General features: G+C 64.4%; 58 protein-coding genes (2 of these 58 only partly in view). 39 read left to right on the top strand and 19 right to left on the bottom strand.

Annotated features, from left to right (window positions below):
* Together HNQ95_RS22760 and HNQ95_RS22755 are read right to left on the bottom strand one after the other, a co-directional pair.
* Positions 1-163: the beginning of a tRNA1(Val) (adenine(37)-N6)-methyltransferase gene (locus tag HNQ95_RS22760; RefSeq protein WP_376769269.1), read on the bottom strand. Its footprint begins 608 nt before the window's first position; 163 of the gene's 771 nt are visible here — the first part of the coding sequence; it begins with the start codon at positions 161-163; its stop codon lies off the left edge, out of view.
* Positions 164-189: 26 nt separating this feature from the next.
* Complete coding sequence (locus HNQ95_RS22755) at positions 190-414, bottom strand: putative signal transducing protein (RefSeq protein WP_182575242.1); 225 nt, start codon at positions 412-414, stop codon at positions 190-192.
* 150 nt (positions 415-564) lie between these two features.
* On the opposite strand from HNQ95_RS22755, the gene HNQ95_RS22750 reads away from it, so the two are divergent.
* The 3 genes from HNQ95_RS22750 (at position 565) to HNQ95_RS22740 (ending at position 4,826) form a co-directional block, all read left to right on the top strand.
* Positions 565-1,581, top strand: coding sequence for a polyprenyl synthetase family protein (locus HNQ95_RS22750; RefSeq protein WP_154386784.1), 1,017 nt, complete (start codon positions 565-567; stop codon positions 1,579-1,581).
* A 175-nt stretch (positions 1,582-1,756) separates the two neighbouring features.
* A complete protein-coding gene (locus HNQ95_RS22745) occupies positions 1,757-3,760 on the top strand; it encodes a tetratricopeptide repeat protein (protein WP_182575243.1) in 2,004 nt (667 codons plus the stop codon).
* Between the two features lie 121 nt (positions 3,761-3,881).
* A complete protein-coding gene (locus HNQ95_RS22740) occupies positions 3,882-4,826 on the top strand; it encodes a glycine--tRNA ligase subunit alpha (protein ID WP_182575244.1) in 945 nt (314 codons plus the stop codon).
* Positions 4,827-4,870: 44 nt separating this feature from the next.
* Here the strand turns inward: HNQ95_RS22740 and HNQ95_RS22735 are convergent, their stop codons facing one another.
* Positions 4,871-5,044, bottom strand: a complete 174-nt coding sequence (locus HNQ95_RS22735; protein ID WP_154386783.1) for a hypothetical protein — start codon at positions 5,042-5,044, stop codon at positions 4,871-4,873.
* A 214-nt stretch (positions 5,045-5,258) separates the two neighbouring features.
* Between HNQ95_RS22735 and glyS the strand changes: the two genes are divergently transcribed.
* Positions 5,259-7,550, top strand: coding sequence for a glycine--tRNA ligase subunit beta (glyS, locus tag HNQ95_RS22730; protein ID WP_182575245.1), 2,292 nt, complete (start codon positions 5,259-5,261; stop codon positions 7,548-7,550).
* Between the two features lie 29 nt (positions 7,551-7,579).
* Here the strand turns inward: glyS and HNQ95_RS22725 are convergent, their stop codons facing one another.
* Both HNQ95_RS22725 and HNQ95_RS22720 read right to left on the bottom strand, forming a co-directional pair.
* Positions 7,580-7,963, bottom strand: coding sequence for a hypothetical protein (locus tag HNQ95_RS22725; protein ID WP_182575246.1), 384 nt, complete (start codon positions 7,961-7,963; stop codon positions 7,580-7,582).
* A 74-nt stretch (positions 7,964-8,037) separates the two neighbouring features.
* Positions 8,038-8,451, bottom strand: a complete 414-nt coding sequence (locus HNQ95_RS22720; RefSeq protein WP_067964640.1) for a hypothetical protein — start codon at positions 8,449-8,451, stop codon at positions 8,038-8,040.
* 201 nt (positions 8,452-8,652) lie between these two features.
* On the opposite strand from HNQ95_RS22720, the gene HNQ95_RS22715 reads away from it, so the two are divergent.
* From HNQ95_RS22715 to HNQ95_RS22705, 3 genes are all read left to right on the top strand, one after another.
* Entirely contained in the window at positions 8,653-9,591 is a 939-nt protein-coding gene (locus tag HNQ95_RS22715; RefSeq protein ID WP_182575287.1) for an L-threonylcarbamoyladenylate synthase, read from the top strand.
* A gap of 16 nt (positions 9,592-9,607) precedes the next feature.
* Complete coding sequence (locus HNQ95_RS22710; protein ID WP_182575247.1) at positions 9,608-11,038, top strand: FAD-binding oxidoreductase; 1,431 nt, start codon at positions 9,608-9,610, stop codon at positions 11,036-11,038.
* A gap of 168 nt (positions 11,039-11,206) precedes the next feature.
* Positions 11,207-11,773 carry a DUF6101 family protein gene (locus tag HNQ95_RS22705; protein WP_067964634.1) on the top strand — a complete coding sequence of 189 codons (567 nt, stop codon included), beginning with the start codon at positions 11,207-11,209 and terminating at the stop codon, positions 11,771-11,773.
* Positions 11,774-11,782: 9 nt separating this feature from the next.
* Here HNQ95_RS22705 and ubiA read toward each other — a convergent pair whose 3' ends face one another.
* Positions 11,783-12,766, bottom strand: coding sequence for a 4-hydroxybenzoate octaprenyltransferase (ubiA, locus tag HNQ95_RS22700; protein ID WP_182575248.1), 984 nt, complete (start codon positions 12,764-12,766; stop codon positions 11,783-11,785).
* A gap of 135 nt (positions 12,767-12,901) precedes the next feature.
* Between ubiA and purD the strand changes: the two genes are divergently transcribed.
* Positions 12,902-14,179: a phosphoribosylamine--glycine ligase gene (gene purD, locus HNQ95_RS22695; protein ID WP_182575249.1), complete on the top strand. Its 1,278-nt coding sequence runs from the start codon at positions 12,902-12,904 to the stop codon at positions 14,177-14,179.
* 24 nt (positions 14,180-14,203) lie between these two features.
* Here the strand turns inward: purD and HNQ95_RS22690 are convergent, their stop codons facing one another.
* Together HNQ95_RS22690 and HNQ95_RS22685 are read right to left on the bottom strand one after the other, a co-directional pair.
* Positions 14,204-15,409: a glycoside hydrolase family 25 protein gene (locus HNQ95_RS22690; RefSeq protein WP_182575250.1), complete on the bottom strand. Its 1,206-nt coding sequence runs from the start codon at positions 15,407-15,409 to the stop codon at positions 14,204-14,206.
* A gap of 72 nt (positions 15,410-15,481) precedes the next feature.
* The gene (locus HNQ95_RS22685) at positions 15,482-15,697 is read right to left on the bottom strand and encodes a hypothetical protein (protein ID WP_154386820.1); all 216 of its coding nucleotides are present in this window, start codon (positions 15,695-15,697) and stop codon (positions 15,482-15,484) included.
* 174 nt (positions 15,698-15,871) lie between these two features.
* Here HNQ95_RS22685 and HNQ95_RS22680 point away from each other — a divergent pair, with 174 nt between their 5' ends.
* Together HNQ95_RS22680 and HNQ95_RS22675 are read left to right on the top strand one after the other, a co-directional pair.
* A complete protein-coding gene (locus HNQ95_RS22680) occupies positions 15,872-17,650 on the top strand; it encodes an acyl-CoA dehydrogenase family protein (RefSeq protein ID WP_182575251.1) in 1,779 nt (592 codons plus the stop codon).
* A gap of 20 nt (positions 17,651-17,670) precedes the next feature.
* A complete protein-coding gene (locus HNQ95_RS22675) occupies positions 17,671-18,423 on the top strand; it encodes a crotonase/enoyl-CoA hydratase family protein (protein ID WP_067964629.1) in 753 nt (250 codons plus the stop codon).
* A 114-nt stretch (positions 18,424-18,537) separates the two neighbouring features.
* On the opposite strand, the gene pdxH is transcribed toward HNQ95_RS22675, so the two are convergent.
* Positions 18,538-19,155 carry a pyridoxamine 5'-phosphate oxidase gene (pdxH, locus tag HNQ95_RS22670; protein ID WP_182575252.1) on the bottom strand — a complete coding sequence of 206 codons (618 nt, stop codon included), beginning with the start codon at positions 19,153-19,155 and terminating at the stop codon, positions 18,538-18,540.
* A 107-nt stretch (positions 19,156-19,262) separates the two neighbouring features.
* Here pdxH and HNQ95_RS22665 point away from each other — a divergent pair, with 107 nt between their 5' ends.
* The 4 genes from HNQ95_RS22665 to HNQ95_RS22650 all read left to right on the top strand — a co-directional run bounded on the left by HNQ95_RS22665 (position 19,263) and on the right by HNQ95_RS22650 (position 22,243).
* Positions 19,263-19,661: an RT0821/Lpp0805 family surface protein gene (locus tag HNQ95_RS22665; protein ID WP_312874166.1), complete on the top strand. Its 399-nt coding sequence runs from the start codon at positions 19,263-19,265 to the stop codon at positions 19,659-19,661.
* Positions 19,662-19,749: 88 nt separating this feature from the next.
* Complete coding sequence (locus tag HNQ95_RS22660; protein WP_182575253.1) at positions 19,750-20,688, top strand: DnaJ C-terminal domain-containing protein; 939 nt, start codon at positions 19,750-19,752, stop codon at positions 20,686-20,688.
* A 127-nt stretch (positions 20,689-20,815) separates the two neighbouring features.
* On the top strand, positions 20,816-21,634 hold the full coding sequence (gene fabI / locus HNQ95_RS22655; protein WP_067964622.1) for an enoyl-ACP reductase FabI: 819 nt from the start codon (positions 20,816-20,818) through the stop codon (positions 21,632-21,634).
* A 21-nt stretch (positions 21,635-21,655) separates the two neighbouring features.
* The gene (locus tag HNQ95_RS22650; RefSeq protein ID WP_182575254.1) at positions 21,656-22,243 is read left to right on the top strand and encodes a histidine phosphatase family protein; all 588 of its coding nucleotides are present in this window, start codon (positions 21,656-21,658) and stop codon (positions 22,241-22,243) included.
* Between the two features lie 20 nt (positions 22,244-22,263).
* Here HNQ95_RS22650 and HNQ95_RS22645 read toward each other — a convergent pair whose 3' ends face one another.
* Entirely contained in the window at positions 22,264-22,512 is a 249-nt protein-coding gene (locus tag HNQ95_RS22645) for a DUF1344 domain-containing protein (protein ID WP_067964618.1), read from the bottom strand.
* A 262-nt stretch (positions 22,513-22,774) separates the two neighbouring features.
* Here HNQ95_RS22645 and aroC point away from each other — a divergent pair, with 262 nt between their 5' ends.
* From aroC to HNQ95_RS22630, 3 genes are all read left to right on the top strand, one after another.
* Positions 22,775-23,875 carry a chorismate synthase gene (gene aroC / locus HNQ95_RS22640; protein ID WP_067964616.1) on the top strand — a complete coding sequence of 367 codons (1,101 nt, stop codon included), beginning with the start codon at positions 22,775-22,777 and terminating at the stop codon, positions 23,873-23,875.
* A gap of 118 nt (positions 23,876-23,993) precedes the next feature.
* Positions 23,994-25,091 carry a 3,4-dihydroxy-2-butanone-4-phosphate synthase gene (gene ribB, locus HNQ95_RS22635; RefSeq protein ID WP_067964613.1) on the top strand — a complete coding sequence of 366 codons (1,098 nt, stop codon included), beginning with the start codon at positions 23,994-23,996 and terminating at the stop codon, positions 25,089-25,091.
* Between the two features lie 144 nt (positions 25,092-25,235).
* Positions 25,236-26,219 (top strand): hypothetical protein, encoded by a 984-nt coding sequence (locus HNQ95_RS22630; protein WP_154386780.1) that lies wholly within the window; start codon positions 25,236-25,238, stop codon positions 26,217-26,219.
* A gap of 45 nt (positions 26,220-26,264) precedes the next feature.
* Here HNQ95_RS22630 and HNQ95_RS22625 read toward each other — a convergent pair whose 3' ends face one another.
* The gene (locus HNQ95_RS22625) at positions 26,265-27,473 is read right to left on the bottom strand and encodes an MFS transporter (protein WP_083948651.1); all 1,209 of its coding nucleotides are present in this window, start codon (positions 27,471-27,473) and stop codon (positions 26,265-26,267) included.
* Between the two features lie 107 nt (positions 27,474-27,580).
* Positions 27,581-28,801 carry an MFS transporter gene (locus tag HNQ95_RS22620; RefSeq protein ID WP_182575255.1) on the bottom strand — a complete coding sequence of 407 codons (1,221 nt, stop codon included), beginning with the start codon at positions 28,799-28,801 and terminating at the stop codon, positions 27,581-27,583.
* Between the two features lie 155 nt (positions 28,802-28,956).
* Here HNQ95_RS22620 and HNQ95_RS22615 point away from each other — a divergent pair, with 155 nt between their 5' ends.
* The 3 genes from HNQ95_RS22615 to HNQ95_RS22605 all read left to right on the top strand — a co-directional run bounded on the left by HNQ95_RS22615 (position 28,957) and on the right by HNQ95_RS22605 (position 30,899).
* Entirely contained in the window at positions 28,957-29,568 is a 612-nt protein-coding gene (locus HNQ95_RS22615; protein WP_246340930.1) for a TetR/AcrR family transcriptional regulator, read from the top strand.
* A gap of 149 nt (positions 29,569-29,717) precedes the next feature.
* Positions 29,718-30,644 (top strand): histone deacetylase family protein, encoded by a 927-nt coding sequence (locus HNQ95_RS22610; RefSeq protein WP_182575256.1) that lies wholly within the window; start codon positions 29,718-29,720, stop codon positions 30,642-30,644.
* A 3-nt stretch (positions 30,645-30,647) separates the two neighbouring features.
* The gene (locus HNQ95_RS22605; protein WP_067964602.1) at positions 30,648-30,899 is read left to right on the top strand and encodes an exodeoxyribonuclease VII small subunit; all 252 of its coding nucleotides are present in this window, start codon (positions 30,648-30,650) and stop codon (positions 30,897-30,899) included.
* Between the two features lie 11 nt (positions 30,900-30,910).
* On the opposite strand, the gene HNQ95_RS22600 is transcribed toward HNQ95_RS22605, so the two are convergent.
* Positions 30,911-31,303 (bottom strand): winged helix-turn-helix transcriptional regulator, encoded by a 393-nt coding sequence (locus HNQ95_RS22600; protein WP_067964600.1) that lies wholly within the window; start codon positions 31,301-31,303, stop codon positions 30,911-30,913.
* Between the two features lie 81 nt (positions 31,304-31,384).
* Between HNQ95_RS22600 and HNQ95_RS22595 the strand changes: the two genes are divergently transcribed.
* The 6 genes from HNQ95_RS22595 to HNQ95_RS22570 all read left to right on the top strand — a co-directional run bounded on the left by HNQ95_RS22595 (position 31,385) and on the right by HNQ95_RS22570 (position 37,276).
* Complete coding sequence (locus HNQ95_RS22595; RefSeq protein ID WP_083948650.1) at positions 31,385-31,756, top strand: MAPEG family protein; 372 nt, start codon at positions 31,385-31,387, stop codon at positions 31,754-31,756.
* A gap of 126 nt (positions 31,757-31,882) precedes the next feature.
* Positions 31,883-32,143 (top strand): DUF2277 domain-containing protein, encoded by a 261-nt coding sequence (locus HNQ95_RS22590; RefSeq protein ID WP_182575257.1) that lies wholly within the window; start codon positions 31,883-31,885, stop codon positions 32,141-32,143.
* A gap of 48 nt (positions 32,144-32,191) precedes the next feature.
* Positions 32,192-33,112, top strand: a complete 921-nt coding sequence (locus HNQ95_RS22585; RefSeq protein ID WP_182575258.1) for a pirin family protein — start codon at positions 32,192-32,194, stop codon at positions 33,110-33,112.
* 97 nt (positions 33,113-33,209) lie between these two features.
* Entirely contained in the window at positions 33,210-35,123 is a 1,914-nt protein-coding gene (gene dxs, locus HNQ95_RS22580) for a 1-deoxy-D-xylulose-5-phosphate synthase (protein WP_067964591.1), read from the top strand.
* 180 nt (positions 35,124-35,303) lie between these two features.
* Positions 35,304-36,035 (top strand): TlyA family RNA methyltransferase, encoded by a 732-nt coding sequence (locus HNQ95_RS22575; protein ID WP_246340934.1) that lies wholly within the window; start codon positions 35,304-35,306, stop codon positions 36,033-36,035.
* Entirely contained in the window at positions 36,035-37,276 is a 1,242-nt protein-coding gene (locus HNQ95_RS22570; RefSeq protein ID WP_182575260.1) for a class I SAM-dependent RNA methyltransferase, read from the top strand. The genes HNQ95_RS22575 and HNQ95_RS22570 overlap by 1 nt, the downstream gene beginning before the upstream one ends.
* 36 nt (positions 37,277-37,312) lie before the next feature.
* Here the strand turns inward: HNQ95_RS22570 and cobB are convergent, their stop codons facing one another.
* From cobB to HNQ95_RS22555, 3 genes are all read right to left on the bottom strand, one after another.
* Entirely contained in the window at positions 37,313-38,014 is a 702-nt protein-coding gene (cobB, locus tag HNQ95_RS22565) for a Sir2 family NAD+-dependent deacetylase (protein WP_376769268.1), read from the bottom strand.
* 26 nt (positions 38,015-38,040) lie between these two features.
* Complete coding sequence (gene tldD / locus HNQ95_RS22560) at positions 38,041-39,453, bottom strand: metalloprotease TldD (protein WP_182575262.1); 1,413 nt, start codon at positions 39,451-39,453, stop codon at positions 38,041-38,043.
* Between the two features lie 88 nt (positions 39,454-39,541).
* Positions 39,542-40,021, bottom strand: a complete 480-nt coding sequence (locus tag HNQ95_RS22555) for an invasion associated locus B family protein (RefSeq protein ID WP_245432147.1) — start codon at positions 40,019-40,021, stop codon at positions 39,542-39,544.
* 414 nt (positions 40,022-40,435) lie between these two features.
* Between HNQ95_RS22555 and coxB the strand changes: the two genes are divergently transcribed.
* The 12 genes from coxB (at position 40,436) to rnhA (ending at position 49,979) form a co-directional block, all read left to right on the top strand.
* Positions 40,436-41,302 carry a cytochrome c oxidase subunit II gene (gene coxB / locus HNQ95_RS22550; protein ID WP_067964583.1) on the top strand — a complete coding sequence of 289 codons (867 nt, stop codon included), beginning with the start codon at positions 40,436-40,438 and terminating at the stop codon, positions 41,300-41,302.
* 37 nt (positions 41,303-41,339) lie between these two features.
* Positions 41,340-42,989: a cytochrome c oxidase subunit I gene (gene ctaD, locus HNQ95_RS22545; RefSeq protein ID WP_067964581.1), complete on the top strand. Its 1,650-nt coding sequence runs from the start codon at positions 41,340-41,342 to the stop codon at positions 42,987-42,989.
* Between the two features lie 75 nt (positions 42,990-43,064).
* The gene (locus HNQ95_RS22540; RefSeq protein ID WP_182575263.1) at positions 43,065-44,006 is read left to right on the top strand and encodes a heme o synthase; all 942 of its coding nucleotides are present in this window, start codon (positions 43,065-43,067) and stop codon (positions 44,004-44,006) included.
* Positions 44,006-44,164, top strand: a complete 159-nt coding sequence (locus HNQ95_RS22535; RefSeq protein WP_169808282.1) for a cytochrome c oxidase system small membrane protein — start codon at positions 44,006-44,008, stop codon at positions 44,162-44,164. The genes HNQ95_RS22540 and HNQ95_RS22535 overlap by 1 nt, the downstream gene beginning before the upstream one ends.
* An 8-nt stretch (positions 44,165-44,172) precedes the next feature.
* Positions 44,173-44,805 (top strand): cytochrome c oxidase assembly protein, encoded by a 633-nt coding sequence (locus HNQ95_RS22530; protein WP_067966957.1) that lies wholly within the window; start codon positions 44,173-44,175, stop codon positions 44,803-44,805.
* Position 44,806: 1 nt separating this feature from the next.
* Entirely contained in the window at positions 44,807-45,697 is an 891-nt protein-coding gene (locus tag HNQ95_RS22525) for a cytochrome c oxidase subunit 3 (protein WP_067964577.1), read from the top strand.
* 109 nt (positions 45,698-45,806) lie between these two features.
* Positions 45,807-46,271 carry a L,D-transpeptidase family protein gene (locus HNQ95_RS22520; RefSeq protein WP_246719263.1) on the top strand — a complete coding sequence of 155 codons (465 nt, stop codon included), beginning with the start codon at positions 45,807-45,809 and terminating at the stop codon, positions 46,269-46,271.
* Positions 46,268-46,654 (top strand): DUF983 domain-containing protein, encoded by a 387-nt coding sequence (locus HNQ95_RS22515; protein WP_067964574.1) that lies wholly within the window; start codon positions 46,268-46,270, stop codon positions 46,652-46,654. Before HNQ95_RS22520 ends, HNQ95_RS22515 begins: the two co-directional genes overlap by 4 nt.
* A gap of 14 nt (positions 46,655-46,668) precedes the next feature.
* On the top strand, positions 46,669-47,406 hold the full coding sequence (locus HNQ95_RS22510; RefSeq protein WP_281381273.1) for an SURF1 family protein: 738 nt from the start codon (positions 46,669-46,671) through the stop codon (positions 47,404-47,406).
* 154 nt (positions 47,407-47,560) lie between these two features.
* A complete protein-coding gene (ispH, locus tag HNQ95_RS22505) occupies positions 47,561-48,571 on the top strand; it encodes a 4-hydroxy-3-methylbut-2-enyl diphosphate reductase (protein WP_067964572.1) in 1,011 nt (336 codons plus the stop codon).
* Positions 48,571-49,533 carry a homoserine kinase gene (locus HNQ95_RS22500; RefSeq protein ID WP_182575265.1) on the top strand — a complete coding sequence of 321 codons (963 nt, stop codon included), beginning with the start codon at positions 48,571-48,573 and terminating at the stop codon, positions 49,531-49,533. Before ispH ends, HNQ95_RS22500 begins: the two co-directional genes overlap by 1 nt.
* Complete coding sequence (rnhA, locus tag HNQ95_RS22495) at positions 49,530-49,979, top strand: ribonuclease HI (RefSeq protein ID WP_067964568.1); 450 nt, start codon at positions 49,530-49,532, stop codon at positions 49,977-49,979. Before HNQ95_RS22500 ends, rnhA begins: the two co-directional genes overlap by 4 nt.
* Before the next feature lie 72 nt (positions 49,980-50,051).
* On the opposite strand, the gene HNQ95_RS22490 is transcribed toward rnhA, so the two are convergent.
* Positions 50,052-50,537 (bottom strand): peroxiredoxin, encoded by a 486-nt coding sequence (locus HNQ95_RS22490; protein ID WP_154386006.1) that lies wholly within the window; start codon positions 50,535-50,537, stop codon positions 50,052-50,054.
* A gap of 135 nt (positions 50,538-50,672) precedes the next feature.
* Entirely contained in the window at positions 50,673-51,479 is an 807-nt protein-coding gene (locus HNQ95_RS22485) for a protein-disulfide reductase DsbD domain-containing protein (protein WP_210283838.1), read from the bottom strand.
* A gap of 148 nt (positions 51,480-51,627) precedes the next feature.
* Between HNQ95_RS22485 and HNQ95_RS22480 the strand changes: the two genes are divergently transcribed.
* Positions 51,628-52,236 carry a YqgE/AlgH family protein gene (locus tag HNQ95_RS22480; protein ID WP_067964563.1) on the top strand — a complete coding sequence of 203 codons (609 nt, stop codon included), beginning with the start codon at positions 51,628-51,630 and terminating at the stop codon, positions 52,234-52,236.
* Here the strand turns inward: HNQ95_RS22480 and HNQ95_RS22475 are convergent.
* A protein-coding gene (locus HNQ95_RS22475) for an EAL domain-containing protein (RefSeq protein WP_067964562.1) crosses the window boundary here: on the bottom strand, positions 52,227-54,955 show its 3' portion. The gene runs 160 nt beyond the window's last position; 2,729 of the gene's 2,889 nt are visible here — the last part of the coding sequence; its start codon lies beyond the right edge, outside the window; it ends in the stop codon at positions 52,227-52,229. The two genes, HNQ95_RS22480 and HNQ95_RS22475, sit on opposite strands and share 10 nt — an antisense overlap.

Below are 54,955 nucleotides of genomic sequence, written 5' to 3'. Positions count from 1 at the left end.
CCGCACCTGCGCCGAAATCGGCAAGCCGGCCGGCGAACGTGCTCGGCACGGCGGCTGCCAGCATCAAGGCGTCCATGCCGGCGCGGTGGCCGCTGTCGCTGGGCTGCACCAGCCAGAAGTCGCCGCGATGGAATGCGTCCACCGTATGCGGTGGCAAGTCCAGATGTTTTGCGGGTGGCGGTTCGGCTGTCACTTCCGGCGAATTTCGTGCTCGATGCCGGCGTCGGCAAGAAGCTGCCGTGCTTCGTCGGCGTCGTCGGCATCGATCATGATCCGGCGCGGCAGGATGCCGATCGAACCGTCGAGCACGCTCATGTTCTCGTCGGCGGTGAAGCTGCCGATGCCGGCGTCGCGCAGCAGTGCCTCGACGAAGGAGATGATGACGGCGTCATTGGTGCGGATGAGTTCGATCATCTCAGGAAATTCGCAGTTTGGAGCGGCGAAGTAAACGCTGCCTGTTGCACCGCGCCAATTCGCCACTTGCGGGCACGGTGCATGCCGCCCTAGAATCGCCTAAGAGCTACGCGCGCGACCACGCGCCTGTGTAATTTGGGAGTGTTGGCCTTGGGTGTCGTTCTCAACATCGAGAAGGGAAAGCGGGACGCTGCGTCGATCAAGGACCTGATCGACCTGACGTCCGCCGACATGGGGCGGGTCAACGAGCTGATCCTGTCCAAGGCCGGCTCCGACGTCGAGATGATCCCCGAGGTGGCCAACCATCTGATCTCCTCCGGCGGCAAGCGCCTGCGCCCGATGCTGACGCTCGCTGCGGCGCAGATGTTCGGCTACGCCGGCGAAAACCACGTCAGGCTCGCGACCTCCGTCGAGTTCATGCACACGGCGACGCTGCTGCATGACGACGTCGTCGACGAAAGCGACCTGCGCCGCGGCAAGAAGACGGCGCGCACCATCTGGGGCAACCAGGCGAGCGTGCTCGTCGGCGACTTCCTGCTCGGCCAGGCCTTCCGCATGATGGTCGAGGTCGGTTCGCTGGAAGCGCTCGACATCCTGTCCTCCGCTGCCTCGATCATCGCCGAGGGCGAGGTGATGCAGCTGGCCGCCGCCAAGAACCTCGACACCACCGAGGACGAACATTTCGCCGTCATCAAGGCAAAGACCGCTGCCCTGTTCTCGGCCGCCGCCGAAGTCGGTCCGGTCATTGCCGGCGCGTCGAAGAACGACAAGGCAGCACTGCGCTCATACGGCATGAATCTCGGCCTTGCCTTCCAGCTCATCGACGATGCGCTCGACTATGGCGGGTCGAGCAAGGACCTCGGCAAGAATGTCGGCGACGACTTCCGCGAGGGCAAGGTCACGCTGCCGGTGATCCTGAGCTATCGCCGCGGCACCACTGCCGAACGCGCCTTCTGGAAGAGCGCGATCGAGGAGGGCAAGACTGACGATGCGGCGCTGGAGAAGGCCGTCGGCCTGATGGTGCGCCACGGCGCCATCGCCGACACGATCGGCCGCGCCAGCCATTTCGGCGAGATCGCCCGCGATGCGCTGGCCCCGCTGGAGCAGACGCCGCAGAAGTCGGCCCTCATCGACGTCATCGATTTCTGCATAAGCCGCGTCGTTTGAGGCAGGCTTCCACCTGCCGTTGGTTCAACATTGTGAATTCGTTGAGCCGCCTGTCGTATTGTGAAGCCGGTGCGGATTGAAGCGTGACCCCAAAAAGGCCATGCTTGGCGCCGACAAGCGGTTGCGACCCGGCCACCGGCTGGACGACCGTAGGACCTTGGTAGGAAGGATTTTCATGCGGCAGCGACGCGCGATCTGGCTGTTGGGCCTTGCGGCTCTGGCGGGCTTTACTGCCCTGACCCAGCCTGGATATGCCAAACAGCTCACCGAACCGGTCGAGATCAGTTCGTTTTCCGGCGCCTATCTCGCGGCCCGCACCGCCGAGGCCGACGACGACCTGGACAGCGCAATTGCTTATTACAAGCGCGCTTTGGCCTTCGATCCCGAAGATGCCGCCCTGCAGCAGAGCCTGATGCTGGCGCTGATCGCGCAAGGCCGCTTCGATGAATCGCTGCCTTATGCCGAGATGCTGAAGACAGTTCCCGACGTGGAGCGTTTCTCGCGCCTGGCGCTTGCCGTCGATACCTTCCGCAAGAAGGATTACGAGGGCGCGGAGAAGTGGCTCAAGCTGGCGCTCGAATCCGACCTCGACCGGTTGATCACAGGCGTCATGACCGCCTGGGCCAAGCAGGGCGAGGGCAAGGCCGGCGACGGGCTGCAGTTCCTCGACAAGCTCGAAGGCCCGGAATGGTACGAGCTGTTCAAGACCTACCACCGCGCTTTGATCGCCGAGACCGCCGGCCAGAAGGACAAGGCGGACGAGATCTATCGCGCCACCATCGACAATCTCGGCGCCGGCAGTGCGGCACCGGAGACCTGGATGCGCGCCGCCGAATCCTATGCCGGTTTCCTGGCCCGCACCGGCAAGAAGACCGAGGCGCTGGCCATCCTCGACCGCGCCGACGAGTTTGCCCCCGGCAAGCTGCCGATCGCTTCCTTGCGCGAAAAAATCACCAAGGGCGAGAAGATCGGCCCGCTGGTCGCCAACCCGCAGGATGGTGCTGCCGAAATCCTGCTCAACCTGTCGACGGCGCTGAACCGTGGCGGCGGCGAACCCTTCGTCCGGCTCTATCTGCAGTATGCGCTTGCGCTGAAGCCGGAGAGCGACGAGCTGCTGGTGCAGCTCGCAGCCATTGCCGAGCAGCAGCAGAATGGCGAAGAGGCGATCGCGCTTTACCGCCGCGTGCCCGCAGCCTCGCCGCTCAAGCGGCTGTCGGAATTGCAGCTCGGCCTCAACCTCGCCGATCTCAAGCGCCATGACGAGGCGATCAAGCATCTCAAGGCACTGGTCGACGCCAACCCCGACGACATGCGCGGCTATCTCGCGCTTGGCGGGGTCTATGCCTCGACCGACAATTACCGCGCCTCAGCCGATGTCTACGACAAGGCGGTCAGCGTGCTGAAGACGCCAACCAACACCAACTGGAACGTCTTCTACCAGCGCGGCATCGCCTATGAGCGGCTGAAGGAATGGCCCAAGGCAGAGCCGAATTTCCGTGAAGCGCTGAAGCTGTTCCCCAACCAGCCGCAGGTTCTGAACTATCTCGGCTATTCCTGGGTCGACATGAACATGAATCTCGAGGAAGGCCTCGGGATGATCAAGCAGGCCGCCGACCTGCGCCCGAGCGACGGCTACATCATCGATTCGCTGGGCTGGGCCTACTACCGACTTGGCAAGTTCGAGGACGCGGTGCGCGAGCTCGAGCGCGCGGTGTCGCTGAAGCCGGACGATCCGGTGCTCAACGACCATCTCGGCGACGCCTACTGGCGTGTCGGGCGCAAGCTCGAAGCGACATTCCAGTGGAGCCATGCCCGCGACATGAAGCCGGAGCCGAAGATCCTGGCCGATGTCGAGCAGAAGCTCGCCAAGGGCCTGCCGGACCTGCCGGAGAAGCCGACGGCGCTGGAAGCCCCTGCCAAGCCGATCTCGGTCAAGCCGGCAGCCCCTGCCCAGGACAGCCAGAAGAAGAGCGAACTGGAAACGCCTGCAGTCGAACCGGCGGCCCAGGTGATCCCAGCCGCCTACAAGGTGCAGCGTGGGCAATCGCTGTGGTCGATCGCCAATGACGTGCTCGGCAATGGTGACCGCTATCGCGAGATCCTCGATCTCAATCCGCAGCTGCGCGGCGATCCCGCGCGGCTGGCACCGGGCCAGGAGCTTCAGCTGCCGGGCAAGTGAGCCGATTGCGCGGCGGTCGTCTTTGCACCGCAGCTTGACCCTAACAATCGGGCGGAATAGGACGGGGCCTTCTGTGGCCCCGTTTTCTTGCGGGGCGCGCGCCAATGATCGAGCTTTGCCCGTGACCGACCAGATGCCTGCCCACATGCACCCCAGCCGCTCGTTCCAGGGCCTGATCCTGACGCTGCACAATTACTGGGCCGAACACGGTTGCATCATCCTGCAGCCCTACGACATGGAAGTGGGCGCGGGCACGTTCCACCCGGCAACGACGTTGCGTGCGCTTGGACCCAAGCGCTGGAACGCAGCCTATGTCCAGCCTTCGCGCCGCCCCAAGGACGGCCGCTACGGCGAGAACCCGAACCGGCTGCAGCACTATTACCAGTACCAGGTCATCCTGAAGCCGAACCCGTCCAACCTTCAGGAGCTCTACCTCGGCTCGCTCAAGGCGATCGGCATCGATCCGCTTGTCCATGACATCCGCTTCGTCGAGGACGACTGGGAAAGCCCGACGCTGGGCGCCTGGGGCCTCGGCTGGGAATGCTGGTGCGACGGCATGGAAGTGTCGCAGTTCACCTATTTCCAGCAGGTCTGCGGCATCGAATGCGCGCCCGTCGCCGGCGAGTTGACCTATGGTCTCGAACGGCTTGCGATGTATGTGCAGGGCGTCGACAATGTCTACGACCTGAACTTCAACGGCCTCGAAGGCGACGACAAGGTCACCTATGGCGACGTCTTCCTGCAGGCCGAGCAGGAATATTCCAGGCACAATTTCGAGCATGCCAACACCGCGATGCTGCTCAAGCATTTCGAGGATGCCGAAGCCGAATGCAGGTCGCTGCTCGCTGCCGGCGCGCCGGCCGATGGCGGCAATCTGGCCCAGCACAGGATGGTTTTCCCGGCCTATGACCAGTGCATCAAGGCGAGCCACGTCTTCAACCTGCTCGACGCGCGCGGCGTGATCTCGGTTACCGAACGCCAGAGCTACATCCTGCGCGTCCGCAACCTGTCCAAGGCCTGCGGCGAGGCTTTCCTGCTGACCGAAGCCGGCGGCCTGGCGGCTTGACGGCTTTACCTTCCCTTGTCGGGGAGGTCGCCGTGAAGTGGCCATCAGGCAGCAGCGAGTTCCAGCCCCTCCGGAAGGCGGGGTTGCAGCGTTTCGCCATTGATCGTCTGCAACGCCTTGCGCACGCCGGGCATCCGGAATTCGGCCGGGGCCGCCACATGCATGGCGAGCAGGGCGCTGAGGCTGAAGATCTGGAGCAGGGCAGAGGCGGTTTTCATTGTCGTTCGGCCAATAGGTGTCTGTCTGAGCGTGGGTCGCTCCAGCGCAGCATCCGGTTCATGGAAATCTTCATCCCTAGGACGATTGTCCCGGCCACGGTCCGACAGCTCGACGGAATTTTGCCGATCGCGTTCGGGCCGATCGCGTTCGGGAAGTGACAGCGGGCGGCTGAGTTGCTATGCCGCGCGGACCATTTCCGCGTGAGCCCGTCCGATGCCCGATCTGCTTTTAGAGTTGCGTTCCGAAGAAATCCCCGCGCGTATGCAGCGCAAGGCGGCGGGTGACCTCAGGAAGATGCTGACCGACGGTCTTGTCGAGGCGGGTCTGACCTATGAGGCGGCACGCGAATACTGGACGCCGCGCCGTCTGACGCTCGACATCAGGGGGCTGACGGCCCGCTCCAAGGACATCCATGAAGACCGCAAGGGCCCGAGCACCAAGGCGCCGGAAGCGGCGATCCAGGGTTTTCTGCGCAGCGCCGGCCTGAGCTCGATATCCCAGGCGCATGTCCACAGCGATCCCAAGAAGGGCGATTTCTATGTAGCCCATATTTCCAAGCCCGGCCGCTCGGCGGAGGAGATCATCGCCGAGCTGGTGCCGGCGATCGTCAAGACCTTCCCCTGGCCCAAATCGATGCGCTGGGGCCCGGCCTCGGCCAAGCCGGGCAGCCTGCGCTGGGTGCGCCCGCTCCAGTCGATCGTCTGCACCTTCGGCCCCGAGACCGAGGAGCCGGTGGTCGTCGACTTCGAGGTTGACGGCATCCGTTCCGGCAACGTCACCTTTGGTCATCGATTCCATGCGCCCGAGGCAATCACCGTGCGCCGCTTCGACGACTACGCCGCCAAGCTCGAGGCCGCCAAGGTCGTCATCGACGCCGAGCGCCGCAAGGAGATGATCTCCGCCGATGCGCGCAACCTCGCCTTCGCCAATGGCCTCGAACTCGTCGAGGATGAAGGGCTGCTGGAAGAGGTTTCCGGCCTCGTCGAATGGCCTGTTGTGCTGATGGGCACTTTCGAGGACACGTTCCTCGAGATCCCGGCCGAAGTCATCCGGCTGACCATCCGCGCCAACCAGAAATGCTTCGTCACGCGGCCGCAGGGCAGCGAGGACGCGCTTTCCAACCACTTCATCCTGACCTCGAACATCGAGGCCAAGGATGGCGGCAAGGAGATCGCGCATGGCAACGGCAAGGTGGTGCGCGCCCGCCTTTCGGACGCGCTCTATTTCTGGAAGACGGACCAGGGCGACCTGCCCGATCTCGATACGCTGAAGCAGTCGGCCGAAGCCTTCGGCCTCGATATCCACAAGCCGCTCGACCAGCGCATGGCCCGCCTTGACCATCTTGGCGTGACCTTTCATGCCAAGCTCGGCACGCAAGGGCAGCGCGTCCAGCGCATCCGCGGGCTCGCCCGTGAGATCGCGCCGCTTGTCGGTGCCGAGCCGAAGCTGGCCGACCGCGCCGCAGTGCTCGCCAAAGCAGACCTTCAGACCGAGGTCGTCGGCGAGTTCCCCGAACTGCAAGGCGCCATGGGCCGCAAATATGCGCTGCTGCAGGGCGAAAGCCCGTCGGTGGCAGCGGCGATCGAGGAGCACTACAAGCCGCAGGGTCCCTCCGACCGCGTGCCCGCCGACCCGGTTTCGGTTTCGGTGGCGCTGGCCGACAAGCTCGACACGCTCGTCGGCTTCTGGACCATCGACGAAAAGCCGACGGGGTCGAAGGACCCCTATGCGCTGCGTCGTGCCGCACTCGGCATCGTCAGGATCATCCTGTCGGCGCGGGGCAAGCTGCCGCTGCAGGCATTGTTCGATGCGGCGCTGCGTCAGCTCGATGAGAGCTCCATCGCCAAGAAGCTCGCCGCGTTCGAGGCAAAGCAGGACGCGATCGACAGCGGCGATGTCGACGGCGAACAGGATGTCGACAATGCGCTGGCTGCCTATGAGGCGGAGCTGCGCAGGGAAACGATCGACCGTGCCGCGCCGCTCAAGGCCGACCTGATCGCCTTCTTCCATGACCGTCTCAAGGTCTATCTGCGCGAGCTTGGCGCCCGCCACGATCTTATCGACGCCGTCATCACGCCGGAGGCCGACGACCTGTTGACCATCACCCGGCGTGTCGAAGCGCTGGGTCACTTCGTCGACAGCGAGGATGGCAAGAACCTGCTCGCCGGCACTAAGCGCGCCGCCAACATCCTGGCCGCCGAAGAGAAGAAGGGGACCGCGGTTGCCGACGCCGTCGACCCGGCTCTCTTCCGCGAAGAGGCGGAAAAGGCGTTGTTCGCGCCGATGAATCAGGCTGTCAGCGAAGCTGCCCAGGCGATTCGGAACGAAGACTTTTCCGGCGCCATGCGCGCCCTCAGCGTGTTGCGTGAACCCGTCGATTCATTCTTCGAGAAAGTTCTCGTCAACGACGACGACGTTGCCGTGCGTGCCAACCGCCTGGCGCTGCTCGCGCGCATCCGTGCGGCGACCGACCAGGTCGCCGATTTCTCAAAGATCGCGGGATAGGCTGGGGCGGCGCGAGCCGCCCTTTCCATTCAGTCGAGCAGGCGAACCTTGACGCTCTGGCGATAGACCTGGACCTCGATCAGCGGCTCGCCGTGAAGGATGGCGCTGCGCGTCGAGTTGTTCATCGCGCCAGGCTTGTTCAACAGCTGCTCGAAGCGCGCACGCTTGGCATTGCTGGTGAACCAGTCGTCGAGGTCGTCTTCCTCGTCGGTCTGGATGTGCCGATGCACATTGGCGCGGTCCTGCCGCACGACCTGGGCGGCGCTGTCGAGCGCGTAGCCGTCGCTGGCCTGATGGTCCTTCTCGGAGATCCGCGCGACATAGGTGCCGAGCAGCTGATCGGCCTGTGCCACGCCTGTGCCGGAAAGCAGCATGGCCAGGAGCCCCGCTGCGATGCTGCGACCTGCCTTCATGGATCAACCCCTTGCCCAGATTGCCGATATGTTGCCGCGACGGTGCACAACGACGGCGTGACGGTCAAGCCGGCCTATTCGGTTTTGACATGGGCTGGCGCTGGGTCGATCGGGGTTCCGTCGGGCGCAACAGGCAAGGGCGACTGGTCGCCGGTCGCGGCCTGCTGGGCGGGCACGGCTTCCGCGGCAACGGGTGCGCCAGCCGACGTATCAGGCGACGCTGAACCAACCTCGCCGCCGCGGATGACCATCAGCTCAGGCCCCATCTTATGGTTGGTGCTTGTCGGTTCGGCTTCGATCGCCGCGACCTTGCCGGCGTCGACCTGGGCAGCGCCGAGCGCGACGATCGACCTGCTGGCCGATTTCGGGGCGTCGACGCTGACCGATGACGGGCTGGCCGCACTGGCTTCGACGATGACGATCGAAGATGCGTGAGCCGTACCGGACGCGGCGATGCCGGCAACAAGAAACGCAGCACAAAGGCGCATTTGACCCTCGGAGTTGAACCAACTTCAAGGAGCAATGTAGCAGCAGGGCGGTTGCAACCCGATTTCGAAGATGCGGTGCATTTTAGGCAATGCCGGAAATCTTGGCGGTGGCGCACTTGTCGCATGGGGCGGCGCGGAGTAGGGACCGGGCATGCAACAGGAAGCTGAGACGTGGCGGAACTGATCGCAGCCGACAAGGCGATGGACGCGGCACTTGCGCTGCTCGGCGCCGGCGAGGTGGTGGCCATACCAACCGAGACCGTCTATGGCCTGGCAGGTGACGCGACCAATGGCGAGGCCGTCGCCCGCATCTTCGAGGCCAAGGGCCGGCCGCGCTTCAACCCCTTGATCGCCCACGTTGCCGACATGGCCATGGCCGAGCGCATCGGCGTGTTCGACCCGCTGTCGCGCAAGCTGGCGGAACAATTCTGGCCCGGACCTCTCACGCTGGTGGTTCCGCTGCGTCCCGGTTCGGGCATCCATCCGCTGGTGACAGCAGGGCTCGAGACCATTGCGCTGCGTATGCCCAAGGGGTTCGGCGGCACGTTGATATCACGGCTCGGCCGGCCGCTGGCGGCCCCCAGCGCCAACAGCTCGGGCAAGATCAGCTCGACCAGCGGCGAGGCGGTGGCCAGCGATCTCGGGGCGCGTATCCCGCTCGTCGTCGACGGCGGTTCGACGCCGGTCGGGCTGGAATCGACGATCGTCAAGGTCGAGGACGGCCGCGTGCGGCTGCTGCGCCCCGGCGGCGTTCCGGCAGGTGACATCGAAGAGGTGGCCGGTGCGCCGCTGCTGCGCGGCGTGACCGCCGGCATCGAAGCGCCCGGCATGCTTGCCTCGCACTACGCGCCGGGTGCTGCGATGCGGCTCAATGCCGACGCTGTCGCGGCAGGCGAGGCGCTGCTGGGTTTTGGCCCGCGCCGTGCCGATGGCTGGCAACAGGCCCGCGCCTTCCTCAATCTGTCCGAGACAGGCGACCTGCGCGAAGCGGCGACAAATCTCTTTGCGCATCTCCAGGCGCTCGACCGCAGCGGCGCCGAGCTGATCGCCGTCGAGCCGATACCGTTCGACGAACTCGGCGAGGCGATCAACGACAGGCTGGCGCGCGCCGCTGCCCCTCGTGACAATCCTCACGTCTGAACTTAGCTTTCGTCATATGACCCAGAATCTTCCCGGCCTCGATCCCGCGCTTGCCGAGCGCTTCGCTGCCATCGTCGGCCTGCGTTATGCGGTGCGCGCGGAAGGCGACATCGAACCTTATGTGCATGAGCCGCGCGGCCTGTTCACGGGTGCCAGCTCGCTGGTGCTACGCCCGGCAAATGTCGAGGAGGTGAGCGCTATCATGAGGCTCGCCACCGAAACGGGGACGCCGATCGTGCCGCAGGGCGGCAATACCGGCCTCGTCGGCGGCCAGGTGCCGGATCGTTCGGGCGGCCAGATCGTGCTGTCGCTGTCGCGCCTCAACCGCATCCGCGAGATTGATCCGGTCTCCAACACCGTCATTGCCGAGGCCGGCGTCGTGCTCGACGTGCTGCACAAGGCAGCCGACGAGGTCGACCGGCTCTATCCCCTGTCGCTGGCGTCGCAAGGGTCCTGCCAGATCGGCGGCAATCTGTCGTCCAATGCCGGCGGCACCGGCGTGGTGGCCTATGGCAATGCGCGCGAGCTGTGCCTTGGCGTCGAGGTGGTGCTGCCGACCGGCGAGGTGCTCGACGACCTGCGCAAGCTGAAGAAGGACAACACCGGCTACGACCTCAAGAACCTGTTCGTCGGCGCCGAAGGCACGCTCGGGGTCATTACGGCGGCGGTGCTGAAGCTCTATCCCAAGCCCAAGGGTCGCGAAGTCGCCTGGGTCGGGCTGGCGTCGCCAGAGGCAGCGCTCGCCTTGTTCGACCGCGCCCAGGACATGGCCGGCGGCGCGCTGACGGCGTTCGAGCTGATCGGCCACCGGCCGATGGAATTTGCCATGCGCCACATTCCCGATGCGCGGCCGCCGCTGCAAGGCGACTGGCCCTGGCAGGTGCTGATGGAAATCTCCTCGGGCCGCTCGGCCGAGGACGCGCGCGCGCTGATCGAGGACATCCTCTCGGCCGGCTTCGAGGCCGAGCAGGTCGGCGATGCGGCGATTGCCGCAAGCGTTGCCCATGCCAACGAGTTCTGGCGCCTGCGCGAGATGCTGCCGGAAACGCAGAAGGTGGAAGGCGCGTCGATCAAGCACGACATCTCTGTGCCGATCGCCAGTATCCCCGCCTTCATCGCACAAGGTGCTGTCGCTGTTGCCAGCGTCTGCCCGGAGGCGCGCGTTGTCTGCTTCGGCCACATGGGCGACGGCAATCTGCACTACAACGTCTCGCAGCCGGTCGGCATGGCAGCCGACGCGTTCCTGGCGCTCTACCGCGACATGAACAAGGCGGTGCACGACGTCGTACGCGCCATGAACGGCTCGATCTCGGCCGAACATGGCATCGGCCAGCTCAAGCGCGATGAGCTCATTGCCACGGCGCCGCCGATCGCCATCGAGCTGATGCGCCGCGTCAAGGCGGCGTTCGATCCCGCCGGCATCATGAACCCCGGCAAGACGATTTGAACGTCTCTGGTGGTATTCCGATAACCATCGCCGAGATCAGCAAAATTTAACCCAATTTCTTAAGCGGGGCGGTAAGGTCACCCCGCTAGTGTCCTTCCTAACGAGACCGGGAAAACTGGTCCGGAGAGACCGGAAACCGGCTCTCAGGAGATAACAGGAAGGCACACCATGAACACCGGACTGAAGCCAGTCTGGGCGGGACGCAACATGCGCCTCGACCCGTTCCGCTTGCCGCAGATGGTCAGCTACGCGACGCGTGACGACCTTGGCGACGTCACCTTCACCATCGATCACCGCGGCGCGGTGATCCGCCGCCTGCTGGCGCTCAGCGGGCTGCCGGCGACGATTGCGCTGCCGGCGCGCGCGTTCCGCGGCGTTGCGGCCCGTGCGATGGAAGACGAGGACCTGAACGTCACGGTGACGCTGGAACTGCTGCACAACGATCCGATGCTGTCTGTGCCGCTTCTGGTCGCCGACGATCTCGACGACGTTGCCGCCGACTGGCGCGCCTGGGCCGACTATTACAGCCTGCCCATGCTGCTGATCGAGGCGGACGGCGTTGCCCGCACGCTCGAGGAGTCGCTCGGCGCGGCGATCAAGACCCTGCCGGCGCAGGACCGACGCAAGGGGCGCGTCTCCAGGATGCGCAGGCCGCGTTTCCTCGCCCGCCGCAAGTCGGGCGCGCTCGGTGTCCGCCTCGTCATCGACGGCGAAGAGATCATCGCCCGGGCGTGACGCAGAGATCTAGATCAGCGGCTTCAGCGCCACCCAGGCGCCGCCGCAGATCAGGCCGATGAAGATGATCCAACCGATCTGGCCGTTCGACCTGAACAGCCTGAGGCACTGGTCGGGATTGTCGATGTCGAGCACGACGATCTGCCTGATCATGTGTGCGCCGGCGGCGACAAGACCGGCGAGTGCCGGCATCGGCACCTGGGCGATGGCAAAGGCCGTCGCAAACAGCAGCAACGCCCCGGCATAAAGCCCGAACAGCCATGACTTGGTGTTTTCGCCGAAGAAGCGTGCGGTCGATTTCACGCCGACAAGCGCGTCGTCTTCCTTGTCCTGGTGCGCATAGATCGTGTCATAGCCGATCACCCACATGATCGAACCGAAATAGAGCAGCACGGCCGGGCCGTCTATGTCGCCGAATTCGGCTGCCCAGCCCATCAGCGCGCCCCAGGAAAAGGCGAGGCCAAGCACGAATTGCGGCCAGTTGGTGATGCGCTTCATGAACGGGTAGATTGCAACGATCGCCAGCGACGAGATGCCGAGCAGAATGGTGAAGCTGTTGAACTGCAACAGCACGACCAGTCCGACAAGCGCCTGCAGCACCAGGAACACCCAAGCCTGGCGGCGGCTGACCTGGCCCGAGGGCAGGGGGCGCGAACGCGTGCGCTCGACCTGGGCGTCGATGCCTTCGTCGACGATGTCGTTGTAGGTGCAGCCGGCGCCGCGCATCGCCACCGCTCCGATGAGGAACAGCACCAGGAACGAAGGCGAAGGCAGCAGCGACATCAGGCTGTCACCCGGCCGCGCATAAGCGCTCGCCGCCATCGCCGCCGACCACCAGCATGGCCACAGAAGCAGCACCCAGCCGATCGGCCGGTCCCAGCGCGCGAGCTGGGCGTAAGGCCACAGCCCACGTGGCAAGGCACGGTAGACCCAGTGACCGCTGGGAGCATCGGCGACCCGGCCCTGGCCGGCTTTTGATTGGATCTGTTCCATGTCATGGGAGTGCCAGCGGCGTGGGCAGGCGTCAAGCCGACGATTTGTCCGTGTTTGGCAGCGCTGCAGCTTGACCTCGTCCCTCCCGGCCACTAGCGGGTGCATCACGTCAAGCATCGGCAAGAGGTCAAGCGCATGAACATCCTGCTCATCGGTTCCGGCGGCCGCGAACACGCACTGGCCTGGAAGCTTGCGGCCTCGCCGATGCTGACCAGGCTTTATGCCGCGCCGGGCAATCCCGGCATCGCCCGGGAAGCCGAACTGGTGGCGCTCGATATTGCCGACCACGCCGCCGTCGCAGCCTTCTGCAAGGACAAGGCGATCGACCTCGTCGTCGTCGGCCCCGAGGGCCCGCTGGTCGCCGGCATCGGCGACGATCTGCGCGCCGCCGGCATTCGTGTCTTCGGTCCCTCGAAGGCTGCCGCACAGCTCGAGGGGTCGAAGGGCTTCACCAAGGATCTTTGTGCCCGCTACGGCATTCCGACAGCTGCCTATGGCCGTTTCGACAATGCCGGCGACGCCCGTGCCTATGTCGAGAAGACGGGCGCGCCGATCGTCATCAAGGCCGACGGCCTCGCCGCCGGCAAGGGCGTGACGGTGGCGATGACGCTGGACGAGGCGCTGGAAGCCGTCGACGCCTGTTTCGAAGGTGCCTTCGGCGGTGCCGGCGCATCTGTCGTGGTGGAAGAATTCATGACCGGCGAGGAGGCGAGCTTCTTCTGCCTGTGCGATGGCAAGACGGCGCTGCCCTTCGGCACGGCGCAGGATCACAAGCGTGTCGGCGACGGTGATGTCGGACCGAACACCGGCGGCATGGGCGCCTATTCGCCGGCGCCCGTCATGACGCCCGAACTGATCGAACAGACCATGCGCGAAATCATCGAGCCGACGATGCGCGGCATGGCTGAAATGGGTGCGTCGTTCTCGGGCGTGCTGTTTGCCGGCCTGATGCTGACCGACCAGGGTCCGAAGCTGATCGAATACAACACCCGCTTCGGCGACCCCGAATGCCAGGTGCTGATGATGCGCCTGAAGGAAGACCTTCTCGTGCTGCTCAACGCCGCCGCCGACGGCCAGCTGTCGCATGTCTCGGCGCGCTGGCGCGACGAGGCGGCGCTGACGGTGGTGATGGCGGCCAGGGGGTATCCGGGCACGCCGGAAAAGGGTTCGGTCATATCAGGCATCGACAGGGCGGAGGCCGCCGGCGCGCAGGTCTTCCACGCCGGCACCGCCGTCAGCGACGGCAAGATCGTCGCCAATGGCGGCCGCGTGCTGAACGTCACCGCCACGGGCAGCGATGTCAGCGAAGCGCAGCAGAAGGCCTATGCGGCTGTCGACGGGCTCGACTGGCCGGAAGGGTTCTGCCGCCGCGACATTGGCTGGCGTGCGGTCGAGCGCGAACAGCAGAAATAGTCGGCTGGACGCGGGGGCGACCGACTAGCGCTCGGCGCGGTCGCTCTCGGTCGAAGCGGTGGCGACCGGATCGAGCCTTGCGGCGTTCTGGCTGGCCACACGCACCACTTCGTCGCGCCTCAGTGCTGCGAATTCCGCCATGCCGTTGATGTAGCGGCTGGGTGCCGGTCTGAACGCCGGAAGTGCGCCGAGCACGGCCTTGTCCCAGCTCGAGCGCAGCGTCTCGGCAAGCAGGTCGAGACGCACCGGATAGGCGACCGAGGCATAGGTGATGCGGCTTTCGCCCTTCAGCCCCTCATCCCTGGCGATCGGCAGCGGCACATTGAGCATGAAGTCGTCTGTCGTTTCGACAAGCTGGCCGAACGGCCAGACCTGGCGCAGGCCTTCGGCGTCCATTGGTGCGACGTTCACATCTATGTCGTTGGGCGTGCCGGCGACGCGGTAGGGGCAGCGGCGTTCTCCGCAATTGGCCTGGGCCGAGAACTGCCACAGCGAATAGCGCTGCCAGTTGCCCTTCGGGAAATGGATGCCGATCTCGGGCTTGTAACGCGCATACCAGAGCGGCAGCCGCGACAGCAGCCGGTAGCGATAGCGGTTGTCGGCGATGTATCTGGAGGTCGTGCCGTTGGTGTAGAGGATCGGATAGCGGCCGGTGCGCAGGAAGATATGGCGCACGAACAACTCGGCGTCCTCGAGCGACATCCATTTGGTTGGGTCGTTTTCCTCGATGTCGATCGCCATCAGATCGTCGGGGCCGGGTTCGGCGAAATCGAGGAAGTTCTCGGCCTGCTCGATCGGGTTGCCGGGACGGGCAAGGTGGTAGGCACCCCATTTCAGCCCGAGCGCCTTGGCGACGACCTTGCGCGTGTGGAACAGCTCGCGGGCAACCGCATGTCGTTTCCACAGCGCCTTGCACAGCCTGTAGGCGGTTTCGTCGCCGGAGCAGGAATAGGCCGGGGGCAGTCCGTCGGAGGCCTTGTTGATGAAGCCGACGATGCGCTTGTCGCCCGACAGCTTCTGCCAGTCGATGGAATTGTATTCGTAGGCGTCGATGACCAGCGCCCGGTCGGACTTCTTCCATGGTTCGGAGAAGTCGGAGGCCGCAGCCGGCGCGGGGATGTGGTTTACCCAAGCGGCGGTCAGCGCTGCGAGCGCGAGGCGATGAAATCTAGACGCCAGTCCCCTCAAAAGGCGATCCTCGGTGATCGATATCAGATCGTGGACCGCCATGGTTAAGGAAATGCTGATGCGGCTCCACCGCCTGCAGGTTGAAAGCAAGCGCTTTTGGGGCCGATTGAGGCGTTATTCGAACGGATCGGGGGCGGGCTTGGTCGGCAGCGTGCCTTCGGCCGCGCGCTTGCGGTGATGGGCAAGCGAGCATTTCGGCGAGCACAGTATGCCGCGATCGGTCCAGTAGGCGGCGCCGTCTTCGATCTTGCCGCCGTGATACCAGAAGCCCTCGGAACGGTAGGGCAGGCCGCATTCGATGCAGCTGAAGGTGTCGGGCCGGGCGAGCATGGCGTCCTCGATGATTTTTGCCGGTTCTACCAAGCCGCACGCCTTGGCGCAAAGTGTGATGAAATTTGACGTTTACGTAAAAAGTCACTTCCCCTCGGCTCGGGAAGGCGGCTAGTGTGGAGGCCAAGCGGTGGTGAGGCCGCAAGCAGATCGTCAGGTGCAGGAGGAAGCATCATGTACCGCGCCCCGGTGGAAGAGATAGCGTTCGCGCTGAAGCATGTTGCCGGCCTCAAGGCCGCCATGGATGCCGGCACTTTCGGCGACCTTGGCGAGGATCTGGTCGACGCCATCCTTGGCGAGGCCGGGCGTTTCGCCAGCGAGGAGGTCGCGCCGCTCTACAAGGTCGGCGACCGCACCGGCGCCAAGCTCCGCGATGGGGCCGTCACCATGCCGCCGGGCTGGAAGGAGCTTTACAGGCACTGGACCGAAGGCGGCTGGAACAGCCTGAACGGCCCCGAGGAATATGGCGGGCAGGGCCTGCCGACGATGATGGGCGTGGCGACGCTCGAAATGTGGAACTCGGCTTCGATGGCTTTCGGCATCGGACCGACGCTGTCGATGGGCGCGGTCGAGGCGCTGGAAAAGCACGCATCGGAGGACCTGAAGTCGGCCTATCTGGCAAAGCTCGTCTCCGGCGAGTGGATGGGCACGATGAACCTGACCGAACCGCAGGCCGGTTCCGATCTGGCCGCCTTGCGCACCCGCGCCGAACGGTCGGGCGACGGCACCTATCGCATCTACGGCCAGAAGATCTTCATCACCTATGGCGAGCACGACTTCACCGACAATATCGTCCATCTGGTGCTAGCGCGGTTGCCCGATGCGCCGGCCGGCACACGCGGCATCTCGCTGTTTCTGGTGCCGAAATTCCTGCTCAACGAAGACGGTACGCCAGGTGCGCGCAACGACGTGTTCTGCTCTGGTATCGAGGAGAAGCTCGGCATCCACGCCTCTCCGACCTGCACGATGATCTATGGCGACGGCTTCGCCAAGGGCCGCGAACCGGGCGCTGTCGGCTGGCTGATCGGCGAGGAAAACCGCGGGCTCGCCTGCATGTTCACGATGATGAACAATGCCCGCCTGCTGGTCGGCATTCAGGGCGTGGCGGTTGCCGAGACGGCGTTCCAGAAGGCGCTCGCCTATGCCAATGAACGCCGCCAGGGCAAGGCGTCGTCCTACTCGGGCGAAGGCATGGCGCCGATCGTCCATCACCCCGACGTGCAGCGCAATCTTCTGACGATGAAGGCGCTGACCCAGGCCGCACGCGCCATCGCCTATTCCTGCGCCCATGCCATCGACATGGCGCGGGTGTCGGCCGGCGCCGACAAGGCGCATTGGCAGGACCGTGCCAATCTGCTGACGCCGCTGGCGAAAGCATTCTCCACCGATGTCGGCGTCGACGTTGCTTCGCTTGGCGTGCAGATCCACGGCGGCATGGGTTTCATCGAGGAAACGGGTGCGTCAGCTCTTTTGCGCGATGCCCGCATCGCCCCGATCTATGAGGGCACCAACGGCATCCAGGCGATCGACCTCGTCACCCGCAAGCTGCCGCTCGGCAATGGCGAGCATGTCTTCGGCTATGTCGGCGAACTCGATGGCATAGCCATTGCCGTCGCTGCGATGAACAGCGAGGCCTATGGCCGCACGGCGCTCATTCTCGAGCAGGCGCTCGACGACCTCCAGAGCGTCACGCGTCATCTGCAGAAGCAGCTTGGCGACGGCCGAACGGACGATGCGTTGGCCGGGGCCACGCCTTATCTCCGGCTGTTCTCCTTGGTTGCCGGTGGCGCTTATCTGGCGCGCGCCGCACTCGCCGACGGAGACGAGCGGCGCATCTCGCTGTGCCGGTTCTTTGCCGAAAACCTGCTTGGCGAGACCGCAGCACTCAAGGACCGTATCACCGGCGGCACGTCAAGCCTTGCCGCCGCCGCCAAAGCGCTGATCTCGGCGTAGCTTCTGGGACGAGGACCGACGTGACCGACCACATTCTCATCGAACGGCAGGGCGCCGTGCAGATCATCCGGATGAACCGTCCGGACAAGAAGAACGCCATCACCCGCGCGATGTATGCCGAGATGGCGGCGGCACTCGTCGCCGGCGACAAAGATCCGGCCGTGCGCTGCCACGTCTTCCTGGGCGTGCCGGGCGCGTTTTCGTCGGGCAATGACCTCGCCGACTTCATGGCGATCGCCACGGGCGGTGAGGGCGGCGGCGAGGTGTGGGAGTTCCTGCTCGCTTTGGCCGGCACCGAAAAGCCTGTCGTCTCGGGCGTCGACGGCATTGCGGTGGGCATCGGCACGACGATCAACCTGCATTGCGACCTGACCTTCGCCACGCCGCGTACGATGTTCCGCACGCCCTTCGTCGATCTCGGGCTGGTGCCCGAGGCAGGCTCGAGCCTGATCGCGCCGCAGTTGCTCGGCCTGCAGGGTGCCTTTGCCCTGCTCGGTCTGGGCGAGGGCTTCCCGGCCGAACGCGCGCTCGCTGCCGGGCTGATCTACAAGGTCGTGGCGGAAGACGAGCTCGAAGCAGCGACATTGGCAGCTGCCGGTGAAATCGCGGCCAAGCCGCCCGAGGCGCTCAAGATCGCACGCGACCTGATGCGCGGCGACCGGACCAAACTCGTCGAGCGCATCAAGGAAGAGGGCGCGCATTTCCGCGCCCGGCTGAAGTCGGACGAGGCGCGTGCCGCACTCGTCGCCTTCATGACGCGCAAGAAGGGCTGACCCCTTACCCGTCAGGGTCGGCGAACCGAAGCAGGGCGAACGGCTGGAGCGCGCTTCATCACCCCCAGCCCCTCCGCTTCAGGAGCGACCCTCCCCACAAGGGGAGGGTGAGAATCACGGATAGAGCCGATCCTTGTCCCAGCCACCGTCTTTCGTGCGCGTGAAGACGACACGGTCGTGCAGGCGGAAGGGGCGGTCGTGCCAGAATTCGATCTGGCTCGGCACGATGCGGAAACCCGACCAGTGCGGCGGGCGCGGGATGTCGCCGATGACATGGCGGGCGGTGTATTCGGCGACGGCCTTTTCCAGCGCGAAACGGCTTTCGAGCGGGCGCGACTGCTTCGAGGCCCAGGCGCCGATGCGGCTGCCGCGTGGGCGCGAGGCGAAATACTCGTCCGCCTCTGCATCGGTGACGATTTCGACCGGACCGCGCACACGGACCTGGCGGCGCAGCGATTTCCAGTGGAAACACATCGCGGCTTTCATGGTGGCGAGGATTTCGCGGCCCTTGGCGCTTTCGAAATTGGTGTAGAAGACGAAGCCATGTTCGTCGAATCCCTTGAGCAGCACCATACGCACGTCAGGCAGTCCGTCGGTATCGACGGTGGCCAGCGCCAATGCGGTGGGGTCGTTGGGTTCGCTGGCCGTGGCGTCCTTCAGCCAGGAGGCAAAGAGCTGGAAAGGCTCCGCAGCCTCCGTGAAGTCACCGCTTTTTAACTCTGTGTCCGTCATAGCTTTACTCGACCTGCCATTTCCGACCGGGAGAATGCCTATTGTCGCGCTTCGCGCAAGCCTTTGAGGGCCATTGCCTCCCACAATTCGGGTTCCGATCCTTCAAGGTGTTGCTGCTGCTCGGCCTGACGACGATCAGCGGGTGTGGCGCCGGCGGCTTCAGCCTCGAAAAGGCGGAGGTCGACCGCAGCCTCGTCACCAGCAAGGTTCCCGACGACGCAAACAGGACCACCGACGCGAATCGACTGTCCGACGAGACGACGATCCGCAATGCGGTTTCATCCGTCGACGTCGACGAGATGAAAGGCCAGCCGATTCCCTGGGCCAATGCCGAAACCGGTTCGCGCGGCGCGATCACGGCGCTTGTCGAAAGCAAGGAACGGGGCGTGCTATGCCGCGAATTCGCCGTTTCGCGCGAGAGCTTCGACGGGGTCGGCCTGTTCAGGGGCGAGGTCTGCGCCGCCGGTTCGGGCACCTGGCAGATGCTGTCTTTCGCGCCCGCCTGACGGTTGCGGCGTTCAGCCTCTGGAATTTCTTCCTAGCCGAGCGCATATAGGAAGCAACAAACCCTTTTCTCTCTCGTGGATTGACGTAATGCGCGACCCCTATGAGGTGCTGGGCGTTGCCAAGAACGCCTCGGCCAAGGACATAAAGGCGGCTTTCCGCAAGCTCGCCAAGAAACACCATCCGGACCAGAATCCGGACGATCCCAAGGCCAAGGAGCGTTTTGCCGCCGCCAACCAGGCCTATGAGATTCTCGGCGACGAGAAGAAGAAGACGGCTTTCGACCACGGCGAGATCGACGCCGAGGGCAAGCCGCGCTTCCATGGCTTCGAAGGTGCTGGCGGCGGCGACCCGTTCGGCGGCTTCCGCCGCCAGCAGACGGGACCCGGTGGGTCGCGTTTCGAGTTCCGCTCCGGCGGCCCGGGTGGCGCGTCCTTCGACGCCGGCGACATCTTCAGCCAGATCTTCGGCGATTCCTTCGGCCAGCGTGGTCATGGTGCCGGCATGGGCGGAGGCGCGGGTGCCCAGCGCGCGCAGCCGGGCGGCGACGTCAATGTCACGCTCGACGTCACCATCGAAGAGGCAGCGACCGCACCCAAGGTGACGGCGATGTTCCCCGATGGCCGCAAGATGGCGGTGAAGCTGCCGGAATTCGTCGAGGACGGCCAGACGATCAGGCTCAAGGGCCAGGGCGAGCAGGGCCTGGGCGGTACCGGCGACGCGCTGGTCAAGATCAGGTTCCGTCGCCATCCGCGCTACCGCGTCGAGGGCAGGGATCTGCATGTCGACCTGCCGGTGAGCCTCAAGGAGGCGGTGCTCGGCACCAAGGCGGCGGTGGAAACGCCGACCGGCCGGCTGGCGGTGAAGATCCCCGAATGGTCGAGTTCCGACAAGGTGCTGCGCCTCAAGGGCCGCGGCTTGCCGGAAAAGGCAGGCGGCCACGGCGACCTCTATGCCCATGTCCGCGTCATGCTGCCCGAAGGCGGCGATGCGGCACTCGAGGAATTGATGCGCAAGTCTGCCGACTGACGCAAGGCTTGCGTCATCTTTGCGGTCCATGGCCCTGGCTGCGACGAAGGTCGCATGAAAGCTTGAAGGTGCAGGTTGCCTATGCGATAGGCTCTGCAAAACAGTCAAAGCATTGGAGTGCGCTCATATGGCGGGTGGACAGGGCCTGATGGCCGGCAAGCGCGGCCTTATTCTCGGCGTCGCCAACAACAGATCGATTGCCTGGGGAATTGCCAAGGCCTGCGCCGACCAGGGCGCGGAGCTTGCCTTCACCTATCAGGGCGATGCGCTGAAGAAGCGCGTCGAGCCGCTGGCCGCCGAAATCGGCGCGTTCGTCTGCGGACATTGCGACGTCACCGACATGGCGACCATCGATGCCTGCTTCGAGACGCTGGAAAAGAAGTGGGGCAAGCTCGACTTCGTCGTCCATGCCATCGGCTTCTCCGACAAGGACGAGCTGACCGGCCGATATGTCGACACCAGCCATGCCAACTTCCTGCGCACCATGGACATCTCGGTCTATTCCTTCACCGCTGTCGCCCAGCGCGCCGAGAAGCTGATGACCGATGGCGGCTCGATGCTGACCATGACCTATTACGGCGCCGAAAAGGTGATGCCGAACTACAATGTCATGGGCGTTGCCAAGGCAGCTCTCGAGGCGAGCGTGAAGTATCTCGCCGTCGACCTCGGCCCGAAGGCGATCCGCGTTAACGCGATTTCCGCCGGCCCGATCAAGACGCTTGCCGCCTCCGGCATCGACGACTTCCGCTACATTCTGAAGTGGAACGAGTACAACGCGCCGCTGCGCCGCACCGTTTCGATCGAGGAGGTCGGCGATTCTGCGCTCTACTTCCTGTCGAACCTGTCGCGCGGCGTCACCGGCGAAGTGCACCACGTCGATTCCGGCTACCACGTCGTCGGCATGAAGGCCGTCGATGCGCCTGACATCGCAGCCGTGAAGGACTGATCCTTCCCGAACAGCATCGCCATGATCCCGCTCCTCTATGTCGTGCGCCATGGCCAGACGCCATGGAACGCCGAGCAGCGGCTGCAAGGGCAGGCCGACATCGACATCGATGCGGTCGGGCGCGAGCAGGCCGATCGCAACGGCCGCCGGCTTGCCGAGCTGATCGCTGATCCCAAGGCCTTCGATTTCATCGCGAGCCCGATGCGGCGCACCCGCGAGACCATGGAGCGGGCGCGGACGGTGATGGGGCTCGATCCCATGGCCTACCGCACCGATCCGCGCCTCGTCGAAGTGAACTTCGGCGACTGGCAGGGTTATACCTTCGCCGAGCTCGAGGCACGCCTGCCGGGCGCCAGCACGGCGCGCAAACACGACAAGTGGAATTTCGTTCCGCCGGGCGAAGAGGCCGAGAGCTACGAGATGCTGGCCTGCCGCATCCGTCCGTGGCTCGTCGAGCTTACGCAGCCGACGGTCTGCGTCACCCATGGCGGCGTGATGCGCGCGATCTTCCGGCTAGTCGAAGCCCTGCCCAAAAACAAAGCCGCGGCCCTGGAGATCCCCCAAGACCGCGTGCTGAGAGTGCAGGATGGCCGCCTCGACTGGCTGTAAAGCCCGAGGCCCGATTTCTGTTACTGCGGCAGTTCCATGTCGGTGATCAGGTTCTCGCCCTCGACCACGTCATAAGCGAGCAGGATGTCCATGCCCGGCTTGATGTTCTCGACGTCGAACTCGCCCGGCAGCTTGTAGGACTTGCCGTTGGAAAGCGTGATGGTGGACTTTTCCTTGTCGACCGACTTGACCTGACCTTCGGCTTCGGCAGCGAGCGCAGCGCCAGACATCATCAGCACGGCGGCAACGGCGCCAATAAGGGTACGCATTGTCGTCCTCTTTTTTCTGCGCCCCGCAAGGCGAGGCAAAATGTTAACGAGCGGTTGGAAGGAAGCAGAAACCAACCGAATGTGTCAAAACTAAAACTGCTGCGATCACGGTTTGACCACCGTTAATGCAGCCAATTGACCGCTTCGGGCCCATGCCGATACACAAAAGATGCCTGCCATCGGAGGGTTTGAGGCCGAAAAGCAATTTTACTTTTCGGGGGCATGCGTTAGAACGCGGCCATATCCGGAAAGGCCCGCTTGCATGTCGCACAACACCTTCGGCCATCTGTTTCGCGTCACCACCTGGGGTGAGAGCCATGGGCCGGCGCTTGGCTGTGTCGTCGACGGCTGCCCGCCCGGCATCCGCTTCACGCTGAAGGACATCCAGGACGAGCTCGACAAGCGCAAGCCCGGCCAGTCGCGCTTCGTCACCCAGCGCCGCGAGCCCGACGAGGTCAAGGTGCTGTCGGGCGTCGTCACGGACGACGACGGCGAGACCCTGATCTCGACCGGCACGCCGATCTCGATGCTGATCGAGAATGTCGACCAGCGCTCCAAGGATTATGGCGAGATCGCGCGGCAGTATCGACCCGGCCATGCCGACTACGCCTATGACGTCAAATATGGCCTGCGCGATCATCGCGGCGGTGGCCGTTCCTCGGCGCGCGAGACGGCGGCGCGCGTCGCTGCCGGCGCGATCGCCCGCAAGATCGTGCCCGGGCTGGTGGTGCGCGGCGCGCTGGTGTCGATGGGCACCAGGTCGATCGATCGCGCCAACTGGAACTGGGATTTCATCGGCAGCGCCGAAAACCCGTTCTTTACGCCGGACCCCGCCTCGGTCCAGGTCTTCGCCGACTATCTCGACGGCATCCGCAAGGCCGGATCGTCGGTCGGTGCGGTCATCGAGATCGTCGCAGAGGGTGTGCCGGCCGGCCTTGGCGCGCCGATCTATGCCAAGCTCGACCAGGACATCGCCTCCAATCTGATGTCGATCAACGCCGTCAAGGGCGTCGAGATCGGCAACGGCTTCGAGGCCGCGCGCATAACAGGCGAAGAGAATGCCGACGAGATGCGCATGGGCAATGACGGCACACCGCTGTTCCTGTCCAACAATGCCGGCGGCATACTGGGCGGCATTTCGACCGGACAGGACGTGATCGCGCGTTTCGCCGTCAAGCCGACATCCTCGATTCTGACGCCGCGCAAATCGATCGACAAGGACGGCAAGGACGTCGACGTCATGACCAAGGGCCGCCACGACCCGTGCGTCGGCATCCGCGCCGTGCCGATCGGCGAGGCCATGGTCGCCTGCGCCATCGCCGACCATTATCTGCGCCACCGCGGCCAGACCGGCAGAATCTAGGGGCAGGGGGAAACGGGGCAGCTGGGCAATTCTCCCAAGCTGCAAAAAACCCTACTGCCTTGCCGCCCGAATGACCTAATCTGCTCCACACCAACCACACGCACCGAGTGACCACGCCATGCCATACGACCAGAAGAAAGTTGTCGAAGCGCTGCGCGCCTTCGAGCGCGGCGAGATCGTGGTCGTCATGGACGATGACGGGCGCGAGAACGAAGGCGACCTGATCGTTGCCGCCGTCCACTGCACGGCGGAAAAGATGGCCTTCATCGTGCGCCACACCTCCGGCATCGTCTGCACGCCGATGCTCAAGGAAGACGCCCGGCGCCTCAACCTTGCGCCGATGGTGGCCGACAACGATTCCGCCCACACCACCGCCTTCACCGTCAGCGTCGACTTCAAGCATGGCACCACGACGGGCATTTCGGCCGACGACCGCACGCTGACCGTGCGCAACCTGGCCAATCCCAACGCCGGCGGCGGCGACTTCGTCCGCCCGGGGCACATCTTCCCGCTGATCGCGCGCGAAGGCGGTGTGCTGATGCGTTCGGGCCATACCGAAGCCGCGGTCGACCTGTGCAAGCTTGCCGGTCTGCCGCCGGTCGGCGTGATTTCGGAACTGGTCAATGACGACGGCACGGTCATGCGCGGCCCGCAGGTCGCGTCCTTTGCCGAAAAGAACGGGCTGCAGCAGGTATCCGTCGCCGACCTGATCGCCTATCGCCAGCGCCAGGAGACGCTGATCGAACGGGTCAACGCCTTCGAAATTGACACTCCGGCCGGCAAGGCCAAGGCCATCACCTACACGTTGCCGTGGGATTCGATGCATCATCTCGCCATCGTCTTCGGCGACATCCGCGACGGCGAAGAAGTGCCGGTGCGCCTGCACACCGAGGACGTCGTCACCGACGTGTTCGGTACCAGCAACAAGCTTGCCGACATCATGAAGACCTTCGGCGAGTGCAAGCGCGGTGTCATCGTCTATCTGCGCGAGGGCTCGGTCGGCGTCTCCAATCTCGGCCGCAACCGCCCGTCGGCGGAGCGCGAGGACCATGAAGAGGCGCGCCGGCGCGAGGATGAATGGCGCCAGATCGGCCTCGGCGCGCAGATCCTCAAGGATCTCGGCATCTCGTCGATCAACCTGGTCGCCTCGCGCGAACGCCACTATGTCGGCCTCGAAGGTTTCGGCATCCGCATCGCCAAGACCGAAATCCGCTGATTTCGGCACGCCTGCGGGGTAAAATGCCCCTAGCCGGGCGCGGATTGGCTCATCCCCGGGCGTGGATTGGCTCATCCCTCATGGTGATTGACATCCGCCTGATGCGGCGCATCCTCCTGTCCACCTCTTAGGGGAGAGTCGGGTATGTGGGATTTCAGCATCGGCCAGAGCTTGGCGATCATGGCACGCACCTGGCCGTTCATCGTGCTGCGCATGGTCGTCTATTTCGGCATCACGCTGGCCTATATCGTGGCAATGGGAGCGGGCGCCGGCGTCGGCTACGGCGTCGGCCACATCGCAACCGACCCTGAAGGGCCGGTTTCATTCGCCGTCTGGGGTGGCATCGCCGGCTTCGGCGTGGTGTCGGTCGCGGTCTACTGGATCCGCGAATACATCCTCTACATCGTCAAGGCCGGGCATATCGCCGTGATGGTCCATCTGATCGACGGGCGCGAGATTCCCGGCGGCCAGAACCAGATTTCCTATGCCCGCGAGGTCGTCACCGAACGCTTCACCGAAGCCAGCGTGCTGTTTGTGCTCGACCAGCTGGTGAAGGGCGTGATCCGCACCATCACCGGGCTGATCGGCGGCATCGCCGCTTTCCTGCCGATCCCCGGCCTCGACGGGCTGGTGCGGTTTCTCAACACCATCGTCCGCATGTCGCTGACCTATGTCGACGAGATCATCCTCGGCTACAACATCCGCATCGGCAGCAACTCGCCCTGGCAGAGCGCGCGGCAGGGCGTGGTGCTCTATGCCCAGAACGGCTCGACCATGATCAAGAACGCGGTCTGGCTGTCGCTCGTCGTCTGGGTCGTGTCGCTGTTCATCTTCCTGTTCATGCTGGCACCCGCAGGCGCCATTCTCTACTTCATGCCGGGCGAAATGGGCGGCTGGGCATTCGTGCTGGCGATCGTCTTTGCCTGGGCGTTCAAATCGGCGCTGATCGAACCCTTTGCCGTGGCATCGCTGATGCAGGTCTATTTCAAGGTCATCGAAGGCCAGGTGCCCAATCCGGAATGGGACCGGAAGCTGGAAGAGGCGTCGTCGAAGTTCCGCGAGCTCAAGGAAAAGGCTTTTGGCTCAGGCGAAGCGTCGCGCTGGGACGGGTCGGCAAAGAACGTCTGAAGGCAAAAGGCACGGTCCGCTGGTGCGTGCCGTGCCGTGAACCGTCTATTCGGCCGGAGCCGGGACGAGGCGCGACGTCGAACGCCGGAAGCTGGCTTGGCCGACAAGGGTGACGGCAAGGGCGATGAAGCCGGCGAGCATCGAGACGAAGAAGCCGCTGGTCGGGCCGAGATTGTCGATGAACCAGCCCGATGCCGAGGACCCTGCGGCCATGCCGATGCCGATGCCGGTGATTGCCCAGGTCATGCCTTCGGTGAGCTTGGACGACGGAACGATCTTTTCCACCAGCGCCATCGAGATGATGATGGTCGGCGAGACGGCGACGCCGGCGACGAACAGCACCACGGCCAGTGTCGGGATGCTGGCGACCATCATCAGCGGCAAGGTGGTGAGGGCGGCCAGTGCGATCGCCAGCAGCAACTGGCGCGGCAAGGCAAGCTTGAGCTTCAGCGCGCCGAAGGCGAGGCCGGCGACAAGCGAGCCGGCGGCATAGGCCGACAGCGCAAAACCGGCGGAGGCCTTGTCGCCCTGGGCTTCGGCAAAGGCGACGGCGGTCACTTCGGCGGTGCCGAAAATGGCGCCGATCGCGATCAGCGTCAGCACCAGGATCTGCAGCGAGCCGAGCCGGATGACCGACTTGCCGCCTGATTTATCCTGGGCGTGGACCGGCGGTTCCGTCGACGTCTGGGCCGCAAAGAGGAAATTGCCCAGCGCAAGCAGCGTCGTGGCGACAAGCGGACCGGCTTCCGGAAACAGGCCGACGCTGAGGCCGATGGCAACGATCGGGCCAGTCATGAAGATGACCTCGTCGACGACCGACTCGAAGGCAAAGGCGGTGTGCAGCTTCTGCGAGCCACGGTAGATATGTGTCCAGCGCGCGCGCACGAAAGCGCTCATGCTCGGCATGGTGCCGGCAAGCACGGCAAACAGGAACAGCGTCCAGCTCGGCGCGCGATAGTGGGTCGCGAGCATCAGGCTTGAGAGCGCCGCGACGGCGACGATGGTGCCGGGGATCAGGATGCGGCGCTGGCCGTAGCGATCGACGAGGCGCGACACCTGCGGTGCGATCAGCGCGTTGGAAAATGCAAATGTCGCGGCCACCGCACCGGCGAGCCAATATTCGCCATGGGTTTCCGAGAGCATCGTGACGATGCCGAGCGTGATCATCGACAGCGGCAGCCGGGCGATGAAGCCTGTGGCGGAGAACGCCTTGGCGCCGGGCGCTTTGAAGATTTCGTTGTAGGGATTGCGCATTTGGATCACCGGGAGGGCAGATATCTGAAATTTCATATACAGTCGAGCCGCCTGAAGAGGCGGCTCGTTGGCACAGATGGGAGAGGCTTGACTGGGGCTGTGCTGCCTCATTCGGCTGCTTGTGGTACGGCTTGCGGCAACTCGACTTCGCCCGCGCCGGCGAGTGCTTTCTGACCGAGAAGGACGACGAGTAGGGAGATCGTTCCCGCGGCCACCGACACCCAGAAGCCGTTCTGGGCGCCGAAATTGTCGACCACCCAGCCCGCCACGAAGGCACCCAGCGCCATGCCGATGCCGATGCCGGTCATCACCCAGGTGATGCCTTCGGTCAGCATGGCTTCCGGCACCCGCCGCTCGATCAGGCCGAAGGCCATGATGAAGGTGGGCGAGATGGCGACACCGCTGACGAAGATGGCAAGCGCCAGCAGCGGCACGGTGTCGGCGACAAGCAATGGCAGCGTGGTCAGCGCCACGACCGCGATCGACATGGCAAGGAGGCGCTGCTTCGGGGCCTTGAGATTGAGCGCGCCGACGATCAGGCCGACAATGAGCGAACCGGCGGCATAGACGCCGATGACGAGGCTTGCTGCGGTGGGCTGGCCGAGTTCCTTGGTGATCGCCACGGCGCTGACCTCGGCGGTGGCGAAGATCGCACCGACGAAGATGAGTGCCAGGGTGATGATCTGGACCGGGCGCAGCGCGATGGCCGAACCGACACTTGCAAGTTCAGGCGCCTTGACCCTGGGCTCGCTCGACCGCTGCATCAGGAAAGCTGCCATGCCGACGGCGAGGAACAGCGTGCTGACCAGCATGCCGGCTTCCGGGAACAAGGCGACGCTCAGGCCAACCGAAAGCGAGGCACCGGCGATGTAGACCATTTCGTCGGCGACGGATTCAAAGGCGAAGGCGGTGTTGAGTTCGGGGCGGTCGCGGAAGATCTCGGTCCAGCGGGCCCGCACCATGGCCGACATGCTCGGCATGGCGGCGGCGATGAAGGCCGAGACGAACAGGGTCCAGACCGGCCAGTCATAGCGGGTGGCAATGAGCAGGACGGCAAAGGCGAGGATGGAGATGATGGTGGTGGGCAGAGCCACCGATGTCTGGCCGAGCCTGTCGATCCGGCGCGAAATCTGTGGTGCGGCGAAAGCATTTGTCAGCGCGAAGGTGGCCGAGACCGCACCGGCCAGCCAGTATTCGCCGCGTGTCTGCGACAGCATTGCGACGATGCCGATAGGGGCCATGGCGATCGGCAGACGGGCGATGAATGCCGCCGCCGCGAAGCCTTTGGTCCCGGGAACTCTGAATATCTCAGCATAAGGATTGTGCATCGGAGCACTCCTGGAATTTCGAGGGGGCGCCACTTACATACGTGGCGTATGTCAATGAGATAATTGCATACGCAGCGTATGTCAATTACCATGGACGCCATGTCTAGAAAAATATACGCGGCGTATGTGAAGGACGTCGCGACAAGGAAGAGGCGATGAAGGCGGCACACAAACCCCGCAGCGAGATGATTGCCGAAACGCGCGCCAAGCTGATTGCTGCCGGGCGCCGGGCCTTCGCGACGACGGGCTATGCGAACGCGTCGATGGACGATTTCACTGCCGAGGCCGGGCTGACGCGCGGCGCGCTGTATCACCACTTCGGCGACAAGAAAGGGTTGTTCGAGGCCGTGCTCGCCCAGATCGACCAGGAAATGTGCGTGCGCCTCAATGAGATCTCGGCCAGGGCCAAGACGCGCTGGCAAGGCTTCCTCGACGAAAACATCGCTTATATCGAAATGGCGCTCGAGCCGGAAATCCAGCGCATCGTCCTGCGCGACGGGCCGGCGGTGCTCGGCGATCCGGCGCAATGGCCCAACGCCAATGCCTGTATTTCGGCGATCACCGCGAACCTCGTCGCGCTCAAGGCGGAGGGCCTTGTTCGCGACATCGATGCGGAAGCGATGGCGCGGCTGATCAGCGGCGCCTCGCTTTATGCCGCCCAATGGATCGCCAATTCGGAAGACCCCGACGCGACGTCGATCAAGGCGGTGAAGGCGTTTCGCGCCTTGATGGAAGGGCTGCTCGTGGCCGGCAGGCCGGCGAACTGATCTTTTAGGCTGTGGCCGGACATGCCGGGGCGCGGCAAAACCCGGCAACTTCTTTCCGACCGGGTCATCGCGCTCGTCGGCCGGCCGTTTTCCCCAGGGCTTTGACAGCTATGCGTGGTCTGTCCGGCCATTGCTGATAAGGTGCGGCGATGACCACGCGGCTCTACACGCACCCGATCTACCTCGAACACCTGACGACGCCGGGGCATCCCGAGCGGCCCGACAGGCTGCGCGCCATCGAGCGCGCGCTCGACGACGAGGCGTTCGAGATGCTCGATCGTGTCGAGGCGCCGACGGGCGACGAGCGCACGATTGCCTACGCCCACCCCGAGAATTTTGTCGAAAGCGTCCGCCGGCAGGTGCCGGTGGAGGGATTTGCCAGAATCGATGGCGACACCACGCTCAGCCCGAAAAGCTGGCAGGCGGCACTGACTGCCATCGGCGCGGCCAATGCCGCTGTCGACGACGTCTTTTCCGGCAGGGCAGCCAACGTCTTCGTCGCCTCGCGGCCGCCCGGCCACCATGCCGAGAAGGCGACCGCGATGGGCTTTTGCCTGTTCAACAATGCGGCGATTGCGGCGCGCCATGCCCAGCGCGACCATGGTGCGGAGCGCGTGGCGATCGTCGATTGGGACGTCCATCACGGCAACGGCACCCAGGACATCTTCTGGGACGACCCGAGCGTGCTCTATTGCTCGACGCACCAGATGCCGCTGTTTCCCGGCACGGGCGCAAAAGGCGAGACGGGTGTCGGCAACATCGTCAACGCGCCGCTCGCCCCAGACACCGGCAGCGACCATTTCCGCGAGGCGTTCCGCTCGCGCGTGCTGCCGGCGCTCGACAGATTCGCGCCCGACCTGATCATCATCTCGGCCGGCTTCGACGCGCACCATCGCGACCCGCTGGCCGAGATCAACCTCACCGAAGCCGATTTCGACTGGGCGACCGGGCAATTGATGGACAGTGCCGCGCGCCATTCATCGAACCGTCTGGTCAGCCTGCTCGAGGGCGGCTACGACCTGCATGGGCTGGCCTTCTCAGTGGCCGCCCACGTTTCGCGCCTCATGAAAGGATGATCCATGGCCGTCGAGCCCAATGACGAAATCAAGGCGATGAGCTTCGAGCAGGCGCTCGCGGCATTGGAAAAGATCGTCGACGACCTCGAACGCGGCGACGTGCCGCTCGACCAGTCGATCAAGATCTACGAGCGCGGCGAGGCGCTGAAGGCGCATTGCGACCGCCTGCTGAAGGCCGCCGAGGACAAGGTCGAGAAGATCCGCCTGTCGCGCGATGGCAAGCCGGTCGGCACGGAGCCGCTCGACGGCGAGTAAAGCCGTCCAGTTCAGTCCGCGGCGGCATCGCCGTCGCGGACGTCGAAATCGCCGGGCCGGGCCGCGTAGAAGCGATCCGGCGGTGTCCAGCGGTCCGGCAGCTGGCTTTCGCCCCAGCGGGCCAGTTCCTGCACCACGGGAATGAGTGCAGCCCCTCTGGCAGTCAATGCATAGGCGCCCCGGATGGAGCCCTGGCGCGGTAAGGATTGCCTGATGAGACCGGCATCTTCCAGCCGGCGCAGCCTTTCGGCCAGGATGTTGGTCGAGATTTTCTCCGGCGTGGACAACAGGTCCGAATAGCTGGTCGCCCCCATCACCATCGCCCTGACGATCACCAGCGACCACTTGTCGCCGATGATGTCGAGCGCTGACGCGATGGGGCAGCCGGAGCGAAACTGGGTCATGGCGGCACTTTGGATTTTTAACTTGCAAAATGCAAGTAAGAAGTGATTAGCTGCGGTAATGCTCGTCGGGGAGGACCTGTCATGTTGCCGATAACGTCGATGACTTCAGCACTCGCCGCCGTGGCTCTTGTCGTTCTCAGCATCCGGGTCAGCCTGCGCCGCAAGACAGTCGGCGTTAAGCTCGGCCACAGCGAGGATGTCGTCCTGATGCGGCGCATCCGCGCCCAGGGCAATTTCATCGAATATGTGCCGCTCGCCCTGATCCTGCTCGCCCTTGCCGAATACCGCCAGGCGCCGGCGGCGATGCTGTGGACGATCGCCGGACTGCTGATCATCGGCCGTAGCCTCCACCTTGCAGGCATATTGACCGCGCGGACGCCGTTGAGCGCGCCCGGCATGGTTGGCACCTATGGCGCGCTGCTCGTCGGCGCCGCGGCGCTCATCCTGGGATGACGCCCCTCGTTCGGAGGATGCCCCTTCGCTGACGGCGGTCGCGGCCGACCGAACGGCTTGACCTCGCGGCACGTTGCGCCCAGTTATGGACAACCCATACCGTTGGTGAAAACCCGGGAGCAGGCGATGTGCCGCAACATCAAGACATTGTTCAATTTCGACCCGCCGGCGACGCATGACGAGATCCGTGACGCAGCCTTGCAGTTCGTGCGCAAGCTGAGCGGAACGAGCAAACCTTCGAAGAAGAACGAAGAGGCCTTCAACCGCGCCGTCGACACCATCGCCGAGGCAGCGCACGAGATGCTGCATGCGATGGAAACGCACCAGCATCCGCGCAACCGCGACGAAGAGGCCGCCAAGGCCCGTTCGGCGCTGCGATTTGCCTGAGTGCCAGCTCTTGTGACCGCCGTGCTGCAATCACTCTAGGAGGCGACCATGAGCTTCTTTCCTGCCGAAGACCCGACGCCAGGCGATGCCTTTTCTTGCGACCAGCTCGAACTGATGGTCATTCCCAACGCCAAGGACATCGACGGCTTCCAGGTGCGCCGGGCACTGCCGACGGCAAAGCGTCGCCTGGTCGGGCCGTTCATCTTCTTCGACCGCATGGGCCCGGCAATCCTCAGGGCAGGGCATGCGCTGGATGTGCGTCCACACCCCCATATCGGGCTTGCGACCGTCACCTATCTGTTCGACGGCAAGATCCGCCACCGGGATTCGCTCGGCACCGAGATGGTCATTGCGCCCGGCGACGTAAACCTGATGACGGCGGGCCGCGGCATCGTCCATTCCGAGCGCACGCCCGAAGAGCTGCGCGGCGCGCCGATGTCGGTGTCCGGGCTGCAGACGTGGCTGGCGCTGCCCGACGGCAAGGAAGAGGTCGCGCCGCTGTTCGAGAACACGGCTGCGGCCGAGCTGCCGACCTTCGAGGCCGACGGGGTCAGCGGGCGGCTGGTGATCGGCGCGTTCAAGGGCCTGACGTCGCCGGTACGCCAGGCCTCCGACACGCTCTATGCCGACATCAGGCTGGCGCCCGGTGCAAGGATCAAGATTCCGGCCGACGCCGAGGAGCGTGCCATCTACACGCTGGGCGGCGAGATCGACATCCTTGGCGATCGTTTCCCGATCGAGCGGCTTCTGGTGTTCAGGCCCGGCGACGAGATCGTCGTGGGTTCGGAGACGGGTGCGCATTTCATGCTGTTCGGCGGCGCCTCGCTCGGCACCAAGCGCTACATCTGGTGGAATTTCGTCTCGTCGTCGAAGGAGCGCATCGAAGAGGCGAAGAACGAATGGAAGACCGGCCGCTTCGATATCGTTCCCGGTGACGAAGAAGAGTTTATTCCGTTGCCCGAGAGCTGACGGGCAGGCGTGAGGCCGGCCCGCGTCACCGCCACGCATTTACTTTCCAAGCATGCGGTCGTATCTGCCGGGTGGTTAACCGAGTTAGTGCGGATTGATGAACGCGAAACCTGAAACGCCCCTGCTGGACAAGGTCCGCGTGCCCTCCGACCTGCGCACGCTCGACGAGGCCCAGCTGCCGCAGTTGGCAAGCGAACTGCGCGCCGAGCTTATCGACGTGGTGTCGCAGACCGGCGGGCATCTCGGCGCCGGCCTTGGCGTCGTCGAACTGACGGTGGCGCTGCATTATGTCTTCGACACGCCCGACGACCGCATCATCTGGGATGTCGGCCACCAGGCCTATCCGCACAAGATCCTGACCGGCCGCCGCGACCGCATGCGCACGCTGCGCCAGGAAGGCGGGCTCTCCGGTTTCACCAAGCGCTCGGAAAGCGAGTACGACCCGTTTGGCGCCGCGCACTCCTCGACCTCCATTTCCGCCGGCCTCGGCATGGCGGTGGCACGCGACCTCGACGGCGGCAAGAACAATGTCATCGCCGTCATCGGAGACGGCGCCATGTCGGCCGGCATGGCCTATGAGGCGATGAACAATGCCGGTGCGCTCGATGCCCGCCTGATCGTCATCCTCAATGACAACGACATGTCGATCGCTCCGCCGGCCGGTGCGATGAGCGCCTATCTGGCGCGCCTTGCCTCGGGCCGCACCTATGCCGGCGTGCGCGAGCTCGGCAAGAAGCTGACCTCCTATCTCGGCCGCCGCGTCGACCGCGCCATCACCCGCGCCGTCGAGCATGCGCGCGGTTTCGTCACCGGCGGGACGCTGTTCGAGGAGATGGGCTTCTTCCATATCGGCCCGATCGACGGCCACAATCTCGAGCATCTCGTGCCGGTGCTGAAGAACGTGCGCGACAACGGCACCGGCCCGGTGCTGATCCATGTCGTGACCCAGAAGGGCAAGGGTTATGCCCCGGCCGAAGCGGCTGCCGACAAATATCACGGCGTCAACAAGTTCGACGTCATCACCGGCGCCCAGGCCAAGGCGCCTGCCAACGCGCCTGCCTACACCAAGGTGTTCGCCGAAAGCCTGATGCAAGAAGCGCGCGACGACGACAAGATCGTTGCCGTCACCGCCGCCATGCCGTCGGGCACCGGCCTCGATCTGTTCGGCGAAGCGTTTCCGTCGCGCAGCTTCGACGTCGGCATTGCAGAACAGCATGCGGTGACCTTTGCCGCGGGCCTCGCGACCGAAGGCTACAAGCCGTTCGTCGCGATCTACTCGACCTTCCTGCAGCGCGCCTATGACCAGGTCGTGCACGACGTCGCCATCCAGAACCTGCCGGTGCGTTTTCCCATCGACCGCGCCGGCTTCGTCGGCGCGGACGGCGCCACCCATTGCGGCGCCTTCGACACTGCCTATCTTGCCTCGCTGCCCGGTTTCGTCGTCATGGCGGCGGCCGACGAGGCGGAACTGCGTCATATGGTGCGCACCGCCGTCGAATATGACGACGGTCCGATCTCCTTCCGCTATCCCCGCGGCAACGGCGTCGGTGTCGACATGCCCGAGCGTGGCCAGGCGCTGGAGATCGGCAAGGGCCGGATCGTGCGCGAGGGCACCAAGGTGGCGCTGCTGTCATTCGGCACTCGCCTCAAGGACTGCCTGCTCGCCGCCGAGGAACTTGGTGCTGCCGGCCTGTCGACGACGGTCGCCGACGCCCGTTTCGCCAAGCCGCTGGACGAGGACCTGATCCGTCGCCTGGCGCGCTCGCACGAAGTGCTCGTCATGGTCGAGGAAGGTTCTGTCGGCGGTTTCACCAGCCAGGTGCTCGACTTCCTCGCCCGCAACGGCCTGCTCGACAACGGCCTCAAGGTGCGGCCACTGACCATGCCGGACAGCTTCGTCGACCATGCCAGCCCCGACAAGATGCATGTCGACGCCGGGCTCGATTCCGCCGGCATCGTGCGCGCCGTCTTCGCAGCCCTTGGCAAGTCGGCCCAGGCCGTCCGCGCCTGACATTATCGCGCGGGCGCTTGCCTTGCAGGCGCGCATTCGCCATTGAAAGCCATGGACAACTCTGGGCAAGCCCGCGCATCGGCCCGAAAATCGAAGTCGATCTTCGGCAAGCACGATGCGCAAACAAAAGAAGCTGGAGCGCTACGCGTCCAATCGGACGCGCAGCGCTCCGGGAACAGCCTGAGGCTCGACGAATTGCTCGTCAGCCGCGGTTTCTTCGCCAGCCGTTCGCGGGCCCGCGACGCGGTGGCGCGCGGGGCCGTGTCCGTCGCCGGCCAACCGGCGAAGAAGCCCGGACAGATGGTGCCGGCGAGCGCCGAAATCGCCGTCGACGACCCGGCGCAGGCCTATGTCTCGCGCGCCGCACTCAAGCTGATCGCCGGGCTCGACCATTTCAGCTTCGATCCGGCTGGAGCCACGGCGCTGGACATCGGCGCGTCGACCGGCGGCTTCACCCAGGTCCTGCTCGAGCGCGGCGCGGCACATGTCGTGGCGATCGATGTCGGCCATGGCCAGATGGACGGGAGGCTGAAGTCGGATCCGCGCGTCACCTGCCTGGAGGGCCTCAACGCCCGCAATCTGACGTCGGATGATCTCGGCGGCCGGACACCCGATCTGCTGGTCTCCGATGTCAGCTTCATCTCGCTCAGGCTGGCTCTGCCCAATGCACTCGAACTGGCAGCACGAGGCGCCAGGGGCGTCTTCCTGGTCAAGCCGCAATTCGAGGCCGGGCGCGAGGCGATCGGCAAGGGCGGCCTGCTCAGGAATGTCGAGGACGGCCCGCGCATGGCTGAAGAGCTGCGCTCCTGGCTCGACGCCGTTCCAGGCTGGCGTGCGCTCGGCATCTGCCCGTCGCCGCTCGAAGGCGGCGACGGAAATCGTGAATACCTGCTCGGTGGAGTGAAAGAGTAATGACGACACGTTTCGAAATTGCGCGGCTGGGCGCGCATGGCGACGGTGTCGTCGATGCCAATGGCGGGCACATCTTCATCCCGTTCGCGCTGCCGGGCGAGACGGTGACGGCCGCGCGCGACAAGGATCGCGCCCAGCTGATCTCGGTTCTCGAGCCGTCGCCGCAGCGCATCGATCCGGCCTGCCGCCATTTCACCGAATGTGGCGGCTGCGCGATCCAGCATCTCGAGGACCAGGCCTATCGCGAGTGGAAGCGTGGTCTTGTCGCTCATGCGCTGAAGGGCAGGGGCATCGACGTTGCAGTCGGCGAGCTGGTGGCGTGCCCGCAGCACAGCCGCAGGCGTGCGGCGTTTACGGCCCGGAACACCGAGACCGGGCTCCATCTCGGCTACAACAAGGCGTTTTCCCATACCCTGGTCGACATCGAGGAATGCCCTGTCCTGGTGCCGGCCATCGTAGAAGCGGCCGGCACCTTGCGGCACCTTGCCGGCATCATCGCCAATACCTCGAAGCCGTTCCGCTTCCTTGTCACGGCCACCGAGTCGGGCTTCGACGTGGCCGCCAGCGATTGCGGCAAACCGACCGAAGCGATCCGCCGTGCCGCGACCGATTTTGCCATCAAGTCGAAGATCGCCCGCCTGTCCATCGACGGCGAGATCATCGTCGAGCCGGTCAAGCCGATGCTGACCTTTGGCGCGGCGACGGTCAGCCCGCCGCCGGGCGCTTTCGTCCAGGCCGTGGCCGAGGCGGAGGGCGCGATGGTGTCGCTCGTCACCGGCCATATGCGCAAGGCCAGGAAGGTCGCCGACCTGTTTTCGGGCTGCGGCACCTTCGCGCTCAGGCTTGCCGCGGGGGCGGAGGTTCATGCGGTTGAAGGTGAGGCGCCGGCGCTGGCCGCACTCGACCGCGGCTTCCGCTTTGCCAGCGGCCTGAAGCGCGTCACCGTCGAGCGCCGTGACCTCGACCGCCGCCCGCTGACCTTCAAGGAACTGAACGCCTTTGACGGCATCGTCTTCGACCCGCCGCGCGCCGGCGCCGAGGACCAGTCCAAGCAGATCGCCCGCTCCGATGTTCCTTACGTCGCAGCCGTATCGTGCAATCCGGCGACGCTGGCGCGAGATCTCAGGATCCTCATCGACGGCGGCTATGCGCTGAAGAGCGTTGTGCCGATTGACCAGTTCCTATGGTCGCATCATGTCGAGGCGGTGGCGCTGTTGGAGAAGCCGAAGAAGCGGCGGTGAGGCAACCGACCCGGCCGCGATCAGGCGGACCGGCGGCTAAGCCAGGATATGCTCGACGAATTCGGGTACGATTTCGGTGGCGCGGCCATTTATGGCCTGTTCGAAGAGGTCGTAGCCTTCCGACGGTTCGAGGTTGAGTTCGACCGTACGGGCGCCTGCATGGCGCGCCTGCTCGACGAAGCCGGCGGCAGGATAGACGTTGCCGCTGGTGCCGATGGAGACGAAGAGGTCGCAACTTGCCAGCGCCTCGTCGATCTCGTCCATCAGATAGGGCATCTCGCCGAACCAGACCACATCAGGCCGTAACTGGCCGACCTCCTGGCATGACGGGCAGCGTGACGTGCGCAGTATGTCGCCGTGCCACGGGTTCCTTGCGCCGCAATGGGCGCACAAGGCCTTGGTCAGTTCGCCATGCATGTGGATCAGCCGCTGCGACCCGGCCCGCTCATGCAGGTCATCGATGTTCTGGGTGACGAGCAGGAACTTGCCCCGGAACTGCCGTTCGAGCCGCGTCAATGCCACATGTGCGGCATTCGGCGCGACATCGGCAAGACCCGCGCGGCGCTGGTTGTAGAAGTCGTCAACCAGCTCCGGATTGCGGGCAAAACCTTCCGGCGTCGCCACGTCGCGGTAGTCGATCTTCGACCAGATGCCGTCCTTGTCGCGAAAGGTGTCGACACCTGATTCGGCAGAGATTCCGGCGCCGGTGAGCACGACGATCGAGGTGGGGCGTTGCATCGGCATTCGTCCTGTCGGCGCTCGGCCTAGACCCGTGTGCCGCCGACAGTCATCTGGTTCATCCTGAGATGCGGCTGGCCGACGCCGACGGGCACGCCCTGGCCGGCTTTGCCGCACATGCCGATGCCGTTGTCGAGCTTCATGTCGTTGCCGACCATGGTGACGCGATGCATCGCATCGGGTCCATTGCCGATCAGCATCGCGCCCTTGATCGGCTGGGTCACCTTGCCGTCCTCGATCATGTAGGCCTCGGTGCAGCCGAACACGAACTTGCCCGAGGTGATGTCGACCTGGCCGCCGCCGAAGGACACGGCATAGATGCCGTTCTTGACCGAGGCGATGATCTCTTCCGGCGTTTTGTCGCCCGAGGTCATATAGGTGTTGGTCATGCGCGGCATCGGCTGGTGCGCGTAGGATTCGCGGCGGCCGTTGCCGGTCGCCTTCATGCCCATCAGCCGGGCGTTCTGGCGGTCCTGCATGTAGCCGACAAGTTTGCCGTCCTCGATCAGCACGTTGCGGGCGCTGGGCGTGCCTTCGTCGTCGACGGTGATCGAGCCGCGGCGTTCGGCGATGGTGCCGTCGTCGACGACGGTGACGCCCTTGGCGGCGACCTGCTGGCCGAGAAGACCGGCGAAGGCCGAAGTCTTCTTGCGGTTGAAGTCGCCTTCGAGTCCGTGGCCGACCGCTTCATGCAGCATCACGCCCGGCCAGCCGGACGACAGCACGATGTCGAAAGTGCCGGCAGGAGCGGGGATGGCTTCGAGATTGACCAGCGCCTGGCGCAAGGCCTCGGTCGCGGCACCCTTCCAGCTTTCGTCGGTCAGGAATTCGTCGAAATTCTTGCGGCCGCCGGCACCATATGAGCCGCTTTCCTGGCGGTCGCCGTCGCCGACGATGACGGACACGTTCATCCGCACCAGCGGGCGGATGTCGCGCACCACCTGGCCGTCGCCGCGCAGGATCTCGACATGCTGCCACGACGAGGCGAGCGAGGCGGTCACCTGGCGGACGCGCGGATCCTTGTCGCGCAGCCAGGCGTCGATTTCCTGGAGCAGCTTGGCCTTGGCCTCGAAGGACGGCGACGAGATCGGGTTCTCTTCGCCATAGAGATGCGTGTTGGTGCGGGCAGGGGCGGCTGCCAGCGTGCCGGAATAGCCGCCCTTGACCGCCGACACGGCATCGGAGGCGCGCAAAAGGGCCTGTTCCGACAGGTCGCTCGAATGGGCATAGCCGGTGGCTTCGCCGGCAACTGCGCGCAGACCGAAACCCTGGTCGGTGTTGAAGCTCGCCGTCTTCAGCCGGCCATTATCGAACATCAGCGCCTCGCCCTCGCGATATTCGAGGAAGAGCTCGCCGTCGTCGGCGCCCTCGATCGTCTCGGCGACGATCTTGCGCAAGCGGTCTTCCGAAATGTCGAACTGGCTGAGCAGGCTGGTCATGGCGCGTCGCCTCATATTCCAAGGTGAGTGTATTCACCCCGATGTAGGCGACACGGAGGCTCCGGACAATGTCTCCGGCGTCAAACGCTTATGGCAGCGCGGCGAAGCCTTCGCCGAAGCCGTTGAGGTCGACGGGGATGCCGATGCCTTCTTCGGGCGTCTGGAAGACGATGAAGGTCGCCGACTTTCCTGTCTTCAGCGTGTCGAGCAGCGTCTTGTCGAGGATCACCTCGGCATAGCAGCCATCCTGGAAGCAGCGCACGAAATAGGCGCGGCCGATGTCCTTCTGGTCGACATTGAGGCCGAGGCCGTTGGGCAAGAGCACGCCGAGCGGCGCCAGCACGCGCAGGATCTCGGCCTTGTTGTCGGCGGTGCGCAGGATGACCACCGAAAGCCCCATCTCGGGACGGTCCTCGGCAATCACGTTCTGCATCATCACGCATTGTTCGTTGGTCGCGCCAGCGGGCGTGTCGCAGATGATCGACCATGCGCCATGGGTGGACTTGACCGTGCCGCTCTGCTGCGCGCCGGCTTGCATGGGAACCACGCAGGCGGCGGCGACAAGCATCTTCGCCACGGTTTTGAAAAGCCCAGACTTCATGACGGCTCCATTGCGAATCACGACTATCAGGCCGTGCAGGCAGCAAGTAAATAACAAGACGGCGCCTTCGCCATCCTGCAATCTCAGGTTTTCCAGACATTCGAAGCCAATTTGGCCCGAATTGCGACGCCTTTTCAGGGCATGGCAGCACAAGCGGGGCGATTGCCCTATCGCCTGCGCGTTCTTCACCTAGCGCCAAACGCGTCGCGGCGCCAGCCTTTGCGCCTGCGCGCAAAAATGCCGCACGGGTTAAGCCTCTGCTTCCTTGCGGTTATAAAGAGAGTATGGTTTGAACCTCCGAACGTCTCTGGGATTCCCGTCCCGGAGCGGCACGATGTCCTTGCGGCTACGCCCGCACGGAAATGGGAGATACAGAGGGCGATGAGAAAGATCTTTGCTAGCGCCGTCGCGGCGACTGCTTCCCTTGCCAGCGTCGCGGCCTATGCGGCTCAGCCGACGCCTTGGCAAACCACTTTCCAGCCGGCCGCGACCGGCATCATGGAACAGATCACCTGGTTCGAGCACTACACGCTGTGGTTCATCGTTCCGATCACGCTGTTCGTTCTTTTCCTGTTGGCCTATTGCATCTTCAGGTTCCGCGCGAGCGCCAACCCGGTGCCGTCGCGCACCAGCCACAACACGCTGATCGAAGTCATCTGGACCGTCGGTCCGGTTGTCATCCTGCTGTTCCTGGCCATTCCGTCGTTCCAGCTCCTGACGGCGCAGTATTCGCCGCCGGAAGACGCCAAGCTGACGATCAAGGCGACCGCCAACCAGTGGAACTGGGACTACGAGTACCAGAACGCCGAGCCGCTCTCCTTCAACTCGGCGATGCTCGCCGATGCTGACCGCGCCGCGGCCGGCAAGGAAGACAGGGCCGCGTATCCGCGCCTTCTCGCCGTCGACAACGAAATCGTCGTTCCGATCAATACGCTGGTTCGCGTGCTCGTCACCGCCAGCGACGTCATCCACGCCTTCGCCATGCCGGCCTTCGGCGTGAAGACGGACGCGGTGCCGGGTCGTATCAACGAGATCTGGTTCAAGGCTGAGAAGGAAGGCCTCTATTACGGCCAGTGCTCCGAGCTTTGCGGCAAGGACCACGCCTACATGCCGATCGCAATCCGCGTCGTCTCAGACGCACAGTACAATACGTGGCTTGCCGCCGCTAAGACCGATCTGCCGGGTGCCAACAAGGCACTGATGGCCGAGACGGATGGTGCGGCCAAGGTCGCGGCCGCTGGCAACTGAGCCGCGGTAGAATAGGGATCAGGGAACGGAGCGGAACATGGCAGGCGCTGCAGCTCACGACCATCACGACCACAAGCCGAAGGGCTGGGTTCGGTGGGTGTACTCGACCAACCACAAGGATATTGGAACGCTCTACCTGATCTTCGCGATCATGGCAGGCTGCATCGGCGGCTTCCTGTCCGTCATGATGCGCTGGGAACTCGCCGAGCCGGGTATCCAGATCTTCCACGGCCTGGCCTCGATGGTCTACGGCGTTGAAGGCGACTCGGCGATCGACGCCGGCAAGAGCATGTTCAACGCGTTCACGACGGCCCACGGCCTGGTCATGATCTTCTTCATGGTCATGCCCGCGCTGATCGGCGGCTTCGCCAACTGGATGGTTCCGATCATGATCGGCGCGCCTGACATGGCGTTCCCGCGCATGAACAACATCTCGTTCTGGCTGCTTCCGCCCGCCTTCATCCTGCTGATCCTCTCGGCCTTCATGCCGAGCGCTCCAGGCGCCCACGGCGTCGGCGGCGGCTGGACGATCTATCCGCCGCTCTCGACCTCGGGCCAGCCCGGTCCGGCCATGGATCTGGCGATCCTGTCGCTGCACATCGCCGGCGCGTCGTCGATCCTGGGTGCGATCAACTTCATCACCACCATCTTCAACATGCGCGCTCCGGGCATGACGCTGCACAAGATGCCGCTGTTTGCCTGGTCGGTGCTGATCACCGCCTTCCTGCTGCTGCTGTCGCTGCCGGTCCTGGCAGGTGGCATCACCATGCTTCTGACCGACCGCAATTTCGGCACGACCTTCTTTGCGCCTGAAGGCGGCGGCGACCCGATCCTGTTCCAGCACCTGTTCTGGTTCTTCGGTCACCCGGAAGTGTACATCCTGATCCTGCCGGGCTTCGGCATCGTCAGCCACATCGTGTCGACCTTCTCGCGCAAGCCGATCTTCGGTTACCTCGGCATGGCCTACGCCATGGTCGCCATCGGCGCCGTCGGCTTCGTCGTGTGGGCTCACCACATGTACACCACCGGCCTGTCGCTCGACACGCAGCGCTACTTCGTGTTCGCCACGATGGTCATCGCGGTTCCGACCGGCGTGAAGATCTTCTCGTGGATCGCCACCATGTGGGGCGGCTCGATCACCATGAAGACGCCGATGATCTGGGCGATCGGCTTCATCTTCCTGTTCACCGTCGGTGGCGTCACCGGCGTGCAGCTGGCCAATGCCGGTCTCGACCGTTCGCTGCATGACACCTACTATGTCGTAGCGCACTTCCACTACGTGCTGTCGCTGGGTGCCGTGTTCGCGATCTTTGCGGCCTGGTACTACTGGTTCCCGAAGATGACCGGCTACATGTACTCGGCGGCGATCGCCAACACCCACTTCTGGGTGACGTTCGTCGGCGTGAACCTGATCTTCTTCCCGCAGCACTTCCTCGGCCTCGCCGGCATGCCGCGCCGCTACATCGACTATCCGGATGCCTATGCCGGCTGGAATGCGGTGTCGTCCTACGGCTCCTACATCTCGGCCATCGGCGTGCTGATCTTCCTGTTCGGCGTCTTCGAAGCCTTCTCCAAGAAGCGCGTCGCCGGTGCCAACCCCTGGGGCGATGGTGCGACCACGCTCGAATGGCAGCTGCCTTCGCCGCCGCCCTTCCACCAGTGGGAACAGCTGCCGAAGATCAAGTAAGGCACTGATTGAACTACGAAGCCGCCGGCAAGACCGGCGGCTTCGGCCAAACGGAACGACTGGACGTAAGTACGCATGGCCCTTGTCCACAACCGGTTTGACGATCAAACCATCCGCATGTCGGAAGCGACGGCGGGCGATTTCTTCGCCCTGCTGAAGCCGCGCGTCATGTCGCTGGTGGTCTTCACCGCCTTTGTCGGCATGGTTGCCGCGCCTGCCACCATCAACCCGTTCCTCGCCATCGTCGCGATCCTGGCGATCGCCATCGGCGCAGGCGCTTCGGGTGCGCTCAACATGTGGTACGACGCCGACATCGACGCCGTCATGACGCGGACCGCCAGCCGGCCGGTTCCGTCGGGCAAGGTGACGCCGCATGAAGCGCTGACCTTCGGCCTCGTGCTCTCGGCCCTTTCGGTGATGACGCTCGGCGTCCTCGTCAACTGGCTTTCGGCAGCACTGCTCGCCTTCACCATCTTCTTCTATGCCGTCATCTACACGATGTGGCTCAAGCGCTGGACGCCGCAGAACATTGTCATCGGTGGCGCGGCCGGTGCGCTGCCGCCGATGATCGGCTGGGCCGCCGTGACCGGCGCGGTCAGTTTCGAGAGCGTCGTGCTCTTCCTCATCACCTTCCTGTGGACGCCGCCGCACTTCTGGGCGCTGGCGCTGTTCAAGTCACAGGACTATGAGCGCGCCGGCATCCCGATGATGCCGAACGTCGCCGGCGAAGCCTCGACGCGGCGCCAGATCTTCGCCTATTCGCTGCTGCTCGCCCCCGTCGGCGTGGCGCCCTGGCTGCTCGGCTACACCACTATCGGCTATGGCGTCGTTTCGCTGGCCCTGGGCGCAGGCTTTGTCTGGTACGCCTGGAAGGTTCTCCGGATGTCGGACAGCGACCGCGTGATGAAGCCCGCCAAGCAGCTCTTTGCATATTCGCTGCTGTATCTGTTCGTGATCTTTGCGGCCTATCTGGCTGACAGCATCATCGAGCGTGTCTTTGCGCTTGGAGGTGCATGATGTCGGACAAGGACCTGGTGACGCTCACCGACAAGCAGAGGAAGGCACGCCGCAGCCGCAACGTCGCCATCGGCCTGGCGCTGGCGGCACTCGTCATCATCTTCTATCTCGCCACCATCGCCAAGTTCGGCCCGGCCATTCTGGACCGGCCGCTATGAGCAATGGCATGACCGACGACACCAAGGCTGTCGACCTGAAGAAGCAGAGCTCCAACCGGATGGTTGCGGGCATGTGTGTCGCTTTCGTCGGCGGCATGGTCGGCATGGCATATGCCGCGGTGCCGCTCTACGCCATGTTCTGCCAGATCACCGGTTATGGCGGCACGACGCAGCGCGTCGAGCAATATTCCGACAAGATCCTCGACCGCGAGATCACCGTCCGTTTCGACGCCAATGTGTCGGGCGGCCTGCCGTGGGATTTCCAGCCCGTGGCCCGCGACGTCCAGATCAAGATCGGCGAGACCAAGCAGATCCATTACACGGCGAAGAACGTCTTCGACACGCCGACCCAGGGCCGTGCGACCTTCAACGTCACACCGGAGATCGCCGGCGCCTATTTCAACAAGGTCGAGTGCTTCTGCTTCACCGACACGACGTTGAAGCCGGGCGAAACGCTCGACATGCCGGTGGTGTTCTTCGTCGATCCGGAAATCGTCAACGTGCCTGAAATGAAGGACGTCAAGACGATCACGCTGTCCTATACCTTCTTCCCCATTGCGGGGGAAAAGCCTGTGGCTGTCGCGCCCAAGGTTGACGGCGAAGCGAAAAATGTTAATTCCGACGGAAAAGCCGGGGGCTGATATGGCAGACGCGCACGCGAAACCACAACACGACTATCACATCATCGATCCCAGCCCGTGGCCGTTCCTCGCCTCGCTGGGTGCGCTGATCATGGCATTCGGCGGCGTCGCCTGGATGCAGCATCTCAAGGGCGGCAGCTTCCCGGTCTTCGGCTACAACATGGCCGGCGCCAACTACTGGATCTTCCTGATCGGCCTGCTGATTGTGCTCTACACCATGTTCGGCTGGTGGTCGGATACGATCAAGGAAGGCAATGAGGGCCATCACACCCGCGTCGTCTCGCTCCACCTGCGCTATGGCATGATCATGTTCATAGCCTCCGAGGTGATGTTCTTCGTCGCCTGGTTCTGGGCGTTCTTCGACGCGGCGCTGTTCCCGAATGAAGCGCACCAGGTCATGCGCGCTGAATTCACCGGCGGCGTCTGGCCTCCGAAGGGCATCGAGATCCTCGATCCGTTCCACCTGCCGCTTTACAACACGATCATCCTTTTGCTGTCGGGCACGGCCGTGACCTGGGCGCACCACGCCCTGCTGCACAACGACCGCAAGGGCCTGGTCAACGGCCTCGCGCTGACGGTCGGCCTCGGCATCCTGTTCTCGTTCGTGCAGGCCTACGAGTACATCCACGCTCCGTTTGCCTTCAAGGACTCGATCTACGGCGCGACCTTCTTCATGGCGACGGGCTTCCACGGCTTCCACGTCATCGTCGGCACCATCTTCCTGCTGGTCTGCCTGTTCCGCGCCATGCGCGGCGGCTTCACCCCGAAGCAGCATTTCGGCTTCGAGGCAGCGGCCTGGTACTGGCACTTCGTCGACGTGGTGTGGCTGTTCCTGTTCGCCGCGATCTACATCTGGGGTTCGGTTGGCGGCACCATCGCCCACGGCCACTGATCGATCCGGTTCCTGGTGTAAGGCGGTCGCGGCAACGCGGCCGCCTTCTCTTTTTTTGGGCGCTTTCCCGGTGCAATCATCCGGCATGCCGACAAGACGCTTCGCCTGCATGATTACCCTGTTTGCCTCGACTATGACTGCGCAAGCGGGCGAGGTCGATCTCGTCCGCGTCGACAAGTCGGAGCGCCGGCTCGAACTGCTTTCCGGCGACAAGGTGGTTCGCAGCTACGCCATGGTGCTCGGCGCGAACCCGATGGGGCACAAGGCGATGGAGGGCGACGAACGCACGCCCGAAGGCCGCTATCTGCTCGACTGGTGCAACCCGGAAAGCGGCTATTTCAGGTCGATCCACATCTCCTACCCGAATGTTGACGACGTGGCTGCGGCAAAGAGGGCAGGTGTCGAACCTGGCGGAATGATTATGATCCACGGCCAACCGAACGGATATGGCTGGTGGTCCTGGCTGATACAGATGTTCGACTGGACGAACGGCTGCATCGCCGTTACCGACGAGGACATGGCGGAGATCTGGCAGATGGTCGCAAACGGCACTCCCATCGAGATAAATCCATGAGCGAAGACCAAGCGATCTGGCCGCCGGTCGAGCCGATCGCGGCAGGGCTCAAGGGGCGCTGTCCGCGTTGCGGTGAAGGCAGGCTGTTCTCCAGCTTCCTGTCCGTCGGCAAGGAGTGCGGCGTCTGCCGGCTCGATTATTCCTTTGCCGATGCCGGCGACGGTCCGGCGGTGTTCGTCATCCTGATCATCGGCTTTGTCGTGGTCGGGCTCGCGCTGTGGCTCGAGGTCAATTATGGACCGCCGCTGTGGCTCCATCTGCTGTTGTGGATCCCTTTGACCGTGGCACTCGGCCTCGGCTCGCTGCGCCTCATCAAGGGCGTGCTGATAACGCTGCAGTATCGCAACAAGGCAGCCGAAGGGCGTTTGGACAAGGGCGAATGATCCAGGAAAAGACGATGACGGTCCCGGCGCGACGTTCCGGGCACGTGTTGATGCTCGTGCTCGGCACGATTGCCTTTGCGCTGCTGCTCGTGCTCGGCAGCTGGCAGGTCCAGCGGCTCTATTGGAAAGAGGAACTGATCGCGCAGATCGCCGAACGGACGAAGTCGCAGCCATTGCCATTGGCTGAAATGGAAGTGAAGTACCGCGCCACCGCCGACGTGGACTATTGGCCGGTCGCGCTATCGGGCACCTTCATGCATGACGGCGAGCGGCATTTCCTGGCGACATGGGAAGGCCAGTCCGGCTTCTACGTCTACACGCCGCTGAAGCTGGATGACGGCCGCTTCGTTCTGGTGAACCGCGGCTTCGTTCCCTACGACCTCAAGGACGCGACCAAGCGGCCGACCGGACAGGTGACGGGCCCCGTCAGCATCGTCGGGTTGGCGCGCAACCCGCTGGAGGGCAAGCCGGGTTCGCTGGTGCCGGACAACGACGCGGCCAAGAACGTCTTCTACTGGAAGGACCGCGACGCCATGGCGGCGAGCGCCGGGCTGCCTGCCGGTGCGGCCGTGCTGCCGTTCTTCGTCGATGCCGACAAGACGCCCAATCCTGGCGGCTTGCCGGTCGGCGGGGTGACCATGGTCGACATGCCCAACAACCACCTGCAATACGCGGTCACCTGGTATGGGCTGGCGGCGGCGCTGCTGGGTGTCATGGGCGTCTGGCTGCTGCGTCGGCCCGACGGCAAATGACTGACCTTGCATGATCCCGGAATTCGGGATCGCGCACGGTTCCAGAGTGCCAGGGCGTCCTTTGCACGCCAAAGAAGACGCGCGGTGCTTCAGCCTCCCTTGACAGCAAGGGGGCACAGACATCATTTCGGCCCTGAACGAAGAAGCGGATCAGATGCTCCAGACGATTGCCAAACCGCCCCTGACGATCAGGCTCTGCCAGCCGCGCGGCTTTTGTGCCGGCGTCGACCGGGCGATCCAGATCGTCGTGCTGGCGCTGAAGAAATACGGCGCGCCGGTCTATGTCCGCCACGAGATCGTGCACAACCGTTACGTCGTCGAGGGGCTGCAGAATCTCGGCGCGGTGTTCATCGAAGAACTCAACGAGATCCCCGACGAGCATCACGACGCGCCGGTCGTGTTTTCCGCCCATGGCGTGCCGAAGTCGGTGCCGGCGGATGCGGTGGCGCGCAACCTGTTCTATCTCGACGCCACCTGTCCGCTGGTCTCCAAGGTGCACAAGCAGGCGATGCGCCACCAGCGCAAGGGCCGCCACGTGCTGTTGATCGGCCATGCCGGCCACCCCGAGGTGATCGGCACCATGGGCCAGCTGGACGAGGGTGCGGTCACGCTGATCGAAACCGAGGCCGACGTCCGCAATTTCACGCCGGCCGATCCGGCAGCCCTTGGTTTCGTCACCCAGACGACGCTTTCGGTGGAGGACACCGCAGGCATCCTCAAGGCGCTGCAGGAGAAGTTCCCGGCGATGGAGGCGCCTGCCGCCGAATCGATCTGCTATGCCACCACCAACCGCCAGGACGCGGTCAAGGAAACGGCGCCGGGCTCCGACCTCTATCTCGTCGTCGGCGCGCCCAACTCGTCCAATTCGCGCCGCCTCGTCGAAGTCGCCGAGCGGGCAGGGGCCAAGATGTCGCTGCTGGTTCAGCGCGCGTCGGAGATCCCGTGGAACGACATCGGCGGCATCGCTACGCTTGGCCTGTCGGCGGGGGCTTCGGCGCCTGAGATCATCGTCGACGAGATCATCAACGCTTTCCGCGAACGCTTCGAGGTGAACGTGGAACTCGCCATCACGGCGACCGAGACGGAGGAGTTTCCGGTGATGCGGGTATTGCGCGACGTCGAGCTGACGCCAGCCGACATGGCCTTCGTCAACGGTAACGGCTGATGGCTGTCTATACCGACGTCGGCGAGGGCGAACTCGAAGCGTTCCTGCGCAATTATCCGGTCGGCGAGTTGCTGTCCTACAAGGGCATTGCCGAGGGGACCGAGAACACCAACTTCCTGCTGCACACGACGACAGGGTCATACATCCTGACGCTGTATGAGAAGCGAGTCGACAAGGCGGACCTGCCGTTCTTCCTCGGCCTGATGCAGCATCTTGCCCACAAGGGCATTTCCTGCCCCCTGCCGGTCGACGGCAAGGACGGGAATGTCATCGGCACGCTGGCCGGCCGTCCGGCCGTCATCATCACCTTCCTGGAAGGTATGTGGCTGCGCCGGCCTCAGGTCGTGCATTGCCGCGAGGTCGGCAGGGCGCTGGCCGAACTGCACATCGCCGGCAGGGACTTTGCGATGACGCGGCCGAATTCGCTCGCCATCGATGGCTGGCGCAAGCTCTGGGATGCTGCACATCCACGTGCCGACGAAGTCGAGCCCGGGCTCGCCTGCGAAGTCGACGCCGACTTTGCCGAGTTCGAGAAGAACTGGCCAAAGAACCTGCCGTCGGGCGTCATCCACGCCGACCTGTTCCCGGACAATGTGTTTTTCCTCGGCGACAATCTGTCGGGCCTGATCGACTTCTATTTCGCCTGCAACGACGCCTACGCCTACGACCTCGCCACCTGCCTCAATGCCTGGTGCTTCGAGAAGGATTTTTCCTTCAACCTGACCAAGGGCACGGCCCTGCTGGACGGCTATCAGAGCGTCCGCCCGCTCAGCGCGGACGAGAAGGCAGCGCTGCCGATCCTGGCGCGCGGCTCGGCCCTGCGCTTCATGCTGACGCGGCTCTACGACTGGCTGACGGTGCCGGACGGCGGGCTGGTGATGAAGCGTGACCCGTCGGAATACATCCGCCGCATGCGCTTCCACCGGACGATCAAGACCGCCCAGGAATACGGACTGAAATGAAGCAAGTTGAAATTTTCACCGATGGCGCCTGCTCGGGCAATCCGGGTCCGGGTGGCTGGGGGGCGCTCATGCGCTACAAGGCCAAGGTCAAGGAGCTGTCGGGCGGCGAGGCGGAGACCACCAACAATCGTATGGAGTTGCTGGCTGCCATATCTGCCCTGAACTCCCTCAAGGAGCCGTGCGAGATCGACCTGCACACCGACAGCAAATACGTCATGGACGGGATCTCGAAATGGATCCACGGCTGGAAGAAGAACGGCTGGAAGACCGCCGACAAGAAGCCGGTCAAGAACGGCGAGCTGTGGCAGGCGCTTGATGAGGCCAACAGGCGTCACAAGGTCAAGTGGCACTGGGTCAAGGGCCATGCCGGCCATCCTGAGAACGAACGCGCCGACGAGCTGGCGCGTGAGGGTATGGCGCCGTTCAAGAGTGGCCGCAAGGCATAGGCCTTCTGCCAGACCCGAGTGGGCGCGCCGCCGTAAGGCCGCGCGCCCTTTTCAGTCTTGGAGCTGTGTCAGTCAGAGCTGTTCGAGAATGCGGGCCGCGCCCGAATCGACGGCCTGGCCGGGTGCGCCCTCGAGGTTGAGCTGGGCGACCTTGCCGTCTTCGACAATCATCGAATAACGCTTCGAGCGCAGGCCCATGCCGGCGGCCGAAAGGTCGGTGTCGAGGCCGATGGCGCGGGCGAAATCACCGCTGCCGTCGGCGAGGAACTGCACCTTGCCTTCGCCGCCGCTGAACCGGGCCCAGGCGCCCATGACATGGACGTCGTTGACCGAAACCACCGCAATGGTGTCGACGCCGCGCGCGATGATCGCGTCATGGTTCTCGACATAGCCGGGCAGGTGGTTGTTGCTGCAGGTCGGCGTGAAGGCGCCCGGTACCGCAAACAGCACGACCTTCTTGCCGGCAAAGATTTCATCGGAGCTGATGCTCTTGGCGCCATCGGCGGTCATCGTCTTGAACGTGGCCGCTGGCAGCTTGTCGCCGATCGAAATGGTCATGAATTTCCTCGTAAGCGTAGAGTTCGAGTTGAAATCGGAAGGACGCGGCAATCACCTAGCGCAGATGTCGCCCGCGTCCAATGGCCAGCTGGATATAGGAAGCTGGACAGCCCTTTTCAGGGATAGGGTAAAAAGTCAGGGATAGGGCAAAAATCCCTCGACGGCGCCTGCAGCACTTGTCAGCGTGTAGGGCAGTCCCTTGCCGGCTGGCTTTGTGTCAGGGCGTTCGAGCAGCTTGACGGTGAACACCGCCTTGCCGCCCTCTATGTGCCGCTCGGGCGTGCCGAAGACGTAGCCGTCGACGCCGGCGACGAAGACATCCAGCGCATCGGCGGGACCAGGCGCCGTCGCGGTGATCGAGACATGCTCGCCTTCGGTCGGCTCCAGCGTGGCGCCGAAGTCCTGTTGTGCGGCACCGGGGAGGGCGGCAAGCGCCGTCTTCACCAGGATGGCATCGCCTGGATTGTCGGGATCGGCGGCGGGATCGACCTCAAGCGTGGCCTGCACCGGCACGCAGATCGTCTCGCAGACGCCGAGGAAGACGTTGGCGGTGATGGTCGCCGGTTCGCCCGGGGCGGTGACGGTAAAGCTCACGGGCAGGCGCACGGAGTGGTCGTAGCCGGCCCATTTGGCATAGCCGTCGTCATGACGGCGCGGCGCCGGGTAGGACAGGTCGACGCCCGATACGTTGCGGCTTGCCGAGACGTCGATCTGCGGCGGCACGCCGGAATTGCCGGGGTCCCGCCAATAGGTTTTCCAGCCGGGCTTGAGCTCGATGTCGAGCACGCCCTGCAGCTTGCCGGATGCATCAGGCACCCCCGAGGTGACCAAGCGGAAACGGCCGCCATCGGCTTCGAACCAGGCTGACGAGGAGGCGTGGGCCGGGGCAGCGGCAAGCAATGCCGCGCAGAGGCCGATCGCGGAGTGGAGCGCAATTTTCATGGCGGTGATTTGATAGCCTCCCGCAGCGTCCGCAACAGGGGGCGCCAACACATCGCATCATTTTTGCGTGACGTTGCCTGTCAAAAGATGAATGCGTCGCGCCGTGCGCCATCTTTCAAGACGGCAGGAAACGCGTTACCTTCAAGCCATGGACCTCTTACGCCAGAAAAAGGGCGCCTCGCAGCGCGGTTTTCTCGACGATCAGTTCCTCATCGCCATGCCGGGGATGAAGGACGACAGGTTCTCGCGTGCCGTGATCTACATCTGTGCCCATAGCGACGAAGGCGCCATGGGTCTGATCATCAACCAGGTCCAGCCGCTGCTGTTTCCTGATCTGCTTGTGCAACTCGGGATCCTCGACGAGCAGGAAGCGATCCGGCTGCCTGGCAAGGCCAAGGACTTCATCGTCCGCAATGGCGGGCCGGTCGACCGCAGCCGCGGCTTCGTGCTGCACAGCGACGACTACAAGGTCGAGTCCTCGTTGCCTGTCTCGGAAGAGATCTGCCTGACGGCGACCGTCGACATCCTGCGCGCCATTTCCGCCGGGCGCGGGCCGCGCCATGCGCTGATGGCGCTCGGCTATTCCGGCTGGGGCGCCGGCCAGCTCGAAAGCGAAATCGCCGAGAATGGCTGGCTGACCTGCCCAGCGACGTCGGAGCTTCTGTTTGACACCGACATCGACCGCAAATACGACCGCATCCTGGCCACGCTCGGCATCGACCTTGCGCGGCTCAGCAGCGCTGCCGGTCACGCCTGAGCAAGCGGATACTGCTCTTTCAGCATCTTCAGCGCCTGGTCGCCGGGAACCGGTGCGCCGAACATGAAGCTCTGCACATATTCGCAGCCCATCTGCCGCAGTTCGAGCGCGTCGCTCTCGTCGGAGATGCCTTCGGCGACCACCGATAGCCCAAGCTCATGCGCCATGTTGACCATCGACTTGAGCAGCACCGCGCGCTTGGGCGAGGTGTCGTCGACGAAGCTCTTGTCGATCTTGATGGTGTCGAACGGGAAGCGGGTAAGATAGGCGAGTGACGAATAGCCGGTGCCGAAATCGTCGAGCGACAGGCCGATGCCCAGCTGCTTGAGCTTGGTCAGCACGTGGTTGGTCTGCTCGGGATTGTCCATGACCAGCGATTCCGTCAGCTCCAGGCGGAAGCAGCGTGGCTTGAGATTGGCCCGTGCGATGACCGAGCGGACATCGCTGACGAGGTCGCGGCGGATGAGCTGGCGGCTCGACAGATTGACCGACACCGACAGCGGCGCGTCGCTGATCTGCTTCTGCCAGTCGGCCAGATCCTCGGCGGCGCGCTGCATTGCGAACAGGCCGAGCTGGACGATCAGGCCGCAGCCCTCGGCAACGGGGATGAAATCGCCCGGCGGGATCATGCCGCGACGCGGGTGGTCCCATCTGAGCAGCGCCTCGAAGCCGGCGACGCTGCCGTCTTCCAGTCGCACGATCGGCTGGTAGGCCAGTGTGAATTCCTTGCGCTCGATGGCGCGGCGGAGGTCCGATTCGAGCTGCAGGCGATCGGTGCCGACGGTGCGGAAGGCCGGACGGAACGGTTCGATGCGGTCGCCGCCGAAACGCTTGGCCTGGTGCATCGCCAGTTCGGCGTCCTTGACCATGTCCTCGGCGGTCGCCTGGGCGGTTGTCCAGGTGATCAGGCCGACGGAGGCGGTCAGCACGATCTCGCGCTTGGCGAAGGTGATCGGCGCCTTGATCGCCTGCTTGATGGCGTCGGCGACGGCGGCGATGCGCGACGGATCCTGTTCCGACAACAGCATCAGCGCGAATTGGTCGCCGGCAAAGCGCGACAGCGAATCCTTGGGCTTGAGCAGCCGGTGCAGGCGGCGGGCGATGGTCAGAAGGATGGTGTCGCCGGCCGAAATGCCCAGGCCGTCATTGACCTGCTTGAAGCGGTCGATGTCGATGACGAACACCGACGGGCGGACCTTCTCTTCGGTGCGGGCGATCGAGATGATCGCCTCGAGCCGGTTCATGAACAGCTCGCGGTTGGGCAGGCCGGTCAGGTTGTCGTGCACGGCGTCGTGCAGCAGGCGCTCTTCGGATTTCTTCTGTTCGGTGACGTCGACCATGGTGCCGACGCAGCGGATGACCTCGCCATCGGAGCCGATGACTGGCCGCGCCTTGAGCTGGAACCAGTGGTAGTGGCCGTCGGCGCCGCGCAGGCGGAAGCTCTGCGAGACGCGGCCGCGGCGGTGCTCCAGCACGACGTCGAGCGTTGTGCGGAACGTATCGCGGTCGTCGGAATGCAGCACCGGCAGCCAGTTGCGGGCAGCACCGCCCAGGCTGTTCGGCGCAAGGCCGAGCTGGACCGAGACGTCGGGACGGGTGACGACGCGGTCGCGCAGCACGTCCCAGTCCCAGACGATGTCTCCGGAGCCGGAGATGGCGAGTGCCTGCCGTTCCATGTCGCTGAACAGGCCCTGATGGGCGCCGCCGCCGGCGAAGGCGTGCTGCATGACGGTGAAGCCGATCAACAGGATGATCAGGATCAGGCCGCCGCCGAGCGCCGGCTGGACGATGTCGTTGTCGAGGACGCCTGTTATCGCCATCCACGAGCCGCTGAGCCATATCAGCACCATCGCCCAACTGGGCACCAGCATGATGGCGCGGTCATAGCCGCGAATGCTGAGATAGACGATCAGGCCGAGGCCGGTGAGCGCGGTTGCCGCAAACGAGATGCGCGCGATGCCTGCGGCAACTGCCGGATCGATGATGGCGACGCCGGCGATCAGGAACAGGCCGATGATCCAGACGAAGGCGCCATAGCTGAAATGGCCATGCCAGCGGTTGAGGTTGAGATAGGCAAACAGGAACACGACGAAGGTGCCGGCGAGCGCCACCTCCGTGCCCGCTCGCCATATCTGCTCGTTGCCGGGGGATACCTCGATGACCTTGTTGAGGAAGCCGAAGTCGACGCAGATATAGGCAAGCACCGCCCAGGCAAGCGCTGCGGTGGCTGGAAACATCGAGGTTCCCTTGACCACGAACAGGATGGTCAGGAACAGCGCGAGCAGGCCGGCGATGCCGATGACGATGCCGCGGAACAGCGTGTAGGAATTGACGGTGTCCTTGTAGGATTCCGGATCCCACAGATAGACCTGCGGCAGCTTGGGTGAAGCAAGCTCGGCGATGAAGGTGACGACGGCACCCGGGTTGAGCGTGACCAGGAAGACGTCGGCGTCGGGGCTCGCCTGGCGGTCGACAGCGAGGCCTTCGGAAGGCGTGATGGCGGTGAGGCGGTTGGAGCCGAGGTCGGGCCAGAACAGGCCGGAGCCGACAAGCCGGAAGTGCGGCGCAACGATCAGGCGATCGAGCTGCTGGTCGGTGGTGTTGGCGAGCGCGAAGACGGCCCAGTCGCCGCTGGAGCGCTGGTCGTTGGCCTCAACCTCGATGCGGCGCACGATGCCGTCGGCGCCGGGGGCCGTGGAAACCTGGAAGTTCTCGCCCT

It is taken from the genome of Aminobacter ciceronei, assembly GCF_014138625.1.
In the GTDB taxonomy this organism is placed as follows: Bacteria; Pseudomonadota; Alphaproteobacteria; order Rhizobiales; family Rhizobiaceae; genus Aminobacter; species Aminobacter ciceronei.
The sequence above is the reverse complement of the archived record's forward strand: the minus strand, read 5'-3'. Positions and strand labels throughout refer to the sequence as shown.

Bases quoted from the DNA above. Each gene is read 5' to 3' on its own strand.
- HNQ95_RS22755 (WP_182575242.1), bottom strand. From the start codon at position 414: ATGATCGAACTCATCCGCACCAATGACGCCGTCATCATCTCCTTCGTC.
- HNQ95_RS22745 (WP_182575243.1), top strand. From the start codon at position 1,757: ATGCGGCAGCGACGCGCGATCTGGCTGTTGGGCCTTGCGGCTCTGGCG.
- HNQ95_RS22735 (WP_154386783.1), bottom strand. From the start codon at position 5,044: ATGAAAACCGCCTCTGCCCTGCTCCAGATCTTCAGCCTCAGCGCCCTG.
- glyS (WP_182575245.1), top strand. From the start codon at position 5,259: ATGCCCGATCTGCTTTTAGAGTTGCGTTCCGAAGAAATCCCCGCGCGT.
- HNQ95_RS22725 (WP_182575246.1), bottom strand. From the start codon at position 7,963: ATGAAGGCAGGTCGCAGCATCGCAGCGGGGCTCCTGGCCATGCTGCTT.
- HNQ95_RS22720 (WP_067964640.1), bottom strand. From the start codon at position 8,451: ATGCGCCTTTGTGCTGCGTTTCTTGTTGCCGGCATCGCCGCGTCCGGT.
- HNQ95_RS22715 (WP_182575287.1), top strand. From the start codon at position 8,653: ATGGACGCGGCACTTGCGCTGCTCGGCGCCGGCGAGGTGGTGGCCATA.
- HNQ95_RS22710 (WP_182575247.1), top strand. From the start codon at position 9,608: ATGACCCAGAATCTTCCCGGCCTCGATCCCGCGCTTGCCGAGCGCTTC.
- HNQ95_RS22705 (WP_067964634.1), top strand. From the start codon at position 11,207: ATGAACACCGGACTGAAGCCAGTCTGGGCGGGACGCAACATGCGCCTC.
- ubiA (WP_182575248.1), bottom strand. From the start codon at position 12,766: ATGGAACAGATCCAATCAAAAGCCGGCCAGGGCCGGGTCGCCGATGCT.
- purD (WP_182575249.1), top strand. From the start codon at position 12,902: ATGAACATCCTGCTCATCGGTTCCGGCGGCCGCGAACACGCACTGGCC.
- HNQ95_RS22690 (WP_182575250.1), bottom strand. From the start codon at position 15,409: ATGGCGGTCCACGATCTGATATCGATCACCGAGGATCGCCTTTTGAGG.
- HNQ95_RS22685 (WP_154386820.1), bottom strand. From the start codon at position 15,697: ATGCTCGCCCGGCCCGACACCTTCAGCTGCATCGAATGCGGCCTGCCC.
- HNQ95_RS22680 (WP_182575251.1), top strand. From the start codon at position 15,872: ATGTACCGCGCCCCGGTGGAAGAGATAGCGTTCGCGCTGAAGCATGTT.
- pdxH (WP_182575252.1), bottom strand. From the start codon at position 19,155: ATGACGGACACAGAGTTAAAAAGCGGTGACTTCACGGAGGCTGCGGAG.
- HNQ95_RS22660 (WP_182575253.1), top strand. From the start codon at position 19,750: ATGCGCGACCCCTATGAGGTGCTGGGCGTTGCCAAGAACGCCTCGGCC.
- fabI (WP_067964622.1), top strand. From the start codon at position 20,816: ATGGCGGGTGGACAGGGCCTGATGGCCGGCAAGCGCGGCCTTATTCTC.
- HNQ95_RS22650 (WP_182575254.1), top strand. From the start codon at position 21,656: ATGATCCCGCTCCTCTATGTCGTGCGCCATGGCCAGACGCCATGGAAC.
- HNQ95_RS22645 (WP_067964618.1), bottom strand. From the start codon at position 22,512: ATGCGTACCCTTATTGGCGCCGTTGCCGCCGTGCTGATGATGTCTGGC.
- aroC (WP_067964616.1), top strand. From the start codon at position 22,775: ATGTCGCACAACACCTTCGGCCATCTGTTTCGCGTCACCACCTGGGGT.
- ribB (WP_067964613.1), top strand. From the start codon at position 23,994: ATGCCATACGACCAGAAGAAAGTTGTCGAAGCGCTGCGCGCCTTCGAG.
- HNQ95_RS22630 (WP_154386780.1), top strand. From the start codon at position 25,236: ATGTGGGATTTCAGCATCGGCCAGAGCTTGGCGATCATGGCACGCACC.
- HNQ95_RS22625 (WP_083948651.1), bottom strand. From the start codon at position 27,473: ATGCGCAATCCCTACAACGAAATCTTCAAAGCGCCCGGCGCCAAGGCG.
- HNQ95_RS22620 (WP_182575255.1), bottom strand. From the start codon at position 28,801: ATGCACAATCCTTATGCTGAGATATTCAGAGTTCCCGGGACCAAAGGC.
- HNQ95_RS22615 (WP_246340930.1), top strand. From the start codon at position 28,957: ATGAAGGCGGCACACAAACCCCGCAGCGAGATGATTGCCGAAACGCGC.
- HNQ95_RS22610 (WP_182575256.1), top strand. From the start codon at position 29,718: ATGACCACGCGGCTCTACACGCACCCGATCTACCTCGAACACCTGACG.
- HNQ95_RS22605 (WP_067964602.1), top strand. From the start codon at position 30,648: ATGGCCGTCGAGCCCAATGACGAAATCAAGGCGATGAGCTTCGAGCAG.
- HNQ95_RS22600 (WP_067964600.1), bottom strand. From the start codon at position 31,303: ATGACCCAGTTTCGCTCCGGCTGCCCCATCGCGTCAGCGCTCGACATC.
- HNQ95_RS22595 (WP_083948650.1), top strand. From the start codon at position 31,385: ATGTTGCCGATAACGTCGATGACTTCAGCACTCGCCGCCGTGGCTCTT.
- HNQ95_RS22590 (WP_182575257.1), top strand. From the start codon at position 31,883: ATGTGCCGCAACATCAAGACATTGTTCAATTTCGACCCGCCGGCGACG.
- HNQ95_RS22585 (WP_182575258.1), top strand. From the start codon at position 32,192: ATGAGCTTCTTTCCTGCCGAAGACCCGACGCCAGGCGATGCCTTTTCT.
- dxs (WP_067964591.1), top strand. From the start codon at position 33,210: ATGAACGCGAAACCTGAAACGCCCCTGCTGGACAAGGTCCGCGTGCCC.
- HNQ95_RS22570 (WP_182575260.1), top strand. From the start codon at position 36,035: ATGACGACACGTTTCGAAATTGCGCGGCTGGGCGCGCATGGCGACGGT.
- cobB (WP_376769268.1), bottom strand. From the start codon at position 38,014: ATGCAACGCCCCACCTCGATCGTCGTGCTCACCGGCGCCGGAATCTCT.
- tldD (WP_182575262.1), bottom strand. From the start codon at position 39,453: ATGACCAGCCTGCTCAGCCAGTTCGACATTTCGGAAGACCGCTTGCGC.
- HNQ95_RS22555 (WP_245432147.1), bottom strand. From the start codon at position 40,021: ATGCTTGTCGCCGCCGCCTGCGTGGTTCCCATGCAAGCCGGCGCGCAG.
- coxB (WP_067964583.1), top strand. From the start codon at position 40,436: ATGAGAAAGATCTTTGCTAGCGCCGTCGCGGCGACTGCTTCCCTTGCC.
- ctaD (WP_067964581.1), top strand. From the start codon at position 41,340: ATGGCAGGCGCTGCAGCTCACGACCATCACGACCACAAGCCGAAGGGC.
- HNQ95_RS22540 (WP_182575263.1), top strand. From the start codon at position 43,065: ATGGCCCTTGTCCACAACCGGTTTGACGATCAAACCATCCGCATGTCG.
- HNQ95_RS22535 (WP_169808282.1), top strand. From the start codon at position 44,006: ATGTCGGACAAGGACCTGGTGACGCTCACCGACAAGCAGAGGAAGGCA.
- HNQ95_RS22530 (WP_067966957.1), top strand. From the start codon at position 44,173: ATGACCGACGACACCAAGGCTGTCGACCTGAAGAAGCAGAGCTCCAAC.
- HNQ95_RS22525 (WP_067964577.1), top strand. From the start codon at position 44,807: ATGGCAGACGCGCACGCGAAACCACAACACGACTATCACATCATCGAT.
- HNQ95_RS22520 (WP_246719263.1), top strand. From the start codon at position 45,807: ATGATTACCCTGTTTGCCTCGACTATGACTGCGCAAGCGGGCGAGGTC.
- HNQ95_RS22515 (WP_067964574.1), top strand. From the start codon at position 46,268: ATGAGCGAAGACCAAGCGATCTGGCCGCCGGTCGAGCCGATCGCGGCA.
- HNQ95_RS22510 (WP_281381273.1), top strand. From the start codon at position 46,669: ATGACGGTCCCGGCGCGACGTTCCGGGCACGTGTTGATGCTCGTGCTC.
- ispH (WP_067964572.1), top strand. From the start codon at position 47,561: ATGCTCCAGACGATTGCCAAACCGCCCCTGACGATCAGGCTCTGCCAG.
- HNQ95_RS22500 (WP_182575265.1), top strand. From the start codon at position 48,571: ATGGCTGTCTATACCGACGTCGGCGAGGGCGAACTCGAAGCGTTCCTG.
- rnhA (WP_067964568.1), top strand. From the start codon at position 49,530: ATGAAGCAAGTTGAAATTTTCACCGATGGCGCCTGCTCGGGCAATCCG.
- HNQ95_RS22490 (WP_154386006.1), bottom strand. From the start codon at position 50,537: ATGACCATTTCGATCGGCGACAAGCTGCCAGCGGCCACGTTCAAGACG.
- HNQ95_RS22485 (WP_210283838.1), bottom strand. From the start codon at position 51,479: ATGAAAATTGCGCTCCACTCCGCGATCGGCCTCTGCGCGGCATTGCTT.
- HNQ95_RS22480 (WP_067964563.1), top strand. From the start codon at position 51,628: ATGGACCTCTTACGCCAGAAAAAGGGCGCCTCGCAGCGCGGTTTTCTC.